Annotated in this window: 53 protein-coding genes and 3 pseudogenes (1 of these 56 cut by a window edge); 30 read left to right on the top strand and 26 right to left on the bottom strand. The window is 62.2% G+C overall.

Annotated elements, in window-relative coordinates:
* From RM96_RS27005 to RM96_RS37675, 4 genes are all read left to right on the top strand, one after another.
* Positions 1–873: the 3' portion of a 3-keto-5-aminohexanoate cleavage protein gene (locus RM96_RS27005; RefSeq protein WP_039014804.1), read on the top strand. It extends 63 nt beyond the left edge of the window; only the last 873 of its 936 coding nucleotides appear in the window; the start codon falls outside the window, past its left edge; the stop codon is at positions 871–873.
* A gap of 249 nt (positions 874–1,122) precedes the next feature.
* Positions 1,123–1,869, top strand: a complete 747-nt coding sequence (locus RM96_RS27000; protein WP_039014803.1) for an SDR family NAD(P)-dependent oxidoreductase — start codon at positions 1,123–1,125, stop codon at positions 1,867–1,869.
* Positions 1,870–2,175: 306 nt separating this feature from the next.
* The gene (locus RM96_RS26995; protein ID WP_039014802.1) at positions 2,176–3,231 is read left to right on the top strand and encodes an AraC family transcriptional regulator; all 1,056 of its coding nucleotides are present in this window, start codon (positions 2,176–2,178) and stop codon (positions 3,229–3,231) included.
* Positions 3,232–3,420: 189 nt separating this feature from the next.
* Positions 3,421–3,642, top strand: a complete 222-nt coding sequence (locus RM96_RS37675) for a lysozyme inhibitor LprI family protein (RefSeq protein WP_238587423.1) — start codon at positions 3,421–3,423, stop codon at positions 3,640–3,642.
* A 410-nt stretch (positions 3,643–4,052) separates the two neighbouring features.
* Here the strand turns inward: RM96_RS37675 and RM96_RS26985 are convergent, their stop codons facing one another.
* Together RM96_RS26985 and RM96_RS26980 are read right to left on the bottom strand one after the other, a co-directional pair.
* Positions 4,053–5,114 carry a 3-keto-5-aminohexanoate cleavage protein gene (locus RM96_RS26985; RefSeq protein WP_039014800.1) on the bottom strand — a complete coding sequence of 354 codons (1,062 nt, stop codon included), beginning with the start codon at positions 5,112–5,114 and terminating at the stop codon, positions 4,053–4,055.
* 24 nt (positions 5,115–5,138) lie between these two features.
* The gene (locus RM96_RS26980; RefSeq protein ID WP_039014824.1) at positions 5,139–6,038 is read right to left on the bottom strand and encodes a TauD/TfdA dioxygenase family protein; all 900 of its coding nucleotides are present in this window, start codon (positions 6,036–6,038) and stop codon (positions 5,139–5,141) included.
* A 286-nt stretch (positions 6,039–6,324) separates the two neighbouring features.
* Between RM96_RS26980 and RM96_RS40600 the strand changes: the two genes are divergently transcribed.
* The gene (locus RM96_RS40600; RefSeq protein ID WP_338011435.1) at positions 6,325–6,642 is read left to right on the top strand and encodes a tyrosine-type recombinase/integrase; all 318 of its coding nucleotides are present in this window, start codon (positions 6,325–6,327) and stop codon (positions 6,640–6,642) included.
* A gap of 59 nt (positions 6,643–6,701) precedes the next feature.
* On the opposite strand, the gene RM96_RS26975 is transcribed toward RM96_RS40600, so the two are convergent.
* Positions 6,702–7,712 (bottom strand): AraC family transcriptional regulator, encoded by a 1,011-nt coding sequence (locus RM96_RS26975; RefSeq protein WP_039014799.1) that lies wholly within the window; start codon positions 7,710–7,712, stop codon positions 6,702–6,704.
* 165 nt (positions 7,713–7,877) lie between these two features.
* On the opposite strand from RM96_RS26975, the gene RM96_RS26970 reads away from it, so the two are divergent.
* The 9 genes from RM96_RS26970 (at position 7,878) to RM96_RS26930 (ending at position 16,820) form a co-directional block, all read left to right on the top strand.
* Positions 7,878–8,813, top strand: coding sequence for a 3-keto-5-aminohexanoate cleavage protein (locus RM96_RS26970; protein ID WP_039014798.1), 936 nt, complete (start codon positions 7,878–7,880; stop codon positions 8,811–8,813).
* Between the two features lie 100 nt (positions 8,814–8,913).
* Entirely contained in the window at positions 8,914–9,972 is a 1,059-nt protein-coding gene (locus RM96_RS26965) for a 3-keto-5-aminohexanoate cleavage protein (RefSeq protein WP_039014797.1), read from the top strand.
* A 107-nt stretch (positions 9,973–10,079) separates the two neighbouring features.
* Positions 10,080–10,826, top strand: coding sequence for an SDR family NAD(P)-dependent oxidoreductase (locus tag RM96_RS26960; RefSeq protein ID WP_039014796.1), 747 nt, complete (start codon positions 10,080–10,082; stop codon positions 10,824–10,826).
* Positions 10,827–10,898: 72 nt separating this feature from the next.
* The gene (locus RM96_RS26955) at positions 10,899–11,870 is read left to right on the top strand and encodes a quinone oxidoreductase family protein (protein WP_039014795.1); all 972 of its coding nucleotides are present in this window, start codon (positions 10,899–10,901) and stop codon (positions 11,868–11,870) included.
* A gap of 147 nt (positions 11,871–12,017) precedes the next feature.
* Entirely contained in the window at positions 12,018–12,998 is a 981-nt protein-coding gene (locus RM96_RS26950) for a tripartite tricarboxylate transporter substrate binding protein (RefSeq protein WP_039014794.1), read from the top strand.
* Positions 12,999–13,010: 12 nt separating this feature from the next.
* Complete coding sequence (locus tag RM96_RS26945; RefSeq protein ID WP_039014793.1) at positions 13,011–13,859, top strand: TauD/TfdA dioxygenase family protein; 849 nt, start codon at positions 13,011–13,013, stop codon at positions 13,857–13,859.
* A gap of 170 nt (positions 13,860–14,029) precedes the next feature.
* Positions 14,030–15,187: a porin gene (locus RM96_RS26940; RefSeq protein WP_039014792.1), complete on the top strand. Its 1,158-nt coding sequence runs from the start codon at positions 14,030–14,032 to the stop codon at positions 15,185–15,187.
* Between the two features lie 157 nt (positions 15,188–15,344).
* Complete coding sequence (locus RM96_RS26935) at positions 15,345–15,914, top strand: RBBP9/YdeN family alpha/beta hydrolase (protein WP_039014791.1); 570 nt, start codon at positions 15,345–15,347, stop codon at positions 15,912–15,914.
* Positions 15,915–16,073: 159 nt separating this feature from the next.
* Positions 16,074–16,820, top strand: a complete 747-nt coding sequence (locus tag RM96_RS26930; protein ID WP_039014790.1) for an SDR family NAD(P)-dependent oxidoreductase — start codon at positions 16,074–16,076, stop codon at positions 16,818–16,820.
* A gap of 417 nt (positions 16,821–17,237) precedes the next feature.
* Here the strand turns inward: RM96_RS26930 and RM96_RS40250 are convergent, their stop codons facing one another.
* The 6 genes from RM96_RS40250 to RM96_RS26900 form a co-directional block, all read right to left on the bottom strand.
* Positions 17,238–17,639 (bottom strand): methyltransferase family protein, encoded by a 402-nt coding sequence (locus RM96_RS40250; RefSeq protein WP_274520233.1) that lies wholly within the window; start codon positions 17,637–17,639, stop codon positions 17,238–17,240.
* Between the two features lie 978 nt (positions 17,640–18,617).
* Complete coding sequence (locus tag RM96_RS26920) at positions 18,618–19,712, bottom strand: porin (RefSeq protein ID WP_443112277.1); 1,095 nt, start codon at positions 19,710–19,712, stop codon at positions 18,618–18,620.
* A gap of 182 nt (positions 19,713–19,894) precedes the next feature.
* On the bottom strand, positions 19,895–21,064 hold the full coding sequence (locus tag RM96_RS26915) for an MFS transporter (RefSeq protein ID WP_039014788.1): 1,170 nt from the start codon (positions 21,062–21,064) through the stop codon (positions 19,895–19,897).
* The gene (locus RM96_RS26910) at positions 21,061–22,416 is read right to left on the bottom strand and encodes an MFS transporter (protein WP_039014787.1); all 1,356 of its coding nucleotides are present in this window, start codon (positions 22,414–22,416) and stop codon (positions 21,061–21,063) included. The genes RM96_RS26915 and RM96_RS26910 overlap by 4 nt, the downstream gene beginning before the upstream one ends.
* Before the next feature lie 58 nt (positions 22,417–22,474).
* On the bottom strand, positions 22,475–23,233 hold the full coding sequence (locus RM96_RS26905) for an SDR family NAD(P)-dependent oxidoreductase (RefSeq protein ID WP_202966758.1): 759 nt from the start codon (positions 23,231–23,233) through the stop codon (positions 22,475–22,477).
* A gap of 90 nt (positions 23,234–23,323) precedes the next feature.
* Complete coding sequence (locus RM96_RS26900; protein ID WP_039014785.1) at positions 23,324–25,093, bottom strand: FAD-dependent oxidoreductase; 1,770 nt, start codon at positions 25,091–25,093, stop codon at positions 23,324–23,326.
* A 160-nt stretch (positions 25,094–25,253) separates the two neighbouring features.
* Between RM96_RS26900 and RM96_RS26895 the strand changes: the two genes are divergently transcribed.
* Together RM96_RS26895 and RM96_RS26890 are read left to right on the top strand one after the other, a co-directional pair.
* A complete protein-coding gene (locus RM96_RS26895; protein WP_039014784.1) occupies positions 25,254–26,051 on the top strand; it encodes an IclR family transcriptional regulator in 798 nt (265 codons plus the stop codon).
* Between the two features lie 441 nt (positions 26,052–26,492).
* Positions 26,493–27,155 (top strand): DUF4397 domain-containing protein, encoded by a 663-nt coding sequence (locus RM96_RS26890; RefSeq protein ID WP_052279767.1) that lies wholly within the window; start codon positions 26,493–26,495, stop codon positions 27,153–27,155.
* A 200-nt stretch (positions 27,156–27,355) separates the two neighbouring features.
* Here the strand turns inward: RM96_RS26890 and RM96_RS26885 are convergent, their stop codons facing one another.
* From RM96_RS26885 to RM96_RS26875, 3 genes are all read right to left on the bottom strand, one after another.
* Positions 27,356–28,324 carry a LysR substrate-binding domain-containing protein gene (locus RM96_RS26885; protein ID WP_063926019.1) on the bottom strand — a complete coding sequence of 323 codons (969 nt, stop codon included), beginning with the start codon at positions 28,322–28,324 and terminating at the stop codon, positions 27,356–27,358.
* Positions 28,325–28,417: 93 nt separating this feature from the next.
* Complete coding sequence (locus RM96_RS26880; RefSeq protein ID WP_039014783.1) at positions 28,418–29,494, bottom strand: CobW family GTP-binding protein; 1,077 nt, start codon at positions 29,492–29,494, stop codon at positions 28,418–28,420.
* A complete protein-coding gene (locus RM96_RS26875; protein ID WP_238587422.1) occupies positions 29,491–29,736 on the bottom strand; it encodes a hypothetical protein in 246 nt (81 codons plus the stop codon). The genes RM96_RS26880 and RM96_RS26875 overlap by 4 nt, the downstream gene beginning before the upstream one ends.
* A 353-nt stretch (positions 29,737–30,089) precedes the next feature.
* Between RM96_RS26875 and RM96_RS26870 the strand changes: the two genes are divergently transcribed.
* From RM96_RS26870 to RM96_RS26830, 9 genes are all read left to right on the top strand, one after another.
* Positions 30,090–31,454 carry an amidase gene (locus tag RM96_RS26870; RefSeq protein ID WP_039014820.1) on the top strand — a complete coding sequence of 455 codons (1,365 nt, stop codon included), beginning with the start codon at positions 30,090–30,092 and terminating at the stop codon, positions 31,452–31,454.
* Between the two features lie 219 nt (positions 31,455–31,673).
* On the top strand, positions 31,674–32,906 hold the full coding sequence (locus tag RM96_RS26865) for an ABC transporter substrate-binding protein (RefSeq protein WP_039014781.1): 1,233 nt from the start codon (positions 31,674–31,676) through the stop codon (positions 32,904–32,906).
* Positions 32,907–32,931: 25 nt separating this feature from the next.
* Positions 32,932–33,705 (top strand): MOSC domain-containing protein, encoded by a 774-nt coding sequence (locus RM96_RS26860; RefSeq protein WP_039014780.1) that lies wholly within the window; start codon positions 32,932–32,934, stop codon positions 33,703–33,705.
* Complete coding sequence (locus tag RM96_RS26855; protein ID WP_039014779.1) at positions 33,705–34,481, top strand: ABC transporter ATP-binding protein; 777 nt, start codon at positions 33,705–33,707, stop codon at positions 34,479–34,481. Before RM96_RS26860 ends, RM96_RS26855 begins: the two co-directional genes overlap by 1 nt.
* Entirely contained in the window at positions 34,471–35,184 is a 714-nt protein-coding gene (locus RM96_RS26850; RefSeq protein ID WP_039014778.1) for an ABC transporter ATP-binding protein, read from the top strand. The genes RM96_RS26855 and RM96_RS26850 overlap by 11 nt, the downstream gene beginning before the upstream one ends.
* Before the next feature lies 1 nt (position 35,185).
* Complete coding sequence (locus RM96_RS26845) at positions 35,186–36,076, top strand: branched-chain amino acid ABC transporter permease (RefSeq protein WP_039014777.1); 891 nt, start codon at positions 35,186–35,188, stop codon at positions 36,074–36,076.
* Positions 36,073–37,047: a branched-chain amino acid ABC transporter permease gene (locus tag RM96_RS26840; RefSeq protein WP_052279765.1), complete on the top strand. Its 975-nt coding sequence runs from the start codon at positions 36,073–36,075 to the stop codon at positions 37,045–37,047. Before RM96_RS26845 ends, RM96_RS26840 begins: the two co-directional genes overlap by 4 nt.
* A gap of 6 nt (positions 37,048–37,053) precedes the next feature.
* Positions 37,054–38,055 (top strand): PDR/VanB family oxidoreductase, encoded by a 1,002-nt coding sequence (locus RM96_RS26835; RefSeq protein WP_082016720.1) that lies wholly within the window; start codon positions 37,054–37,056, stop codon positions 38,053–38,055.
* Between the two features lie 27 nt (positions 38,056–38,082).
* Positions 38,083–38,973 carry a polysaccharide deacetylase family protein gene (locus tag RM96_RS26830; RefSeq protein ID WP_039014776.1) on the top strand — a complete coding sequence of 297 codons (891 nt, stop codon included), beginning with the start codon at positions 38,083–38,085 and terminating at the stop codon, positions 38,971–38,973.
* A gap of 251 nt (positions 38,974–39,224) precedes the next feature.
* Here RM96_RS26830 and RM96_RS26825 read toward each other — a convergent pair whose 3' ends face one another.
* From RM96_RS26825 to RM96_RS26815, 4 genes are read right to left on the bottom strand one after another with little or no spacing between them, the layout of a single operon-like run.
* Positions 39,225–40,613, bottom strand: a complete 1,389-nt coding sequence (locus RM96_RS26825) for a class II fumarate hydratase (protein WP_052279763.1) — start codon at positions 40,611–40,613, stop codon at positions 39,225–39,227.
* Positions 40,614–40,615: 2 nt separating this feature from the next.
* On the bottom strand, positions 40,616–40,768 hold the full coding sequence (locus tag RM96_RS38925) for a hypothetical protein (RefSeq protein WP_238587421.1): 153 nt from the start codon (positions 40,766–40,768) through the stop codon (positions 40,616–40,618).
* Positions 40,769–40,801: 33 nt separating this feature from the next.
* Entirely contained in the window at positions 40,802–42,223 is a 1,422-nt protein-coding gene (locus tag RM96_RS26820) for a cation:dicarboxylate symporter family transporter (protein ID WP_039014775.1), read from the bottom strand.
* 27 nt (positions 42,224–42,250) lie between these two features.
* Positions 42,251–43,645 carry a class-II fumarase/aspartase family protein gene (locus RM96_RS26815; RefSeq protein ID WP_039014774.1) on the bottom strand — a complete coding sequence of 465 codons (1,395 nt, stop codon included), beginning with the start codon at positions 43,643–43,645 and terminating at the stop codon, positions 42,251–42,253.
* Positions 43,646–43,774: 129 nt separating this feature from the next.
* Here RM96_RS26815 and RM96_RS26810 point away from each other — a divergent pair, with 129 nt between their 5' ends.
* Both RM96_RS26810 and RM96_RS40970 read left to right on the top strand, forming a co-directional pair.
* Entirely contained in the window at positions 43,775–44,518 is a 744-nt protein-coding gene (locus RM96_RS26810) for a GntR family transcriptional regulator (RefSeq protein ID WP_039014816.1), read from the top strand.
* A 181-nt stretch (positions 44,519–44,699) separates the two neighbouring features.
* Positions 44,700–44,894, top strand: a pseudogene (locus RM96_RS40970) (IS110 family transposase); the annotation flags it as partial.
* Between the two features lie 187 nt (positions 44,895–45,081).
* On the opposite strand, the gene RM96_RS26805 reads toward RM96_RS40970, so the two are convergent.
* From RM96_RS26805 to RM96_RS26790, 4 genes are all read right to left on the bottom strand, one after another.
* On the bottom strand, positions 45,082–45,858 hold the full coding sequence (locus RM96_RS26805) for an alpha/beta fold hydrolase (protein WP_039014773.1): 777 nt from the start codon (positions 45,856–45,858) through the stop codon (positions 45,082–45,084).
* A gap of 199 nt (positions 45,859–46,057) precedes the next feature.
* Complete coding sequence (locus RM96_RS26800; RefSeq protein ID WP_039014772.1) at positions 46,058–46,699, bottom strand: DJ-1/PfpI family protein; 642 nt, start codon at positions 46,697–46,699, stop codon at positions 46,058–46,060.
* Between the two features lie 66 nt (positions 46,700–46,765).
* Positions 46,766–47,464: a helix-turn-helix domain-containing protein gene (locus RM96_RS26795; RefSeq protein ID WP_167471133.1), complete on the bottom strand. Its 699-nt coding sequence runs from the start codon at positions 47,462–47,464 to the stop codon at positions 46,766–46,768.
* Between the two features lie 125 nt (positions 47,465–47,589).
* Positions 47,590–48,924 carry an MFS transporter gene (locus RM96_RS26790; protein WP_039014771.1) on the bottom strand — a complete coding sequence of 445 codons (1,335 nt, stop codon included), beginning with the start codon at positions 48,922–48,924 and terminating at the stop codon, positions 47,590–47,592.
* 253 nt (positions 48,925–49,177) lie between these two features.
* Here RM96_RS26790 and RM96_RS26785 point away from each other — a divergent pair, with 253 nt between their 5' ends.
* Positions 49,178–49,594 (top strand): cupin domain-containing protein, encoded by a 417-nt coding sequence (locus RM96_RS26785; RefSeq protein ID WP_052279761.1) that lies wholly within the window; start codon positions 49,178–49,180, stop codon positions 49,592–49,594.
* 60 nt (positions 49,595–49,654) lie between these two features.
* Positions 49,655–49,978 carry a DUF3470 domain-containing protein gene (locus tag RM96_RS26780; RefSeq protein ID WP_039014770.1) on the top strand — a complete coding sequence of 108 codons (324 nt, stop codon included), beginning with the start codon at positions 49,655–49,657 and terminating at the stop codon, positions 49,976–49,978.
* A 44-nt stretch (positions 49,979–50,022) separates the two neighbouring features.
* Here the strand turns inward: RM96_RS26780 and RM96_RS37665 are convergent.
* From RM96_RS37665 to RM96_RS26765, 4 genes and pseudogenes are all read right to left on the bottom strand, one after another.
* Positions 50,023–50,333, bottom strand: a pseudogene (locus RM96_RS37665) (isocitrate lyase/phosphoenolpyruvate mutase family protein); the annotation flags it as partial.
* Between the two features lie 8 nt (positions 50,334–50,341).
* Positions 50,342–51,037 (bottom strand): annotated as a pseudogene (locus tag RM96_RS26775) (cytochrome c biogenesis CcdA family protein); the annotation flags it as partial.
* A 153-nt stretch (positions 51,038–51,190) separates the two neighbouring features.
* Positions 51,191–51,955, bottom strand: coding sequence for an alpha/beta hydrolase (locus tag RM96_RS26770; protein WP_039014769.1), 765 nt, complete (start codon positions 51,953–51,955; stop codon positions 51,191–51,193).
* Positions 51,956–51,984: 29 nt separating this feature from the next.
* On the bottom strand, positions 51,985–52,290 hold the full coding sequence (locus RM96_RS26765; RefSeq protein ID WP_039014768.1) for a putative quinol monooxygenase: 306 nt from the start codon (positions 52,288–52,290) through the stop codon (positions 51,985–51,987).
* Positions 52,291–52,401: 111 nt separating this feature from the next.
* Between RM96_RS26765 and RM96_RS26760 the strand changes: the two genes are divergently transcribed.
* Positions 52,402–53,361, top strand: coding sequence for a GlxA family transcriptional regulator (locus tag RM96_RS26760; RefSeq protein ID WP_039014767.1), 960 nt, complete (start codon positions 52,402–52,404; stop codon positions 53,359–53,361).
* Between the two features lie 556 nt (positions 53,362–53,917).
* On the opposite strand, the gene RM96_RS26755 is transcribed toward RM96_RS26760, so the two are convergent.
* Positions 53,918–54,499, bottom strand: a complete 582-nt coding sequence (locus RM96_RS26755) for an NAD(P)H-dependent oxidoreductase (RefSeq protein ID WP_039014766.1) — start codon at positions 54,497–54,499, stop codon at positions 53,918–53,920.
* Between the two features lie 41 nt (positions 54,500–54,540).
* Complete coding sequence (locus RM96_RS26750) at positions 54,541–56,028, bottom strand: carboxylesterase/lipase family protein (RefSeq protein WP_039014765.1); 1,488 nt, start codon at positions 56,026–56,028, stop codon at positions 54,541–54,543.
* Positions 56,029–56,752 lie beyond the last annotated feature (724 nt).

Here is a 56,752-nt window from a genome sequence, read left to right as displayed (position 1 = left end):
ACGATGTCGCCGTATCTCCCCATTACCGCGCAGGAAATCGCCAGCGAGGCCATTGCTGCCGCCGAGGCCGGCGCGTCGATCGTCCACCTGCATGCGCGCAAGCCGGAGAATGGCCAGCCGTCGCAGGACCCCGCGCTGTTCCGCGACTTCCTGCCGGAGATCGCGGCGCGCTCTGACGTGGTGGTTAACCTCACGACCGGCGGCGCTCCCAACATGCTGGTCGAAGAGCGCCTCCAGCCGGCGCTGCAGCTCAAGCCAGAAGTGGCCTCGCTGAACATGGGTTCAATGAACTTCGGCCTGTATCCGATGCTCGCCCGCCACAAGGAGTTCAAGCACGACTGGGAGCGTCCCTACCTAGAGGGCTCCGAGGACCGCGTCTTCCGCAACACGTTCAAGGAGATCCGCTACATCCTGGAGTCGTGTGCCGACAATGGCACTCGCTTCGAAGTCGAATGCTACGACACCAGTCATCTCTATACCGCCGCGCACTTCGCTGACCGCGGCATCCTCAAGGCGCCGTTCTTCATCCAGTCGGTGTTCGGCCTGCTCGGCGGCATCGGCACGCATCCCGAGGACGTCATGCACATGCGCCGCACCGCCGAGCGGCTGTTCGGCAAGGACTACTACTGGTCGGTGCTCGGCGCCGGCCGCAGCCAGATACCGATTGCCTCGATGGCGGCTGCCATGGGCGGAAACGTCCGCGTGGGGCTGGAGGACTCGCTCTGGGATGGCCCGGGCCGCCTGTCGAAGAGCAATGCCGACCAGGTCAAGCACGTCGTTGGCGTTCTGAAATCGCTGAACCTCGAGGTGGCGACGCCGGACGAGGCGCGTGACATGCTTCAACTGAAGGGCAGGAACGCTGTCGCGTTTTGACAGTGAAGATGTCCCTCGCAGGCCAGGCGTCCTGGTCACGGGCGCAGTCGCACCGTGCGTTCTATCGCGTTGAGAAACACGCGATTGCGTGTGCGCCGGTTGCTCAAGTCCGGGCCTATTTCAGTCTGCTTCATGCACGCCTTGTGCCTGGCAGGGCAGACCCTGGCTGAGCATCCGGCATGTGTGGGTTCTGAACCTCTTCCCCAGGCGCACGAATAGCTTCCCCTAAACTCGTCCAAGGAATTTCTCATGTCTCATCCTGTTGTCTTGATTACCGGTGCGACGGCTGGCATTGGCCGCGCGACGGCACTTGCCTTTGCAGCCAAAGGCGCACGACTGGTCTGTTCGGGGCGGAACGCTGCTGCCGGAGAAGCTCTCATCTCGGAACTGCGGCAGATGGGCGCGGAAGCGGATTTCGTGGCGGCCGATATCTGCCGTGAAGACGATGTCATCCGTCTTGTCGGTCATGCCGTCGAGCGCTTTGGATGCCTTGATATTGCAGTGAACAGTGCCGGAACGGAAGGAACACCGGGATCGATCGTCGAGCAGACAGTCCAGTCGTACACGACGGTTTTCGATGCGAATGTCCTTGGGACGTTCCTTTGCATGAAGCACGAACTGCGCGCGATGATCTCGCAAAAGCGTGGGACGGTTGTCAATCTCTCCTCCACGATGGGCAGCCGTGGCAACTCGAGAAATCCGATGTACGTGGCAAGCAAGCACGCGATCGAGGGCTTCACCAAATCGGCGGCGCTCGACGTCATCAAATCGAATGTCCGCGTCAACGCCGTGGCGCCAGGCCCGATTGAAACGGGCATGCTCGGACGCATTGCCGGTGGCGCGGATCGGGTCGCGGCTGTCGCCGCAACGATCCCCGCCGGACGTGTTGGCACGCCGGAAGAGGTCGCCGATGCGATTATCTTCCTGGCATCCGAACAGTCCGCATACATCACGGGCCAGATTCTTCACGTGAATGGTGGGAAGACAGCCGCGTAGTGGAGGGGACTGTCAAGATCATCTGGCGTGCTTCCTGCCGCCCTGACGGGCGGCGGGGCTAAAGTGAATTTGCCAACCGGCGTTGTCAGCTTAGCGCAGTCGAACTGAACCAGATTGACGTTGCTGAGTTCCGCACAGATCGTGCAATTGACTGGCTAAGCCCGGATTGAGTTGCCCGAGAGGATTAAGCGCCTCACTCCGGTGTGGTCCCCGCAACCTTAAGAGGATGAACGACGCGGGTTATCTCCCTTTACAATACATAACAGCGATTTACCATAAACCGTTAATTTTCTGCGTCAGTTCCCGATGTCGTTACTTGTCCGTGCTGCGGCCCTGACCAACTACAGCGAGGTTGCTCGTGCCGCCGGGCTGGATCCGGTGCGGATGCTACTGGACGCAGGGTTAAGTCCGAGCGCACTTCGCGAGCCGGACCTCATGATTCCTGTCGAGCGTTTCGGACGCCTGCTACAGGCTTCCGCGGACATGTCAGGCAATGAGAGTTTCGGGTTGTGTATGGCCGAGTCGCGCCTGTTGTCCAATCTTGGGGCGGTAGGAATGCTGATACGCGACCAGGCGACGTTACGCGACTCGCTTGGCATGCTATTGCGCTACCAGCCGATGCTCAATGGTGCACAGTCGCTGGCCGTCGAAGAGTGTGGCGAACTAGTCATTATCCGCGGGGCGCTAATTGCTGGAAGTGCACATCAGCCAACTCGCCAAAGGGTTGAACTGGCGCTCGGAGTCATGGTGCGCTTGATACGCCAGCTCCTCAAGCCCGACTGGCAGCCGCAGCGCGTATGCTTCGAGCACCCGGCGCCGCGCGACCTCAGTACGCACCAACGGTTTTTTGGCCCTCACGTCGAATTCGATTGTGACTTCAACGGCATCATCTGCACGAAGACCGATCTCGATGCGCGCAACCCGTGGGCCGATCCGGCTATGGTGCGCTACACGCAGCAGTTGATCGACGAGTCTTGTGTGTCGCAGCAGGCGACAATGCTTGAGGACGTGCGGCGCACGATCCTGTTGCTGTTGCCCAGTGGGCGCTGCAACGTCGAACAGGTCGCCGAACACCTGGGCGTGGTTTGCCGCACGGTTCAGCGCCGGCTGGCAGACCAGGGGCAGAGCTTCTCGTCGATCGTTAACGAAATCCGCGCGGAGCTCGCGACGCGTCATGTCATGGAGAGCGATCGTCCGTTGACTGAAGTGGCGACCCTGCTCGGCTTTTCTGCGCTAAGCGGATTCTCGCGCTGGTATCACGTGCAGTTCGGTTGCAGTCCCAAGGAGAGCCGGGCCGTAAGCGGCGCCGTGCGCCGACAGACAGCAGCTTCACGGGCGAGCGCTGCCAGCCGAACTTCATGATTCTCCGCCTCCGGCGTTGGCAACTTAGCGGGAACCGGATTAGTGGCTAGCGTGCCCATTGCTCAGAAGGTGGCAGACGGAATTTGGGTGAGTCCGGTGAATTCGCGCTAGGCCGAGAAGCGAGTAGCGAGCAGTTTGCGGTAGAGCGAAGCGCGCGCAGCCGGTGTCGCCTCCTGACGGCACATATCTGTGCAAGCGCAGCTTATTTGTCGGGATGCGGAACTTTTCCGTGTCGATAAAACATTGACAGAAATCTATCATCAAAAGATGAAAACATCGGCTAACAAGACGCGGTTACGAGCGGATCAGCGAGCATGGCTTCGCAATTATCGCAATGTGTGTGGCGATAAAGCTTGTCTACTACGAAGCTATCATCTCCGCATCGATGAACTAAAGCGGATGCCGTCGTAATGACGTGTCGACTGACGTTGGCCATGCTCAACGCCAGAGCGTGAGTCAGCCGGCGCCGCAGCAAAACCGCGTTCCTGTTCCTGAGAGGCGCGAGCGACATGAGGTGATTCCGCCTGCCCACCTACCCTCGCACGACGCCTCGCTGACAGGCGTCTAGACGCGATGGCGGTCGACCATAATCGCCAGAAACAGCGCAGTGCCGTCAATCGCGGTCCCGGCATGGTTGGTACCGCGCTGGATTACCACATTACCCGGCACGAGCTCCGTCTCCGCGTTTTCGAGGATCGCCCGCCTTGGAAAATTTCGGCAAAGGCCGAATTGGAGGCAATTCGCCACCGGATCGCCCCGGACCGGGCCGGGCGATCCGATACCGAGGCAGTCCCTAAGCCAAGCGAGCCGGGCGAAGCACATCAACGGCGCGCGTGCTGCGTGAAGCCGACCTGACCGGTCTTGCGGTTCGGCGCAAAGCCATTCTCCGCCAGCGTCTCATCAACGCTGTCGTAGAACGTGCCGATCTTGTAGATCTCACGCGCTTCCGTCGCGCTGGCGACGTCCCGGCCGAATTCACGCGAAATGCGCACGAGCTGCTCGATCTGTTCGACCGTGCCCATCTTGCGGTCCCGTCGCTGCGTCCAGATGTTGTCCTCGATACCACAACGCACGTGCAGGCCCATGGCGACAGCCATCATGTTGAGGGGCAGCACGTTGAGCATCGAGGTTTCCAGGGTCAGCACCGAGCCGTTCGGACAAGCCCGCACGAAGTTCGCCAGGTTGTAGAGGTTGGGTGCCTCGAAACCGCCGCCGATCGCTACCCAAGTCAGGATCAGGGGCACATTGCAGGTGCCCCGGCGCATCATCCGTTCCACCGTCTCCAGTTGCGCGATGTTGGCAAGCTGGAAGTGTGTCTGGATGCCATTGCTGCTGAGCCGGCGGATATGCTCTTCCACCCATTCCGGTCCGGCGGGGATGGTCATCTCGCGATAGGCGCGGTAGTTCGCCGGCTCGGCGAGGGAGGTGCCGGCAACGTCGGCTGCGCACATCTGTTCGACCACGTTCATCTGGTTGGTATTGATCGCGATCGTCACCTGGTCCGGCGTCGGCTTCAGGTCCGCCAGCATGTGGCGGGTATCGTCCGACAGCCACTTGGCCATGTCCCCTTCGTTTTCCGGCGCAAACGAGATAGACCCGCCAACCTGCAGAATCATGTCCGGCACCCGGGCGCGGATGCCGGCAAGCAGTTCATTGAACTTGGACAGGCGCTTCGAGCCCTTACCATCCGCTTCGCGCACGTGAACGTGCAGCACGGTAGCGCCGGCGTTGTAGCAGTCCACCGCCTTCTGGATCTGTTCCTCCATCGTCACCGGGATGTCTTCCGGAAAATCGGAGGGCATCCATTCCGGACCATAAGGCGCTGCGGTAATGACAAGCTTCTGCTGATTTTCAGGAAACAGCGAACCGTCGATGAAATCCATGTCTCTCTCCTTGGGATAAATCGTTCAGGCCAGAATCGGCTGGGCCATATGCGCCTTGACTTCGCCTTCGCCAATGCTGAAGGGCTTGTCGCCGATGATGCCGGCGCGCTCCATCTTGCGATGGCAGGGCGCGTAGTCCATCACTGCATAATGCTGGGTGCTGCGGTTGTCCCAGATCGCCATGCTGTTGGCTTTCCAGCGCCAGCGCACCTGGTATTCGGGAATGAAGGCCTGGGTTACCAGGTAACGCAGCAAGTCGGCCGCCCCCGGGTTGTAATCTTGACCGTAACGCACGTATGCGGGCGTATGGAGATTGGTGAAGTGCGTGGTGAACGCGTTGACGAAGAGGATCTTCTCGCCGGTTTCCGGGTGAACCCGTACGACCGGATGCTCGGCATCCGGGTACTGTGCCTTCAGCGCCAGGCGCTTCTCGATCGGCATGGCTGCGCCGAAGCTCGCCTCGATGCTGTGCCTTGCCCGCAGGCCAGCAATGTCCGCCTTGACGTGCGCGGGCAGGTTCTCGTAGGCGAGAACCATGTTCGCCCACATCGTGTCGCCCCCGACCGCGGGCGTTTCCACGCAGCGCAGGACACAACCCATCGGAGGTGCCTCACGCCAGGTCGCATCGGTGTGCCAGGCGTTCTCGTAACGGTCGACCGGCTGGTCCGGCCGCTTGTAGATCTGCACGAGCCCTGGGTGCTCCGGATGGCTGCCGGCTACCGGGTGATCTTCCAGCTTGCCAAAGCGCTCGGCAAATGCGACATGCTCGGCGCGGGAAAAGTCCTGGTCCCGCAGGAAGAGGACCTTGTGCCGTAGCAAGGCGGCGCGGATCTCGTTGAACAGGCCGTCGTCATGAATGGCATCGGAGAGCTTCATGCCTACGAGTTCGGCGCCGATGCTGGCGGTCAATTGTTCTACGCGCATCATTCAGCCTCCGAACGCACTAAGACTGAATCGGAACGTGCGGTATCCGCAAGCCAGACCGCGGCACCATGGTCCGTAATGGAAAGACTGGGTGTAGCCATTCTATGTCTCCTCTTTATATGGGCTTCCAACGCACATCGCGTTGCCATTAAGATAGGAGTTGCGGGTCAATCTGGACTTTACTTTCCGTGCCAGAAGCCTTGCGTTTCGTGCCAGGGAACGGTGCCGGATGGCTCGGACTTGATTATGGTCAAACTCGAATCGTCAGCCTGCCAGTGGTCGGCCGATGATGCGACTTGAATTGTTGGCTAGCGAAAAACCCCTGACGCGTTTCGGTATTCACGCGGTCGTAGAGCGTTACGCTGTCAAGGCGCGAGCCAATATGCCCTCGCTCGCATCCAAGCGCGTCAGCCCGCACAGCATTAGACATTCAACAGCGACCCACCTGCTTCGATCCGGCGTCGATATCAGCACAGTACGGGCGTGGCTTGGTCATGTCTCCATCGATAGCCGTCTACCAGGGGATCGCCAATGGGGTCAAGCACGTCGTGCCCGGGGCCAAGCATCTCGCTACACCTCTCGTGACCAGCGCCTTCGCGGCTAGCAGTCTTCCTCCATTCAATGCCGGCTCCGCGGAAGCCCACGGGCACAAAGACACGCGGCTTACCTTATATTTGCTGGCTTGGTACTGCGCCACCGCGTCGGCGTCATGCCGAACTGCGCCGCGAACCAACGTACGAACGAGCCATAAGTGGAGTAGCCAAGCGATTCGGCAATGCGTCCAAGCGAGTAGCTTCTGTTGTCCATATAGTGGATAACGAGATCGCGCCGTACGCCATTGACCATGTCTGAGAAGACTTTTCCAGCGCCTTCGAGGTGGCGCTGCAGTGTACGCACGTTCATCCCCAGGCCTTGAGCAACCTGCTCAATCGTCGCGCGTCCTGCCGGAAGCATCAGATAGATCGCCTTGCGCACCTCGAGCACGATTGACGGCTCGTTGGCTCCCGGCAGACCGGCAAGCAGGCGTTGCGCATGGCGTGCCATGACAGGGTCGGCAATAGGGTTGGGCAAGTCCAGGTCGGCAGCGCGGCAAATCAGGCCATTGAAAGAGCTTGCGAACTCCAGCTTCCCGCCGAAGATGCGGCGGTGCAGCCGTAGATCAGGGGGAGCGTCATGGGTGAAATTGACGCCCAGGGGGTGCCAGGACGTGCCCAGCAGTGTGCTGCACATGCGTGACAGTGAGCCCAGTGCCAGCTCAATTGACTGCATGGACGGCCCGGCATCATCCGCGACGACGTCCTCCCGCACGATGACCTTCTTGCCGGTCTCCTCAATACGGATGACCAGGAACTCATTCATCAGGTGCCGATACTGAATCAAGGTTCCAAGAGCGTCGCGCAGAGTTTTTTGATGCGTGAGCAACACGCTAACGACTCCGAGGTCGGACAGTTGCCACAGGTCGGCCATACGCAGCCCAAATGTCGGGCATTGCGTGAGTCGCGCTGACTCTTCCAGCAAGGTAACGGCACCACTTCCGGAAATCCAGTGTTCCGGGTCCGCAAGCATCTCGCTACTCAACCCGAGCTTGCGCAGCAACGGCTGCGGTTCAAGGCCCAATTGCTGCGCAACCTTGAAATAGTTGGTCAGCACGCCAGTACGAATCAGTGTGCCCATTGCTTCTCCTTCACCCGGTGGGTAGCCCGGATCCGCTCGTTCCGGGGAAACCCGAATACGCCGATATTTTGTCACGAAATGAGACATGAATGTCGTGAAATGAGAGACAACGGTTGCTCCGAGATTACTAGACTGATCCCGTAAATCGACGACGGACGGAACCCGATGGCAGCCCCTCAGAACAAGGTCATAGTCACCTGCGCCGTAACGGGCGGCATTCACACACCAACGATGTCCCCCTACCTGCCCATCACGGCAGCAGACATCGCCGGCGAGGCAATCGGTGCGGCTCAAGCCGGGGCCTCGATCGTCCATCTGCACGCGCGCAAGCCGGAGAATGGCCAGCCGTCCCAGGATCCCGCGCTCTTCCGGGAATTCCTCCCGGAGATCGCCGCGCGTACCGACGTCATCATCAACCTCACGACGGGTGGCGCACCCAACATGCTCGTCGAGGAACGACTGCAACCGGCGCTGCAACTCAAGCCCGAAGTCGCTTCGCTGAACATGGGGTCGATGAACTTTGGGCTGTACCCGATGCTCGGCAGGCACAAAGAGTTCAAGTACGACTGGGAACGTCCTTACCTCGAGGGCTCCGAAGACCGCGTCTTCCGCAACACGTTCAAGGAAATTCGCTACATCCTGGAATCGTGCGCCGGCAATGGGACTCGCTTCGAGATCGAATGCTACGACACCAGCCATCTCTACACGGCGGCGCACTTCATTGACCGCGGCATCCTCAAGCCGCCGTTCTTCATACAGTCCGTCTTCGGCTTGCTCGGCGGCATCGGCACGCATCCCGACGATGTCATGCATATGCGCCGCACCGCCGAACGGCTGTTTGGCAAGGACTACTACTGGTCCGTGCTGGGTGCGGGCCGCAGTCAGATGCCGATCGCTTCCATGGCGGCTGCGATGGGCGGAAATGTCCGCGTGGGCCTGGAGGACTCGCTTTGGGATGGTCCGGGCCGGCTTTCGACCAGCAACGCCGATCAAGTCAGGCGCATCGTCGGGATCCTGAAATCCCTGAACCTGGAGGTGGCCACGCCGGATGAGACGCGCGACATGCTCCAACTGAAGGGCAAGCATGCGATTGCATTCTGAGTAGTCCATCGGCGACAAGCCATTCGTTAATTGATGCCCGACCCGGCCGCCACCATTCGTTGCGAGGCCGATAACTAAAGTCCTTATCGAGGAGAAACAAATGCAATTTTTGGATGATTCGCTGCACCCGGAGAACATGGACAAGGTGGTAATCACCGTGGCCCCGTACGGCCCGGAGTGGATGCCGGAAGATTTCCCGGAAGACATCCCTGTGACCATGGAAGAGCAGATCCAGAAGGCGGTGGATTGCTATGAAGCCGGCGCCAGTGTGCTGCACCTGCACGTGCGTGAGCCGGATGGCAAGGGCTCCAAGCGCCTGTCCATGTTCAACGAACTGATCGCCGGCGTGCGCAAGGCGGTGCCGGACATGATCATTCAGGTCGGCGGCTCGATTTCCTTTGCACCGGAAGACGAAGGCCAGGCTGCCAAATGGCTGTCAGACGATACCCGTCATGCACTGGCCGACCTCGACCCGAAGCCGGATCAGGTGACGGTAGCACTCAACACCATCCAGATGAACATCATGGAGTTGATCTATCCGGAGTACTACGAGAGTACGCACATGGCCAACCCGGCCGTCTACGACGCGTACCGTGAAATGATTGTTCCGGCCGGCCCGACCTGGGCGGAAGAGCACTTGCGCCGCCTGCAAGAAGCCGGCATCCAGCCGCACTTTCAGCTGGTTGGCATGCATGCGCTTGAAACGCTGGACCGCATGGTGCGCAGGGGCCTCTACAAAGGCCCGCTGAACCTGACCTGCATCGGCATCGGTGGCGGCCACCATGGACCACATCCGTACAACCTGTTCGACTTTATCCAACGTGCACCGGATGGCTGCACCATTACCGCTGAGTCGCTGTTCAAGAACGTACTTCCGTGGAACACGATGGCGCTGGCAATGGGTATGCATGTGCGCTGCGGCATTGAGGACACCCTCATCGATCAGCATGGCAAGCGCTTTACCTCCGTACAGCAGGTTCAGCAGCTTGTGCGAATCGCCAAGGAGTTGGGCCGTGAGATCGCCGATGGCAAGGAAGCGCGGGAAATCTACCGTATCGGCACCTGGTACAGCGATGTCGACGAAACCTTGGCCGCCAACGGTATGACCCCGAACCGCAAACCTGGTGTCAAGAACGTGCCGCTGCGCCGCGTAGCCTGAGCCGGCTACGGCCCAGACAAAGAATCGATCCAATTGATGCGTGCATTCCAGCCTGAATTGCTGCAACTGGATCGGTTTGTTTCGCCTTGATTCAAGTAAGGAGTTTCATGACTCATACCGTCGTACTCGTTACGGGAGCCACGTCTGGAATTGGCCGCGCAACTGCGCTTGCGTTTGGCCGTGAAGGGGCACGGCTGGTTTGCTCCGGCCGCAATGCTACTGCAGGCGCTGCACTTGTGTCTCAGCTCCGGGAACTCGGTGCCGAGGCCGACTTCGTGCCCGCCGACGTAGGCAATGAGGAGCAGGTCCGCCAGCTCGTGGAGCATACCGTCGCCCGCTTTGGACGGCTCGATGTCGCAGTGAACAGTGCAGGGACTGAAGGCACGCCAGGGTCGATCGTTGCACAGACAGTTGAATCCTATGCGGCGACCTTCGACGCGAATGTCCTTGGGACGTTCCTTAGCATGAAGCACGAGTTGCGCGTCATGCTGGAGCAGAAGGAGGGCGTTGTTATCAACCTCTCCTCCACCATGGGAAGCCGCGGCAACGCACAGAATCCAATGTATGTGGCTAGCAAGCACGCGATCGAGGGCTTGACCAAGGCTGCAGCACTCGAGGCTGCCAGATCGAATGTGCGAGTGAATGCGGTTGCGCCTGGCCCTATCGATACCGGGATGCTGGACCGCATTGCGGGAGGCGCCGAGAACATTGCGGCAGTTGCCGCGACGATCCCCGCGGGTCGCATCGGGACCCCGGAGGAGGTCGCCGACGCCATTGTGTTCCTGGCGTCCGCCCGGTCCAGGTACATAACGGGTCAGATTCTCGGAGTCAATGGCGGCAAGACAGCAATGTAGTCGTCGCCGGCACGCTGGGCTTGCCCCAGGCGCGCTCAGACGTAATGAATAAAGTGTTTCAGGAGACAAGTCATGGCAAAAGCAATTCGGTTTTACGAGACGGGCAGCGCTGATGTCCTCAAGCTCGAGTCTGTGGAGGTAGGTGATCCCGGCCCGGGCCAGGCTCGCGTGCGGCACACCTATATCGCCGTTAACTTCATCGACATTTATTTTCGGACCGGCCACTATCCCCTGGAACTGCCTAACGGCCTGGGCTCCGACGCCGTTGGCGTCGTCGAGGCGGTGGGTCCCGGCGTGACGGACATCCGCGTGGGTGACCGCGTGGGCTACCTGCTCGGCCCGCAAGGCGCCTACTCGGACGTGCGGGTCATGCCTGCCGAGTGGCTGATCCCGCTGCCGGACGGCGTCTCCGACCGCGTCGCCTCCACGCTCATCATGAAGGGGATGACGGCGCAATACCTGTTCCGCCAGGTCTACCCGCTCAAGGGCGGCGAGTCCATCCTCTATCACGCCGCAGCCGGCGGCGTGGGCCTGATCGCCTGCCAGTGGGCACGCGCCCTTGGCGTGAACATGATCGGGACGGTCAGCACCGACGAGAAGGCAGAGCTTGCCAAGGCCAACGGCTGCTCGCATGTCATCGTCACCTCGCGCGAGAACATCGTCGACCGCGTGATGGAAATCACCGATGGCAAGAAGGTCCCGGTGGTGTTCGATTCGGTAGGCAAGTCGACGCTGGACGCCTCGCTGTCCTGCCTGCAGGTACGCGGCACGCTCGTCAGCAACGGCACGACTTCAGGTCCCGTCGAGATCGACAGCCGCACGCTCGCGGCGAAAGGCTCGCTCTGGGTCACGCGTCCGGCTATGGTGCACTACGCCACGCCGCGCTCGCACATGCTCGCCATGGCCAACGAGGTGTTCGACATGGTGATGGCTGGAAAGATCACCAGCGAGCCGAAGCAGTCGTTCGCGCTGGAAGACGCCGCGCAGGCCCATCGCGCCCTGGAGAACAGGCAGACGAGCGGCGCGACGGTACTGGTGCCGTAAGGCAAGGCAGCTTTTCAAGCGATTGCGGCAGTTACGCAATCCACCCGGCAGTCGCTTCGCCCACCTGGCTTGGCCAGGTTGCCGGAAGGCGGCTGCTTCAAACAAGGCAAGTGCACATTGCCGGAAGTTCCACAACGGAGACTACTGATGTCGAATCGACCTGCCTTCCTGCGCGTGCGCCGCGTCGTCGCCGCGACGCTCCTGGCGCTTGCCATGCCTGCCGCCATGGCGTGGACCAACAAACCGGTGCGGGTGCTGGTGCCCGCGCCTGCCGGCGGCACGATGGATGTGATGGCCCGCATGCTGTCCGAACAGCTCACGGCAGACCTGGGGCAGCCGGTGATCGTCGACAACAAGCCGGGAGCTGGCGGCGCCATCGCGGTCGGCGCAATGCTGGCGGCGCCGCCCGATGGGCAGACCATCCTGGTGTCGGCGACCAACGTGTTTGCGGAGATCCCGCATGTGATGAAGGTGCCCTACGATCCGATGAAGGATGTGAAGCCGGTTGCGGCCGTGGCCAAATCGACGCTGCTGCTCGTCGGAGCGCCCAGCCTGCCGGCGAAGGACCTGCCGGGGCTGATCAGCTATGTGAAGGCGCATCCGGGCACCCTGAGCTTCGCGAACTATGGCCCGGGCACGGCTTCGCAGTATGCCGGCATGATCATGAACCAGAAGGCCGGCATGGACCTCCAGAACATTCCGTTCCCGGGGTCGCCGCCGGCCTTGGCGCAGGTGATGGGCGGGCAGATTGCCGTGATGTATGACGGCATGGTGACCTCGCTGCCTTATCTCAAGGCTGGCAAGCTGAAAGCCTATGCCGTCGCCGCGAAGCAGCGGTCACCGATGCTCCCGCAGGTGCCGACGTTCGCCGAGCTGGGTTATCCGGAAGTTGACTTCAGCAACTGGACCGGCGTGTTCGTGTCGTCCAGGCTGCCGGCAGACCTGACCGAGAAGATCCAGGCGGCCGTCTACAAGGCCGCCTCGAGAGCCAGCGTGAAGGAGCGGATTTCTGCACTCGGGTTCGAGCCGCTGGAGCCACAAGGACTTCCCCAGCTCAGCCACGACTTGCGCGCCGATTTCGATCGGAATGCCGGCATCGTGAAGACCTTCAAAATCCAGCCGGAATGACACCCGTCGACCATGCGAGTTGAACAACTTACCTGCGCAATCGGCGCGGAACTCATTGGGGTCAGCCTGGCCGATGCGATCCATGATGACGGCCTGTTCGCCGCCATCCGCGAAGCGCTGCTCAGGCACCGCGTGCTGTTCCTGCGCGATCAGGACATCACGGCCGCCCAGCACGTGGCCTTTGCGCGCCGCTTCGGGGATCTGGAGGACCACCCCGTGACGGGTAGCGACCCGGAGAATCCGGGGCTGGTGCAGATCTACAAGACGCCCGCCAACCCGCCGGATCGTTACGAGAACGCCTGGCACACGGACGCGACCTGGCGCGAAGTACCGCCGCTTGGCGCCGTCCTGCGGTGCTGGGAGTGCCCGCCCGTCGGGGGCGACACCATGTGGGCCAACATGGTGCTTGCGTACGAAAACCTGCCGGCCCACGTCAAGGAGCAGATCGCCGACCTTCGGGCGCGACACAGCATCGAGGCGAGCTTTGGTGCCGCCATGCCAATCGAGCGGCGCCTGGCGCTGAGGAGTCAGTTCCCAGACGCCGAGCACCCGGTGGTGCGGACCCACCCGGAGACCGGCGAGAAGGTGCTGTTCGTCAACGGGTTCACCACTCACTTCACCAACTTCCACACGCCGGCGCGCGTGCGTTTCGGGCAGGACAACAACCCCGGGGCGGCAGACCTGCTGCGCTACCTGGTCACTCAGGCCTGCATTCCCGAATATCAGGTCCGCTGGCGCTGGAAGATGAACAGCGTGGCCATCTGGGACAACCGGTCGACCACGCATTACGCCGTCATGGACTATCCGCCGTGCCACCGCAGGATGGACCGCGCAACGATCATCGGAGACCGTCCATTCTGATCAGGGGACGGGCCGGCTCGCGTACCGGGAGGGCCGGGCTGGTGATCGTTGTGCAAGGGTGGCGGATTTTCCGCCCCCTTGTAGTAAAGGCGCGCCAGGCGCCGGAGGTCGTAGTGACTGAGCGTGAAAGCAATCAAATGAAAACGATGAACCATGGAGGATGGGAGTAGATGAAAAGAGCCATGCTTGCCCTGGCCGCTGCGATGGCATGTGGTGCAGCCCAGGCGCAGTCCAGCGTCACGCTGTACGGCGTGGCTGACGTCAACATCGAATACGTCAACAAGGTCGGCGTCGTGCCGTCGGCGGCCAACGGCTTCAATCCCGGCACCGGCCATTCGGTGGTCCGCGAGAACTCCGGCGGCTACTCCGGCTCGCGCTGGGGCCTGCGCGGCACGGAAGACCTCGGTGGCGGGCTGAAGTCCATCTTCGTGCTGGAAAATGGCTTCAACGCCGATACCGGCACCCTGCAGCAAGGCGGACGCATGTTCGGCCGCCAGGCTTTTGTCGGCCTCCGGTCGAACTACGGACAGGGCACCTTCGGCCGCCAATACACGTCGCTGTTCGTGTCGATGGCCAACTTCGTGCCGGCCCGCTTCGCCACGCAGTATGAACCGGCGGGCGTCATCGCCGGCGCGAACTTCCGCGAGGACAACGTGGCACAGTACACCGGCACGTTCGGTCCCGTGACCGCGATGGCACACTGGTCGTTCGGCGTCGGCACGACGCTGCCGCAGGTCAATCCCGGTATTCCCACGTTGGGCGGCACCGGCGAAGTGCCAGGCCAGTTTCGCCGCGATTCGGCCTACGGTGCTGGCGTGACCTACATGAACGGCCCGCTCGGCCTGGGCCTTGCCTACGACCAGTGGAACCCGACGATCGGCACGAGCAACGGCACCTTGAAGAAGGCGGCCGTGATGGCCAGCTATTCGATTGGCGCGGCCAAGGTGATGGGCGGCTACCGCTGGGGGCAGAACAAGGACCAGACGGGCAAGGAGATCCTGCGCGACGACTTCTACTGGGTCGGTGGCCAGTACCGCCTGTCGCAGGCGCTGGACTTCACGCTGGAGTATGACTACCAGAACCTGAAGAACCTCGGCGGCAACACGCACGCGGCCAATCCGTGGCAGATCGCCCTGATCGTCGACTACGCGTTCTCGAAGCGGACCGACGTCTACCTGACCACGGCGTATACCCGCAACGCAGGACTGAGCATGGACTCGGCGGCGAGTGGCTTTGCCTCCAGCCTGGCACTGGGCAATAGCTACGCGCTGTCCAACGGGCAGACGTCCATGTTTGGCGCGGCCGCGGGCATCCGCCATATCTTCTGACGACCCGCGTGGTGGCGGTGCCGCGGGCAGGTAGCATCCTGCGCTCACGGCACCTCGCCCCGCGACGTGTCACGCTTCGTGCGCAGGGGAGCGTGGCACGTTCATCCGGGGCGCAGGGCGATCACGCTCCGGATCTCAACCGAGGAAATCGAATTCCATGACTTCTACCAACCTGCCGACGGTCGTGATTGTTCCCGGTCTTCGCGACCACATGCCGGAGCACTGGCAAACGCTGCTCGCCGAACAACTGCAAGCGCAGGGAAGGGCGGTGCAGATCGTGCCGCAGATCGACCACGACAAGGCGCTGCGCAGCGCCAGGGTGGCGAACCTCGAGCGCGTCGTCAGCAGCATCGAAGGGCCGATCGTCCTGGTGGCCCATAGCATGGGGTGCTGCATCACTGTTCACTGGGCACAGCAGACGACGCGCGAGGTCGAGGGCGCATTGCTTGCCGCCCCCGCCGACCTCGACACGCGCCTGCCCGCCGGCTACTCCGATCCGCAGACCCTGGCTGCCAGCGGCTGGACACCGCTGCCCAGGGCGCGCCTGCCGTTCCCGAGCATCGTGGTCGGCAGCCGCAACGACCCGATCGGAGGATTCGAGCAGGTCCAAGCCCTTGCGCAGGCCTGGGGGAGCCGCTTCGTCGATGGCGGCGACATCGGTCATCTCTCGCCGTCCGACGGATATGGCAACTGGCCGAAGGCCGCGGAGTTGCTCCGCGAGCTGTGAGATTCACCATTCATTGCGTCTCCACCCCGGGTGCCGACCTCCGGTCTTGATGACACTTTCCACGGCAGCCGGGTTTCGGAGGTTCCAAGGGCAACGCCTGCGGAACCTCTTCTTTGTTTTCAACAGGCAACAAGTGCGCGGATAGCCGCGGAGGGATCCATGAAGCTGAAGAACAGGGTGGCGATTGTCACCGGAGGCGCCAGCGGGATTGGCGCGGCGACCGTGCGGCGGTTCGTGGCCGAAGGTGCGACGGTCGTGCTGACGGACCTGTCAGAGCGCGGTGAACTGCTGGCCCACGAGTTGGCCGGAGCGGGGCATGCGGTGCGATTCTCGCGCGTGGATGTCACGCGCGAGCACGAGGTGCGCGAATTGGTGGCGGCGGTGGCGCTGGAATTCGGCCAGCTCGACATCATGGTCGCGAATGCCGGCATCGCACAGCAGGCCCTGCCGGTCGAATCGCTCACCAGCGAGGCCTGGCACCAGATGCTGGACGTGAACCTTACTGGCGTATTCTTCAGCAACAAGTACGCCATCGCGCAGATGAAGAGGCAGGGGGGCGGCGGCGCGGTCGTCAATATCGCCTCGGTGCTTGGCCATGTCGGAAGACCGGGCGCCACGGCATACAACGCCGCCAAGGGCGGCGTGGTGAACATGACGCGCTCGCTCGGTGTCGCCTGCGCAAAGGAAGGCATTCGGGTCAATGCCGTGTGCCCGGGCTTCATCGAGACACCGCTGATCGCCGGTGCCAGCGACGAGAGCCTCGCGCAGGTCACCGGCCTCCATCCAATCGGCAGGCTCGGACGGGCAGAGGAAATCGCCGCCGCTATCACGTTCCTGGCCAGCGACGATGCCTCGTTCATGGCGGGGGCCAGCTTGATGGTGGATGGCGGCTATGCCGCCCAATAGGGTGTGCGTCGTGCAAGTCCACTTGAAGGGGGCGACCTGCCACCGGCCGCGCGGAAGACGCCCACGCCGTTTGAGGGGGCAGGCTATGATTGACGCGATTGGTCAGACCGTTCGAACAGGCAGTTGCCTCAAGCCTTGTGATTGACGCCTACATGAGCGGCTCGTACGGAGCGCGTCGCTGACTTGGTTTGGTTCAGATCGGTGGCCCGGCATACCGCAGCGAAATCATGCTTCACACTTCAGCCGCCGTTTATGGCTGGCCAGATACGGGCAGTGCTCGCCTTTTGGAGCCCAATGGCCGATTGCAGCACAGTGCGGACATCTGAACTTCCGACCGACGCGATTGACGAATGTCGCATTTTGGCCGGTAAGCGACCACCAGCCGCTGCTCGTTCGGCGCTGTTCGACGGTTTTGCCTCATAGCCACCGGCGAACGCTCCCCTTGTATGCGACGTACTGTGGACCGAAGAGCGAGGATAGCGCGCGCTCCTCGGGCGTGATTTGGAATCGGTTGATGTAGAGCACGAACAGAGGTAGGAATAGCAGAGCCAGCCAGTTTGACAAGTACACTGCCCACGCGAACAGGTACAGCAGCAGGCTCAGGTACATGGGATTACGCGTGAAACGAAATACCCCGCCAGTGACCAGCAGCGAAGCAGCACCGGGCTTGACTGGGTTCATTGTGGTCTTTGCCTGCCAGAATGAAACCATGGCCGCGCCCCCGATAGCCGCGCCAGTGCAAGCAAGGGCCACTGCGACACCTACGCGAGGTCCGACCGGAACTTCAATTGGGGCAATCAATGCGGATGCCAGCCACATAAGCAAGCCGACCAGTAGCGCCACGAGCGGTGGCGGGATTCTCAGTTCAAGCGAGTCCATTGCAACGAAGGTGGTGCAAACGTCGCTGGCTCGAGCGAACGGCGTTGCTCGTCCACAAGTCGATCTGGTCCGTGGGCTGATCGCTGGTCGCAGTCGATGAGCAACAAAAAGCACCTTTCACAGGTGCTCGGCGCGTTCGGCCCTCGACGCGTCCGAACCGGGTCAGCGTTCCTGATCCGGTTCGGGCTTGCAGGTTGTCGGCCTGCCACGACCACATTCCATCTAGGACACATGATCGTCTCACTGACCTACCTTCGCTTTGCTACGGCGTGTCTCAGTCAGCACTTAAATTATAGGACAGCCGATGGTTGGGTCAACCCGAATCCGGCTTTCCCGCCATGCGACCAGGCGCAAGTCAGATACAGAGTGGCGCAAATGAAAGAAAGCTATAGCATGGCAGCCAACCCGTAACGACATACTTTGGTGATATGTTGGGTGCAGTATAAGCCATCTGAGCGCAGCAGGGCTAGCGGACCTTATGCTCTGTCGTCTGAAGGCGACCCGTCGCGGCAGGTCTGCCAGTCGTGGCGTGTATGGATAGAGCGATTCGAATTCGTTGGACTGCTCCTGACCGATTGCTCACTGGCTCTTGCCCTCCTCTGCCTTTCGCGGATCGGATGGGCAGATGGCGGCTTCCAGGCTACAGCGCTCGTCCGAGCCTTCCCGCCGGCCGGCAAGTGCTCGGCCGTTGCGGAAGTTCGCAGAGGCTTGACCGCCGGCTGCGTGCGATCGTCGGCGAACCCACTAGGTGACGTCGCCAATGTAGCGAGACAAGGTGTCAGTCAGCAGGCCAACCCCTTCCCTTTCAGGCCTGCAAAGCCCTCTGCCAGAGTACGAGCGCTGGCGCGTGCCTGCTCCCCAGACGTGGGAGCGAGGCAGGCAGAGGCAGAAGCAGAAGGAAGGAACTACCTGCGGACTTCAAAAGATGTGTCGCACCCCCACGACGGCTCCTAGCTGATTCTGGCCGGGATTGGCATTTCCGAACGACTTGCCGGAGTCGAAGAAGCCGAGATTCGCGACGCCCTTGTTCTTTGTATAGCCGAGGGAGGTATACGCGTGTGTCCGCTTCGAGAAGGCATAGTCGGCATTGAATGCGAACAGCCAGGGATCACTGCCCGTATTTCTGAAATCCTGGAAATAGGCGGCACCAGCCAGCGTGATAGCAGGCGTGAGTTGCCAGTTGGCGCCAAGCCAGTACAGGTTGGAGCCCTGGTTGGCTACGCCCGCGACGGACCCGGGTACGAGGCCGCCGTCATAGCCTCTTGCCCAGCGATAACCGGCAAACAGCTTGGCCGGGCCGATCCTGTAGGTCGCTGCCGTTGAAGCTCGCCTCACCTTGGCATCCGGCGTGACGGTGACAGTGCCGGTGTTGATTTCGTCATATGCGGCGGCGACACCAAACGGGCCGGCGTCATAGGTCAGGAAGCCGCCGTACTCGCGCCCCAGGCTCGCATGGCCGGGCACTTCACTGCCATTGACCACGCTGCTGTCCGCGCCGAAGCTGTAGAACGCCGACGCGGTCAGGCCGCCAAAGGTGCCGACATATTTGACCGTATTGTCGGCCCGCTGGATGTATGCGAGATCCTGGGTAAAGATCGAATACTTGGTCGCCAGCGTCATGGGATCGTAGTTGCCGACGAAGTCGAAGAACGCGCTTTGCTGCCTTCCCAGCAGGATTCCGCCCCACGATCCCTGCAGTCCGACATAGGCCATGCGGCCGAAGAGGCGGCCACCCTGGCCGGATTTTCCGGTGTCGACGTCGAACCCGCTCTCCAGTACGAACACGCCTTGCACACCGTTTCCGAGGTTTTCGGTACCCCGAAGTCCCCAGCGGGAGCCCGCGATATTTCCGGAAGTCACGCGATAGACGCTGTCTCCATTCCCGGGCTGGTGATTGGCGTACTCGATGCCACTATCGACTACGCCATACAGGGTCACTTCGGAATGGGCCAATCCTGTGGCTCCCAGCAGGGAGAGCGCCACGCAGCAGGTGATACCGCTTCTTGTCTTCAAGTCTTGCATCTTGGATCCTCCAGTTGTCTTGATGCGTGTTCGTTCGGGTTTTGTAATAGAGGGATTTCCTCGACGCGCCGAACAGCACGTCGTCAGGTGAATCGGGAAGTGGAAGCCAGCAGCGATTAGCGTCGTGATCGCTTCAGGGCAAACTGGTTCGATGGCTGGCAGGTGGCAGGCATCTATGGCAGCGATCCCGGACGGGGACGCGGACCGTCTGTGCGGAGCCGTCCTCCAAATGCCATGCCGAGAAGGGGAAGAGCCACGGCGGCGGCGGCAAACAGCCATCGCTCGCCGAGGGTGCCGGCGACGGCCGCAGCGCCGCTCATGCCGAGCGCCTGCCCAAGGAACAGGCTCGCGGCAAACAGCCCGACCGCCGTACCGCGCGATGGCGGGAACACCTCGGTCGCCTGGGTCTGCAAGGTGTTGTGAAGCATGTAGAAGCCGAGTCCGCCGAGGAAGCATCCGGGCACGCTCCATTCCCACCGTGGTCCGACCGCCACGATGGCAAAGGCGGCACCCAGGAGCGCGCCTCCGAGGGCGGCCAGCGCATCAGAGCCCAGACGCCTGATCAGCACGCCGGACAGCGCCACATATGCCAGGCCACCGACGCCATACATCGCCATCACCGCGCCGGCCGTACCCATGCCGAGCCCGAAGCGGCCGTGCAGATAGGTCGGCACAAAGGCAAATCCCGTCAGGGTGAACAGGCCTTCGATCGCCGTCACTGCGAACACCAGTCTGGCGCGCGGCTGACCCAGCACGCTGCGGAACTGCTCCCAGAGTGAACGCCTGGCAATCAGGTCGGAGACCATGCCCGATCCCTGCATCCGCACGACGAGCGCCGCGACGCCGGAGCCCGCCGCTAGCACCCAGAAGACAATGCGCCAGTGCAGCCAGTCAGCGATCAGCCCGGACATCCACTGGCCACCGATCATCCCGCCGATGGTCGCGAGGAAGAAGCGGGCAAGTACCTGCTGCCGGTCCCCGACCGGTACCGTATCTCCGATCATCGCCATGCTCATGGGGATGACACCCGCCGCGGCTGCGCCCGAGAGTCCCCGGGCCAGCGCGAGGGCGGGCATGGTCGGGGCCACGGCGGCCATGACGTTCGCAACGGCGCAGCCTGTCAGTGCAAGGCTGACGACGCGGAGTTTGCCGAAGCGGTCGCCGAGCGGTCCATATACGAGCTGCATCAGGCCATAGGCCAGGGCGAACGCGGAGATGGACCACGCCGTCATGCCAATGGGTACATCGAAGTCCGACGACAGGACCGGAAGCACGGCGTCACAGGCGCGCATGGACGCCATGCTCATGACCGCCGCAATGGCGAGAGCTCCGAACTGCCTCACTCCGCCACCCTTGCCATCGGATAGGCGTGCCGGGGCTTTGCGATCATGAAGACCGACCCTGCCGCGAGCAGCGCCGGCACGGCGAGCAGGCCGAATACATCGCCGAAGCCCCAGCCAAGACCGAGAAGGCCTGCGCCGATGAAGGCGCCGGCCATGCCACCGATCCGCCCGATGCCCTGCATCCACGCCACGCCCGTCGTGCGTGCCTCGGTCGGATAGAGGCCTGCGGCATAGGTGGACATCGAAGTTGCCGCGCTCGTGACCAGGGTGCCACAAAGGAAAAGCGAGATGCCGAGGAACTCCGGATGATCGACACCGCGTCCCACCACGATGACGAGCACCGCGGCCAGCAGGTACGCTACGACGATGGTACGGTTGGCATTGAAGCGGTCCATGAGCCAGCCCGCAACAAGGTTGCCGAGCAAGCCGCCAAGGGGGAACAGGGAGGCCAGCAACGCGCCACGTTCCATGCTGAATCCGGCTTCACGGAACAGCGTCGGCATCCAGTTCGTCATCAGGTAATAGATCACCAGACCCATGAAGCACGACAGCCAGAGCAGGAACGTGCGCCGCCGGTATCCGGCCGACAGGACGAGTGCAAGAGCTGAAGCCTTTCCCGCCTTGCCTGCCGAAGCCATCGGCGCGACGAACACGCAGTGTTCGAGCGATTGCCGAGGTGCAATGCGCTTCAGGATGCGCGCAATCCGCTCGGGCGCTCCGGCGCGCACCGCCAGGAACTGGGCCGACTCCGGGAGCAGCGCAAGGAGCAGCACGGCGAGCATCAGCGGCGCGATGCCGCCAGCCGTCAACACGCTTCGCCAGCCGAAATGAGGAATCAGCCAGGCCGATGCCGCGCCGCCCGCCACCAGCCCAACGGAGAAGCCGCAGTACATGGCATTCACCGCAAGGGAACGCAGACGCGACGGCGCGTATTCCGACATCATCGTGATGGTCGTCGGCATGGCCGCACCGAGCCCGAGTCCGGTCAGGAAGCGCAGGACGGTCAATGTGCCGACGGTCTGCGCATGGGCGGCAGCGAGTGTCCATCCTCCGAAACACGTGACAGCCGCCACCAGTACCGTCTTGCGGCCGATGCGATCCGCCACGGGTCCGGCGAAGATCGCGCCCAGGCTCAGGCCAGCCAGTGCTGCGCTCATGACGACACCGAGTTCGCCGCGGCCGATGCCCCACTCGTGCGCCAGCGACGGTGCGATAAAACCGATTGCCGCCGTGTCATAGCCGTCGGCCGCCACGACCAGGAAGCAGAAGGCGAGGACCAGCCACTGGCAAGGGGAAAAGCGTTCGGCGTCGATGAAGGACTGCACGTCGATCGTGCGGGATGCCTGTTTCATCGTTGTCTCCTGGATGGGCGGGCAAGCGCTCTGTGCGCGCTTGCCTCGTTTGTGAGGGTCAGGCGGCGAGGTACCCGCCGTCCACGGGCAGGGTCACGCCGGTCACATAGGTGGACATCGAGGAGGCGAGAAAGAGCACCGCGCCCACCAGTTCTTCGGGTTGCCCAACCCGGTTCATCGGGATGCGGGACATGAAGCGTTCGAGCTTCGCCGGGTCCGTGCGCGTGGAAACGGTCATGGGCGTTTCGATGACGCCCGGTGCAATGGCATTGACGCGCACACCGTCGCGCGCGAGGTCCGCTGCCAGCGACTGGGTGAGCATCTTCACCGCGCCCTTCGAGGGCGAGTAGCCGAGCGTGTTCGGCTGGCCCGAAAGCGACGCGATGGACGCGACGTTGACAATGGCGCCACGGGTCTGCCGCAGGGCCGGCAGCCACGCGTGGCAGACGTTGAACGTCCCTTCGTGGTTGACCTTCATCACCCGCTGCAGGTTGGCCAGCGCCTTTTCGCTGTCGATGCCCTCGCGAATGAGGATGCCGGCGTTGTTCACCAGCACGTCGACGGGGCCGACGCAGGCGGTGATCTCTTCGGCGACGGCGCGGCATTGCGCGGCATCGGTCACGTCCAGCGCGCAGGCGCGTGCCGCATGTCCACGGGCATCGATCATCGCCGCCGTCTCGTCGGCATTGGCTTCGTTCATGTCGGTCACGACGACCGTCGCGCCGGCTTCTGCGAGGCCGATGGCGATGGCCCGGCCGTTGCCCTGGCCCGCGCCGGTTATGAAAGCGACCTTCCCGGTCAGGAGTTGAGGAATCATCATGATTGCAATCGAGGGAAATTCAGGGTGAACGCCGCCACGCGGCCGCCGCAATGCGGCCGCGTGGGTGACAAAAATCGGGTAGGGAATTCAGTGCATGGCCAGAGGCTCGCGCGCGGCGGCCGCGCTCGCTTTCGGGAGCGTGGCCTGAACGTGATCGGCGATGTGGTTGCCCGCGACATAGCCAAAGGTCAGACCCGGGCCGAGCGTGATGCCCGCACCGTTGTACTCGCCGCCCATGATGCTTGCCGCATCGTTGCCCGCTGCATAGAGGCCGGGGATCGGATCGGCGTCCCGGGAGACGACTTGGGCATGCTCGTTCGTACGGATGCCCATGAATGAGCCAAGGTCGCCCGGTACGAGCTTGAGCGCATAGAACGGACCGCTGGCCAGCGGCGCGACGCAGGGATTGGGCGTGTGCAGCGCGTCGCCCTGGTAGCGGTTGTAGGCTTTGCTGCCGCGCCCAAACTCGGGATCACGGCCGTACTGCGCCGTTTCGTTGTACTGGCGAACGGTGGCGGCGAGTGTCGCCGGATCGACACCGATCTGCTTCGCAAGGTCCTCGATCGTCTTGCCGCGCTTGAGGTAGCCGTTGCGCAGATGCGGCCCGAGCGGCATCGGGAACGGCTTCACGAAGCCGAGACCGTAGTGCCGGATCGCCGCATGGTCGGCGATCAGCCAGCACGCCGTCTCCGGTTTGCCCTTCGAGGCGGCGATCATTGCCTGCACGAGATCGTGGTACGAGTTCGCCTCGTTGGCGAAGCGCTTGCCATCCAGGCTGACGGCAATCACGCCTGGCTTCGCCCGGTCGATGAAGTGGGGCATGATGCCGGTCGTGCCGTCATTGCGCGGCACGAGTGACATGGGCGTCCACGCGGCGGCATTCGACAGGGTCTTGTCGAACACACCGCCCATCTCTTCGGCCATGCGCAAGCCGTCGCCCACATTGGTCTGCGGCGTTGGCGAGAAGTGGCCGTGCCCGGCCTTCACGTGCGGGTAAGTCTCCCTGCGCCGCTCGAGGTTGTGCGGGAATCCGCCGCTGGCCAGCACCACACCGTGACGCGCCTTCACGCTGACCCGCTGGCCGTCGCGCTCAAGTACCGCTCCGGTGACGCGCCCCCCCTCCTGCAACAATTGCACGGCAGGCGACGACAGCCATACCGGGATCGACAGGTCGGCTGCCGACTTCGCGAGCCGCGCGGCCAGCGCGTTGCCGTTGGTCAGCGTCATGCCCCGCCCGTACTTCATCACCTCCAGGAAATGTTTGGTCAGACGTTTGGTGACATACCAAGCGGACTGCAGCGATCGTGTCACCCGCATGAAGTGAACGATCTCCTTGCCGGAGCCGATCGTTACGCCGAAGACCGTCAGTTCGGGCAGCACGGGGCCGAGGGTTTTGAGCAGCGGGCCGAGCTCGCGCGCGTCGTATGGGCGCGTCACCATCGAGCGGCCACCCTGTGCGGCGCCGGGCGCCTCGGCGTGGTAGTCCGGGAACGTGAGCGGCATGTCGAACTGGACGGCGGTCTTCGTCATGAAGAACTCGATCGCTTTCGGGCCGTTCGCCAGAAAGGCGCGTACACGCGCCTCATCGAAGCCGGCGCCGGCCTGATTCCGGATATAGGTCAGCGCCTGGTCCGGTAGTTCGTGATGGCCATATGCCTTGCCCAGATGGGTGTTCGGCACCCAGAGCCAGCCGCCAGAGCGGGCCGTCGTGCCGCCGTAGTAGCTCGCCTTCTCCGCCACGATGACCTTCAGCCCCCGGCTGGCGGCGGTAATGGCCGCGGACATACCGGCGACGCCTGATCCGATGATCAGAACATCACATTTTTCCTGTTGCAGTGTAGACATCGACTTCTCCATTCAAGTGCGGGCGGTACGGCCGCGAAGAGCGGCGTCACCATGTTTGCTAGATTAGTACTAGCGCGCTTGAAATAATCTACATGTTAACCCTACGCTTGTTCATTAGATAATGTCTAGTGCTATACTGCGCGCACTATCCATCTCATGGCAGGGACATATCGTGGACCAGACCGACCAGGCACCCGAGCGAGAGCGCCGCGGCATCCAGTCGATTGAAGTGGGAGGAGAAATCCTGAAGGTGCTGGCCTCCGAGGCCAGGCCGATGGCACTCCGCGATCTCGTGAAGGCGGCGAACATGCCGTCCGGCAAGATCCATCCGTATCTGGTGAGCTTTGGCAAGATCGGGCTCGTCGCCCAGGACCCGGTCACGGGTCACTACCTGCTCGGCCCGATGGCCATCCAGCTCGGGCTGACCAGCCTGCAGACGCTGAACCCGATCCGCGAGGCCACGCCGTTCGCCGAAGCGCTTTCGGAAGAAACGTCGCACGCGGTTGCGCTCGCTGTTTGGGGAAACCTTGGGCCGGTCATCGTGCGGCTGATCGATGCGTCCTATCCCATCCACACGAACATCCGCACCGGCACGGTCATGTCGCTCGCCAATACGGCGACCGGCAGGGTTTTCTCGGCATTCCTGCCACGACAGTTCACCGAAAAGCTGTTGCTGGACGATCGCATACGGCTCGGCCCCGATATTGCGCATCCGCTAGACGCCGCCGTGGTCGAGGAAATGATCAAGGAAGCGCGGGCGCGCCACATGTCCCGCAGCATCAACCATCCCACACCAGGGATCGTCGCCTTTTCTGCGCCGGTGTTCGATTATTCGGGAAACATTGCGCTGACGATCACCATCATGGGACCGACCGGCACTGTTGATACCGATTGGGAGGGGCCGGTGGCCAAAGCATTGGATGCTTGTGCGCAGGCGGTTTCGAAGCGCCTCGGCTACAGGGGCTCGTAGAAGTGCTTACAGGCGTCTAGCTTCAGGGGGCTGAAATGGTCGTTTCCATGAGCGGCCATTTCTTGTTCGACGACGGTCCATCTATCCTAAGGCTTGTGCGATGCGGGCGCTTGCACGTGGGATTGGACGAGCGGCAGAAACGGCCGATGACCGTCCGACACCCAGTACGGACGTCCGTTGTTTGAGCGGAGCGGCCGCTTGAATGGCTGTCTGAGCGCGAAGGCGCACGGCTGAAGATGGCCGGACGTGGACGGCCGGCCAGTTGTATCTTGGGAGCCGAGCAGAACCAGCCGCGCAACTTTGGCCTTGCCTCTTGGCCGATCGCCCTGAGCGCTTCTCGCCCGGGCCGCCAACCATGACAAGCCAGCTCGGCAACTTTCAATGACGATAGGGTGATCGTCGCACTATCTTGAAGACTGGCGACCCTGCGAGGAGGCAAGGATGCGGCGCCTTATCGGTCTTCTGTTATCCGTCTTGCTTGTTGCGCAGCTCGGCAGTTGCGTTACCGACGAGCGCGACGACAGCACGGCGCGCGTTCGTGTGCTTCATGTTTCTCCAGATGCACCGAACCTCGATGTTCTCTTCGACGGCGCGCGAGTACTCTCGAACGTGCCTTATTCGGCTGCTTCCGCTTACCTGATCTTCCCCACGGGTACGCACCGGATCGCATTCAACGTGGCCGGTACGGCGACGACGCTAATCGATGTATCGCAGAATCTGGCGAACGCGGCGGCTTATACAATCATCGCAGCGAATTTCGCGGCCAGTATCCAGGGACTAACTGTCACGGACCAGACCCTGGCGCCACCGGCAGGACAGGCGGCCGTACGTGTGATCCATGCGGCGCCTGACGCCGGGCCCGTCGATGTGCTGGTCAACGGCCAGGTGGTGTTCGCCAACATGCTGTTCGGGGCGAATAGTGGCTATCTGAACCTGGCGGCCGGTACGTACGACGTCAAGGTCAATGTTGCGGGGACGCCGACGACAGTGATCCAGACGACATTGACCGCCAATGCCGCGTTCAACTACAGCGTGGTCGCGATTGGATCAACCCGGACTGCGGCGACAAATCCCCTCGCACTCAAAGTCCTAACGGATGGCTAGAAGACTGCCTGCCTCTGATCGGTCAGAAATTCCCCACCCCCACTGTGAACGTGGACTCCATCATTGTTCGAAGTATGGGGCAATCCGGTCGCGCTCGCCGCGAGGCTGCGGCCGTCTCTGACCGACCCCGTTCGGGAAAGAAACCAGGCGCTGAAGTACGTCGTCGGTAATGATGGTGCTGGAGGCTCGCCTCCGCTCAGCTACTCGCTCGTTTCAATGTCAGCGTCGACTTGGGCTGGCTGATATTGTGCAGCCAGCCAGTTAGAGAACAGCTTGACCTCGGTTGAGAGTGCCTTGTCGCGCGGGCATAGCAGATAGTAAGCACCGGCACTACGCAACTTCAAATCGAACGGCTGCACCATCTCGTCGCGCCAATCGAGATTGTCGATCTCAATTGTCGGCACGCATGCCACTCCGCGGCTCTCGCGCGCGGCGATGATCGCCATGAACGAGTGTCCGACGTCAACGCGCCCGGCACCGCTGCATTCTTCTATCCCATTCGCGCGGAACCAGGCGTCCCAGCAATCCGGGCGCCGAAGATTGTGGATCAATGGGAGCCGTGTGAGATCTGACGCCGTCGAGACCGGCCCGTGTTCCTCAAGAAAGCGGCGACTACAAACTGGCGTAATGAAGTCATCCCAGAGATGCATCGCGGTCACGTCGGCCCAAGACTCGGTCATCCTGAACGTGATCTGCGAGCCGTTCTCGGGATAGACGGCCCCGGGTACCTGCCCGACGCGCAGCGCCACGTCGACGCCCTCATGCTTGAAGTCGACAGGCTCAAGCGACGACGACACCTGCAATCGGATGGACGGATACTCGGTCATGAACGAACCGAGCCGTTGCATGAGCCATAGCACGCCAAGCGTTGGCAGGAGGCTGACCGAAAGTGCCCGCGCCTCCTGTAGGCTCTGCAGGGTGGCCCGCTCGATGCCGTCGAGCGCTGCCGTGGCGGCAGCAAGGTAGCTCTGCCCGAATGGCGTGAGTTCCACCCGCCTGGTCAGCCGGCGGAATAGTGGCGCATGAAGGAAATCTTCAAGCAATTTGATTTGCCGGCTTATCGCGCCTTGCGTGACATTGAGTTCTTCCGCAGCCTTGGAAAAGCTCATATGCCGACCGGCGGATTCAAACGCGCGCAACGCGAGCAAGGGAGGAAGTCTGCGTTTCATGAGTGCGAGACAGGGAACGATGACGCAACTTGTGTGGAATGGAATGCCCGCTTGCAGAGCATGGACCATGCCACCCAGTTATTCTCCATGTGCTCAGGCGCCCGCAGGTTGGAGCCGTGAGCAAAAGCGATGATACGACGCTTCAATCGCATCGCTCTCCAGGCCGATGCCGATGAAAACGAGCTGGGACGGCGTACCCGGCGAAATCGCCCTGTCGAGATGCGATACCGGATGCACCAGGTTCTGGACTGCGTGAACCACCGCTGGCCGCGCGGAACCCATGATATTGAGGATGCCCTTGAACCGCAGGAGTGCATCGCCATGGCGGTGCAGCAGCATCGTGAACCAGAGCGTGAAGACTTCCCATTCGATTGGCTCGTCGATCGTCATGCAGAACGCTTCCACCCCAGGGGCTTCGCCCGGTGCGGACGGGCCACGATGCGCCAGCCGACCTCCCGATTCCCCGATTTCTGACAGGCCAAGAACAGGCTGCAGGCGACCCAGTCTCTGAAGCAGGGCCATGTGAAGCATATCGCTGGCATGTCCTTCGCCAAACAGGACTTCAGCCAGCGCGGAAGCGCTGTCGGAGATACCGCGCATGTGGATGGTCGCCGTGGGGTTGGCGCGCTCCAGCATCGTGCGTACCTTCGCCAAGGTAGCCCCATCGACGAGATCTGACTTCGTGACGACGAGGCGGTCGGCAACTGCGATCTGCGCCCGCCATTCCGCATGTTCGACGCCATGCCTCCGCGCCTGAGCCGAATCGACGACCGTGACGACGTTGCGGAGCGCGTAGTGACTGCGCAATGCAGGGTCCGTCAGGATGGTCGCGATGATGGGTGCCGGCATGGCGAGGCCCGTTGTCTCCAGCACGACGCGGGAAAACGGAGGGATATCTCCATTGGCGCGCCGCGCAAGAAGATCGACTAGCGCCTCGCGCAATTCTCCACGGATGGAGCAGCAGACACAGCCATTGTCGAGGAGCACGGCGTTGGTCTCGACAGCTTCGATGAGCAGATGGTCGAGGCCGACCTCGCCGAACTCGTTCACAAGCACCGCCGTGTCACGTCCGATTTCGCCATGCAGGACCTGGTTGAGGATCGTCGACTTGCCGCTGCCAAGGAAGCCGGTAACGATGGTGACCGGCAGCACGTCGCGGGCGGAGGTCATTGACGTCCCTCGCTGAACATGGCGAGGGGATCCAGGGGATAGCCAAGCAGTCGCTCGACGGCACTCCACAGGCCCGTGATGTTATCGACCAGTTCCATGGTACCCGTCGGTGACGACAGCACGAACGACTGTCCCTGAAAATCGCTCACCGACAGATGAAACGGCGCCAGCACGGCATTCGCCATGTCTACGAGGATATAGCGCTGTCTCTGCAAGCCATGCCCCGTTTCTGGCATTGACATGCTCGCCCAGTGTGCGCCGCCCTGATATACCCCACACATCCCACACATTCGGATTCCCTCCACTGGCTCGCATTTCAGGCCTCATCGTAAGCGCTTCGCGCGCGCCGTGCTATCCATCAGTCTGAGTCATGCGTGCGGGAAAAATAATGGTTTGTTCGCCGAAGCCAACCCGCATAGACTGCTTTGCGCAGGCCGACAGGCCCTTCGGGAAAGGCAGGTGCGGCATCGTCACTGGCCGCAAGGCTGGGGACTTGGTGTCGGCAGAAGGTACTTATGATGCGCATTCGGCATTGCGCGGCATTGCATGGCTCGTGCCGGCCAGGTCGACGCAATCGCTGAATCCGGATTCCCGCATGACCACCACCGAGAGTTCAGTGAAAGTACGATCACAAGCCCATCCATCAGGCTATTTCGCTAGCCGTACCATTCGCGATCTTCTCGCTGCGCAACAAACGGGCGAGATCGACGCGGAAGCGCTGGTGCGACATGCCGCCGACGCTATCGCAAGGCTCAATCCCGTGCTGAACGCCTTCGCTCATGTCGATCTCGATGGCGCGCTGGCTATGGCACGACAGCTCGACGCCGAACGTGCTGGCGGAATGCTGCGCGGCCCGCTGCACGGGATCCCGGTGGCGATCAAGGACAACATCGACGTAGCCGGTATGCCTACGACCGTCGGCTCCGCCCACTTCGTCGGCCATATGCCGCCCGGTGACGCAGTGTGCGTGGCACGGCTGCGCGACGCCGGCGCCATTATTCTCGGCAAGGCAGTGACGCATGAGCTTGCCTACGGGTCGACTGGCGATCGCGCCGTGCAGGGGCCGGTACGCAACCCATGGCGAATCACGCAGATGTCCGGTGGGTCCAGCGCGGGCAGTGCCGTGGCCGTCGCCGCGGGCATGGTGCCCATTGCACTCGGCACAGATACCGGCGGCTCCGTGCGTGTCCCGTCGGCCCTGTGCAATCTCGTGGGCTTCAAGCCTTCACATGGCCGGGTATCCGCTCAAGGGGTGTTTCCCCTGGCCCCCTCCATCGAGGACGTCGGGGTACTCGCGCATGGCGTGGAAGATTGCCGGATCGTCATGGAGGTCATGACCGGCGGTTCCGGCACCCTACCAGTTCCGCAACGCCCGGCGATGCCGCGTGTCTTGTGGGTGCAGAACGCTCCGTTTGCCATTGACGACCCCGCGGTGACGGCTATCGTACGCACCTATGCGGAACGACTCTTCGGCGAGTTGGGCAATGGCGATGCAGTCAATGCCCGAGCGCCTGCGTTGCAGAATGTGTTGGCAGCCATCCAGAAATCCGAAGCCTACGAGACGCATGCCGAGCGCGTCGAGCAGGCGCCGGAGAAGTTCGACCCGGAGGTTCTCGAGCGTCTCCAGGCATCTCGCGAGGTCCGGGGCTGGGAACTCGTACGGGCGCGAAAGACCCGCGAGCGTCTGCTGAGGGAGTTCGAGGCCATCTTCGAGAGCGCCGATGTGCTGGCATTGCCAACGGTGGCCATCACCGCGCCCGCATTGAACCAGCGCCTCGTGGCCGGCGCCGGTGTCCGCGAGACGCTCCTCGCGCTCACCAATCCGTGGAACGCGCTCGGCCTGCCCGCAATCAGTTTGCCAGCGGGCTTTGTCGACGGCCTGCCTGTTGGACTGCAGCTCGTTGCCGGAGCGGGGAAAGACGCCGCATTGCTGGTCCTCGCGGAACATAAGACCCGGTGAGCGCTGCTCGCCCCCGCACCAATTCATGTCAATGCGGATGGCATGACGCCTCGTCACGGGGCTTCCGCATGCACCATGGCTACACATCATTCTGAGTCATGCGTGCGAGAAAACTAATGGTTTGTTCGCCGAATCTCGCCTGCATAGACTGCTCACCAGCCGCGATACAAAGACATCGCCGCAGCCATATTCACGACAGACGGTTAGGAGAAGGTAGCTATGCCAGGACGCATCAATTCGATCGCATTGAAGGCTGCGGTACTGTGTTCCGCATTGGGGATTGCCGTTGGAGCGCAGGCCGCGCCGACGGTGTCGGACGGCGTCGTCAAGATCGGCGTGCTGACCGATCTGTCGGGACCATTCTCCGACTGGTCCGGCAACGGCTCGGTCGTCGCAACGAAGATGGCCGTAGAAGACGCAGGCAGCCAGGTGCTCGGCAAACCAGTGCAGGTTGTCTCCGCCGACCACCAGAACAAGACCGACATCGGGCTTGGCATTGCCCGCAAATGGTATGAGCAGGAAAAGGTGGATGCGATCTTCGACATCTCGAACTCATCCGTGGCGCTGGCCGTCATGGGGCTTACGAAGGAAAAGGACAAGATCGTCGTGCTCGGCGGTGTCAGCACGCCACGCGTGACCGGCGATGCCTGTACGCCCAACAGCATCCAGTACATCTATGACGCCAACGCGCTGTCCAATGTCGTGGGCAAGGCGCTCACGCAGCAGGGCGGCAATAGCTGGTACTTCATCACGGTGGACTTCGCCTTTGGCCTTGGCCTGGAGAAGGCGACCTCGGAAGTGGTCGAGAAATCCGGTGCCAAGGTGCTTGGCTCCGTGAGGCATCCATTGAACACTACGGACTTCTCGCAATACCTGCTCAAGGCGCAGGCTTCGGGGGCAAAGGTCATCGGCCTGGCGAATGCGGGCACCGATACCATCAATGCCATCAAGGGCTCGAACGAGTTCGGCATCGCAGCCGGTGGCAAGCAGCGCGTGGCCTCGCTCCTCACATTCATCACCGACGTGCAGAGCATGGGACTGGAGCAGGCGCAGGGGCTGATCCTCAGCACTCCGTTCTACTGGGACAACGACGACGAGAGCCGCAAGTTCTCCAAACGCTTCTTCGAGAAGACCAAGCGCATGCCGACGATGGTTCAGGCGGGCATGTACTCGGCCGTGCGGCACTACCTGCAGAGTATCGCGGCAAGCGGCACGGATGACACGAAGATTGTCATGGCAAAGATGAAGAGCACGCCGGTCAATGACTTCTTCGCCCGGAACGGTCATATCCGCGCCGATGGTCTCCATGTTCATGACATGTACCTGATGCAGGTGAAAAAGCCCGCCGAATCCAAGGCGCCCTGGGACTACTATCGCCACGTCGCCACGGTGTCCGCGGCGAACGCATTCTCGCCAATGGCCGCCAACAGTGCCTGCGCCAGCGCGAAGTGAGCCAATCAGAGGAGTCATCGCCATCATGAATATCCGGGCGTTATACCGCTATCCCGTCAAGGGCCTTTCCGCAGAGAGCCTGCCAGGCGTTGATCTGCAGGAAGCCCAGGGGTTTCCCATGGACCGTGCATACGCCGTCACTGACGGCTCGCTCGACTTCGACGAGCATCGCCCCGTACCGGCACCCAAGACGCAGTTCCTGATGCTGGCCAAGTACGAGAAGCTGGCAAGACTCGGGACCAGCTTCCTCGAGGCATCCAAAGAACTGGAAGTCTCGGTCGACGGCACATCGCAGCGGTATGACCTGGCCAACGGAGCAGACCGGGAAAGGCTGGCTACCTTCCTGCAGTCATTCCTTGGCGTGCCACTGCCCGGCACGCCCCGTGTAGTCAGCGCCACCGGCCACCAGTTCACAGATGTCAGCGTTCACTCGGTGGCCTTGATGCGCAGCATCTCGTTGATCAATCTCGATACCGTGGCTGATCTCGGCAAGCACCTGGGCAAGACGCTCAACCCGCTGCGTTTTCGCGCCAATCTCTATTTCGATGGCACGCCGGCGTGGTCGGAGATGGAGTGGGTGGGGCGGCACCTGACGATCGGAGAGGTAATGTTGAAGGTCGTCCGGCGCACGAAGCGCTGTGCCGCGACCAGCGTGGATCCGGTGACCGGGAGCCGTGACATGAACTTGCCGCTGTCCTTGCGGGAATATGCCGATCATGGCGACCTTGGTGTCTACGCTGAAGTTGTCCGCGGCGGGCAGATCAAGCCGGGAGATGCCATCCAGCTTGGGGATGCGTGATGGAAGCAGTCGCATCTGAACGCTCCCCATGGGCCCTCGAAACCAGAAACCTAGGCAAGGAGTTCGTGGGCTTCAAGGCTGTCACGGACGTCAATCTCAAGGTCAGGCGCGGCACGATTCACGCGCTGATCGGGCCTAACGGCGCCGGCAAGACGACGATGTTCAATCTCTTGACGCGCTTCACGCCATCGACCACCGGCTCGATACTCCTCGATGGCCGCGACATCACCGGAGATCCGCCAGCCAAGGTCGCTCGCGCGGGCATGATCCGGTCCTTCCAGATCTCGGCCATCTTTCCCGAACTGACCGTGCTCGACAACGTGAAGATCGCGCTGCAAGCCAAGCACGGCCTCGCCCACAAGGCCCTGGCTGGTTCCGGTGCGACACGACATCTCGACGAGCCTGCCATGGCCCTGCTAGACCAGTTGGGGCTCGCCGGATCGGCCAGCCTTGTCGCGCGCGATCTGCCATATGGCCAGCGGCGCAGCGTGGAGCTTGCCACAACGCTGGCGATGGACCCGCGCGTGATGCTTCTCGACGAGCCGACCCAGGGCATGGGTGTGGAGGACGTCGAGGCCGTCGCTGCCCTGATCCGCAAGGTCGCCGTCAACCGCACCGTGGTGATCGTGGAGCACAACCTCAAGGTCGTCGCGTCATTGTCCGACCAGGTGACCGTTCTTGCCCGTGGCAGCGTGCTCGCCGAAGGCAGCTACGCCGATATCTCAAAGGACTCACGGGTCCTGACCGCTTACATCGGGGCCGATCATGCAGGCTAATCAGGTATACGCGCTGCGCGTCGCCAATCTCAACGCGTATTACGGCGACTCCCACATCCTGCACGGCGTGGAGTTCTTCGCGCGCGCCGGAGAGGTGGTCACCTTGCTCGGCCGCAACGGCTCGGGTCGGACGACCACGTTGCGGGCGATCATGGGGCTCACCGGCCGACGCGGCGGCACGATCGAGATTGGCGGCGCCAATGCGGCAGGCGTGGCGCCCCACGAGATCGCCAGACTTGGCATTGGCTATTGCCCCGAGGAGCGCGGCATCTTCAGTTGCCTTTCCACGGAGGAGAACCTGCTGCTGCCGCCGGTCGTCGCGGAGGGTGGCCTCTCCGTCGGCGAGATCTATGAACTCTTCCCGAACCTGCGCGAACGCCGGCGCAGCCCGGGCGGCCGTCTCTCTGGCGGTGAGCAGCAAATGCTCGCACTCGCGCGGATCCTGCGCACCGGAGCGCGCACGCTGCTGCTCGACGAGATCACCGAGGGCCTGGCGCCTGTCATCGTCCAGGCGCTCGAGTCAGCCGTCATGAAGCTCAAGGAGCGCCATTTCACCATCGTTCTCGCGGAACAGAACTTTGGCTTTGCACGCCGCGTCGCAGATCGGCATTACGTGCTCGAGCATGGCAAGACCGTCATGACAGTGGCAGCCGGCGACGTGGAGCGCCGCCGCGAGGAACTGGAATCCAGGTTGGGAGTTTGAAATGATGATCATCCTCAGTCAGCTATTTCTCGGCCTTATTAATGGCTGCTTCTACGCCGTGCTCAGCCTGGGCCTGGCGATCATCTTCGGCATGCTCAACATCGTCAACTTCGCCCACGGCGCGTTGTATATGCTTGGTGCCTTCTTCGGATGGATTTGCCTGACGCAATTGGGCACGTGGACGGGCGTCGAAGGCCTGAGCCTCAACTACTGGTGGGCGCTGTTGGTTGTGCCGATCGTTGTCGGCGCGCTCGGTATGGTCTTCGAGCGTGTGTTCCTACGGCGCCTGCGCCAGGTCGACCCGGTCTACGGAATGCTGCTGACATTCGGGTTCGCACTCGTTCTCGAGGGGCTGTTCCGCAACTACTTCGGGGTCTCCGGCCAGCCGTACGCATTGCCGGCGCAGTTCCGGGGCGCCGTCGACGTTGGGTTCATGTTTGTGCCCAAGTATCGTCTCTGGGTGGTTGTGGCATCGTTGGTGGTTTGCGCCGCAGTCTGGTACTTCATCGAACGTACCCGGCTGGGGAGCTATCTGCGTGCCGGCACGGAGAACGCTGCCATTGCACAGGCACTTGGGATCAACGTCCCGCTGCTCGTGTCTCTTACCTATGGGGTGGGTGTTGCGCTGGCTGCCCTGACCGGCGTATTGGCCGCACCGATTCTGCAGGTCAGTTCCGGCATGGGATCGGAACTGAACATCATCATCTTTGCGGTGGTCGTGGTGGGTGGAATGGGGTCCATCGGCGGCGCCATTCTGACCGGCCTGGGTCTCGGACTTCTGGAGGCGGTCGTTACGATCATCTATCCGGAAGCGGCCGCAATCGTGATCTTCGTCATCATGTCCGTCGTGCTGCTGTTCAAGCCTGCCGGACTCTTCGGGAAAGAAGCATGAACACGCGACGCATCTCGCTGCTCGCCCTCGTGGCCTTTGGTCTGGCGGGACCCTGGATCGGTATCTATCCGACCTTCCTGATGAAGTTCTGGTGCTTCGCGCTGTTCGCTTGCGCCTTCAATCTGCTCGCAGGCTACGGTGGGCTCATGTCCTTCGGACATGCGGCGTTTTTCGGTGGAGGTGCCTATTTCGGCGGCTATCTGATGAAGTCGCTCGGTCTTCCGAATCTGCTCGGGATCGCGGCAGGGGGCATATTTGGCGCACTCATCGGCTGCGCGATCGGCTTCCTGGCCGTGCGAAGGAAGGGCATCTATTTCTCGATGGTGACGCTGGCGCTCGCGCAGATGGTCTACTTCCTGGCCGTGCAGCTTCCGGCAACCGGGGGGGAAGATGGGCTGCAGGGCATTCCGCGCGGAGAGATCCTCCATGTGCTGAACCTCGCCGACAACACCCATCTCTACTATGTGGTGTTTGCCGTGTTCCTGGCCGGCTTCCTGCTGATCTTGCGCATCATCGACTCGCCGTTCGGACAGGCGCTGCAGTCCATCCGGCAAAACGAGCCGCGAGCCATCTCGCTGGGCTACGACGTGCAAAAGTACAAGCTGGCGGCCTTCGTCATCTCCGCTGCGCTGGCCGGCGTGGCGGGTGCTACCAAGGGCATCGTATTCCAGCTTGCTTCTTTGACGGATGTGCACTGGACGATGTCCGGGGAAATCATCCTGATGACGCTTCTCGGTGGCATCGGCACGCTGTACGGCCCGATTCTGGGGGCGCTGCTGGTCGTCGCATTGGAGAACCAGCTTGCCAGCACTGCGGGCTCCTGGGGGCAGGTCATTCTCGGCATCGTCTTCATGCTTTGCGTCAGCGGGTTCCGCCAGGGAATCGTCGGCACGGTTGCAGGGTGGTGGCGACGCGTGCGTCCCGGTCCTGCGACGCGTGCGTGCCCGCGTACGAGCCAAAGCCATTCATGACCCAACATGTTCTTCGGCCAGTCAGACACCGAAATGAAATCCACACAGAATAGATTGATCGCGCAGGTTCAGCGCGTCCGCATGCTGAGTCCCAACGTCAATGAGTACGAACTGGCGCTCTCCGACGGAGGCCTGCCGGAACCCTACGCGGCGGGCGCCCATATTGATGTCTTCCTGCCGCAGCATGGCGCCAGGCAGTATTCGCTCATCCGGCCATGGCGGCAGGGCGCGCCGCTCGTGATCGCCGTGCAACGGGAGCGCAATGGACGAGGGGGCTCTGGTTGGATCCACGAGCACCTGCGCACCGGCGCCGTCGTCGAGATCGGCCAGCCACGCAATCTGTTTGCCCTGACGCCTGGTAGTGCGCGTCGAATCCTGATTGCGGGCGGCATCGGTCTGACACCGCTGCTTTGTATGGCGCAGGAACTGCTGGACCGTGGCGATCCGTTCGAATTGGTCGTCTGCGCGCGCGACGAAAGCCGGTTGATTTATGCCGGTGAACTGCTCAACGCACCGCTGGCCAACCATGTCCGATTCGTCCTCGACAATGGGAAGCCCGAGCACGGTCTCGATGCACGCGCGCTGCTGGCCGCCGCCGCGCCGGGCACGCAAGTCTATTGCTGTGGTCCCAACTCCCTGATGGACGCCGTCCGCGCAGCCGGAAGTCACGGCGCGAACCTCGATCTTCATTTTGAGGCCTTCGGGGCAATGTCGAACGCTCCGGTCAAGGCCGACGTCAATCAAGCGCCGTTCGAGGTGGCCTGCCGCCTCAGTGATATCACCGTGCAGGTTCAACCAGACAAGTCGATTCTCGATGCATTGGTGGATGCTGGCGTGGAGGTCGATCACTCATGCAAGGAAGGCTGGTGCGGTACGTGTCTGACGCGCTGGAGCGAGGGGACCCCGATTCATCGGGATACCTGCCTGTCGGAAGAGGATCGCGGCCGCTATGTGGCCGTCTGCACCGCGCGTTGTGGTGATGGCGGCCGGCTGGTGCTGGATATTTGAACGAGATTGACCTGGGAGTCGTAGAGCATGACCAAGAACATCACATGTGCGTTTGGCGTGGACGTGGATGCTGTGGCCGGCTGGATTGGTACATTCGGCGGCGCCGATTCGCCTCATGACATTTCACGCGGAGTATTCGCGGGGGAGGTGGGCAGCCTGCGTCTGCTTGACCTGTTTGACCAGTACGATCTCAAGACCACGTGGTTCATCCCGGGGCACTCGATCGAGACCTTCCCGCGCGAAATGGCGATGGTGGCAGACCGTGGTCACGAGGTGGGTCTGCATGGCTACACGCATGAAAATCCGCTGGCGATGTCGCCGACGCAGGAGGCCGATGTTCTCGACAAATGCATCGATCTGATCCATGGCCTGACCGGCAGGAAGCCTGTCGGCTATGCAGCTCCCTGGTGGGAACTGAGCGCCCGTACGCCTGATCTGCTGCTGGAGCGGGGGATCCTCTACGATCACAGCATGATGCATCGCGATTTCTCGTGCTATAGGCTCCGCACGGGCGACCAGTGGACCCCCATCGACTACCGGCAGCCCGCCTCATCTTGGATGAAGCCGCTGGTCCGCGGCAAGGTGTCGCGCCTGATCGAGATCCCAGTGAGCTGGTATCTCGACGATCTGCCTCCGATGATGTTCATCAAGAAGGCGCCCAACAGCCATGGCTTCATGAATCCGCGTGACATCGAGGAGCTTTGGCGGGAGCAGTTCGACTGGGTCTACGAGAATATGGATGACGCCGTCTTCACCTTTTGCCTGCATCCGGATGTCGCAGGCCGTCCGCAGGTACTGCGCATGCTGTCGCGCCTCATCGAACACATGCTGCGCCATACGGGAGTGCATTTCACCACACTGGAGGCTATTGCACGGGAATTCGATGCAAGGAATCCGTTCCAGTGCGAAGTCGCTTAGGCTGACGGGGCGACGAGCCGGACCGTCGGGTGACCGGCAGGACGGGACCATCGTAACGGGGAATTCGATCATCTGCCGACGGGGGCGGAATGTCTGCTAAGCGGTTGGCTACGGCCTTCCCCGTTCCTGCCTTGAACGTTGCCTTTTCGGCCAAGTCGGCTGTCCGGCGATGTGAGGGCGGATGGCCGAGATTGGCCGGTATGCGTCGGCCAACCCGCCGACCTCGAATGCCCCCGTCTCGGCCCTTTTCCTCATCCGCCTGCCATGCGCCGGAGATCCACCAGCCGGTCGAACGTCTCGCCGTCCAGCAGCCCGAGCGCAATGGCCGCCTCGCGCGGCGTGATCCCATTCGCTGTGGCGTGGCGGGTGATGCGGGCGGCCGTGTCGTACCCCAGCTCCGGGTTCAGCGCGGTCACGGCCAGCAGCGGGCTTTCGAGCTGGCGTGCCAGCCGCTCCCGGGCCGGCTGCAGGCCGGGAAGCAGGCGGCGCGCGACCATGTCGGCGCTGTCTGCCAGCAATCGGATCGACTGCAGCACGTTGTAGATCAGCACCGGCTTCGCCACGTTCAGCTCGAAGTTGCCGGAGGCGGCCGCCATCGTCACCGTCACGTGATTGCCTGCGACCTGCATTGCCGCCTGCACCATGACCTCGGCGATGGTCGGGTTGCGCTTGCCGGGCATGATCGATGACGTCAGGCCATCTTCCGGCAGCACCAGCTCCCCCAGGCCGCAGTGGGGGCCGGAGCCCATCCAGCGCAGGTCGTTGGCGATCTTGATGAGCGACACCGCGATCACGTTAAGTACGCCTGACAGCTCCAGCAGCGCGTCGTGCGCCGCCATCCCCTCGACCTTGCAGGGGTTGGGCCGGAACGCCAGCCCGCTGAGCCGGGCGGCTTCCTCGCAGAAGGCGGCGTCGAAGCCAGGCGGCGCGTTGAGGCCGGTGCCGGCCGCCGTGCCGCCTTGCGGCAGCACCAGCAGGCGCGGCATGGCGTCATGAACGCGTGCCAGCGCGTTGCCGACCTGCGCCGCAAAGCCGTCGAAGGTCTGGCCCAGAGTCGTGGGGACGGCATCCATCAGGTGCGTGCGCGCGATCTTCAGCACGTCGGCGAAGGCGATGGCGCGTTCCTGCAGGCTGGCGCGCAGGCGTTCGAGGGCCGGAGCCAGCCGGTCGTCCAGTTCGATGGCGGCGGTCATGTGCATGACCGAGGGAAAGCTGTCGTTGGATGACTGCGAGGCGTTGACGTGGTCGTTCGGATGGACGGGCGACTTCGTGCCCAGCGGCCGGCCCAGGCATTCGTTGGCCCGGTTCGCAATGACCTCGTTGGCGTTCATGTTGGTCTGCGTGCCGGAGCCGGTTTGCCAGATGGTCAGCGGGAAGTGGTCGTCGAACCGGCCGCTGCGCAGCTCGGCGGCAGCCGCGACGATGGCCTCGCCGAGCCGGGCGTCGAGTACGCTGCAGCGCATGTTCGCATGGGCAGCGGCCATCTTGTGCAGGCCGAATGCGTGGAGCAGGCATTCGGGGAAGCGCTCCTCGCCGACCTCGAATATGGCCAGGGCGCGCTGCGTCTGCGCGCCCCAGTACCGGTCCGCCGGAATGTCCACCGGACCGAAGGCGTCATGTTCTATACGGTGCGTTGCCATTGTCAGTCCAGCGAGATATTGGCCTTCGCGGCGACCGCTTTCCAGCGCACCACCTCGGCCTCGGTGTGCTTGCCGAGGGCCACTGCCGTGTACTGCTCCGGTGGCAGCATCTGGATCGCCTGTGCATGGCGGGCGAAGGCCGGGATGTTCTTCATGGGTTGTCTCCTCTGTCGTCCTCGGGGTCCGGCTCAGGCCGCGGTCGCGCGCTTTATCGGGATACCGGACGAATGCGGGTTGGCGGCGTCGGCGTCCTCGCCCAGCAGGGTGCCGTCGTCGAGCGCGGCGTCGGCGGCGGCGATGTCGGGGTAGCGCTCGGGATAGAGGTGGCGCTTCGCGGTTTCCGCGTCGAAGGTGCCCGACCACTTGGCCACGACCACGGTCGCCACGCTGTTGCCGATGGTGTTGCACGTCGAGATGGCCATCGACAGGAAGCGGTACACGCCGAAGATCACCGCCAGCCCTTCCACCGGCAGCATCCCGGTGGACGTCACCGTGGCAGCGAACACCACGAACGACCCGCCCGACACCGTGGCCGCGCCTTTAGACGTCAGCAGCATGAGTACCAGGATCCCGAGCTGATGGTCCAGCGTCAGCGGCACCCCGTAGGCATGCGAGATGAACATCACGCCCATGGCCATGAAGATCGAGGTGCCGTCGAGGTTGAACGCATAGCCGGTCGGCAGCACCAGGCCGACGGTCTGCTTGGCGCAGCCCAGGCGCTGGAGCTTGATCAGCAGGCGCGGCAGCGCGCTCTCCGACGACGCCGTGCCAAGCACGATCAGGATCTCGTCCTTGATATAGCGCAGGAAGCGCCACAGGCTCAAGCCCGCCACTTTCGCGACGATGCCGAGTACCACGGCGATGAACAGCACCACCACCGCATAGAAGCTCACCACGAACTGCGCCAGCGCGACCAGCACGGAGGCGCCGTTGCTGCCCACCGAGTACGCCACCGCGCCGAAGGTGCCGATCGGCGCCAGCTTCATCACCAGGTTGATGAACGAGAACAGGACTTCCGAGATGGAGTCGAGGCCGTCGTTGATCTTCGCCCGGCGGCTCTCGGGAATGGCGAGGATGCCGATGCCCACCATTACCGCCAGCACAACCACCTGCAGCAACTCGCCCTTGGCGAAGGCGCCGACGAAGTTGTCGGGCACGATGTGCATCATGAACTCGAGGAAACCCTGCGGTGCGGCGGTCTTGGCCGCGACCGGCGTGGCGGCGCTGCCGGCGACGTGCGACATGCCCTTGCCGATCTCCAGCAGGTTGCCGGCGAACATGCCGACCACCAGCGCGATGGTGGAGATCACCTCGAAATACAGGATCGACCGCCAGCCCACGCGCCCGGCGCTCTTCACGTCCCCCGCCGAGGCGATGCCGTGGACGATGGTCAGAAACACCAGCGGCGCCACGCCGGCCTTGATCAGTGACAGGAACATGTCACCCAGCAGCTTGAGCTGCGAGGCGAACTTTGGAAACGCGAAGCCCACGGCGATGCCGAGGATCAGCGAGACGAGCACCTGCATGCCGAGCTTGCGGTACCAGGGCAGTCGCGGGGCCACAGGCGGTGCGGGCGGAACAGCGGGAGTATGGATGGTTTCGTTGTGCATGATGTCTTCCTCCACCGTGGGCCTGTGTCAGGCTACTTTGCGGGACAATTCGAGGGCGCGGTCGACCATTTGCGGTGCGAGGCCGAGATAGTTCGCCGGGTCGGTCATGCGCTCGATGGCGGCGCGGTCGAAGTGCTTCGTGACTTCTGGCAGCGCGGCGAGCGCGTCGGCCAGCGTGCCGCCGCTCTCGTTGACGGCGCGGCAGGCGTCGTAGACCACATCGTGGGCCTGCTGACGGCCGATGTACGGGGCCATGCCCATCATCACGGCCTCGGCCACGATCAGGCCGCGCGAGATGCCGAGGTTGTGCTGCATGCGGGCTTCGTCGACGATCAGCCCGCCCAGCGCGAACTTCGCCTGGTGCAGCGCGCCCGAGGTGAGGATGAAGCTCTCCGGAATGGCGATCCATTCGGCGTGCCAGGGACCGGTGGCACGCTCGAAGTCCTGCACCATCGCGTCGACCATCAGGCCCGCGTGCTGGCGCACCGCCTTCGAGGCTGCGAGCATCAGTTCACTTGAGATCGGGTTGCGCTTCTGCGGCATGGTGCTGCTCGCGCCGCGTCCCTTGACGAAGGGCTCGTAGACTTCGGCGAATTCCGTCGAGGCCATGATCATGATGTCGAGCGCGATCTTGCCCAGCGAACCGGTGACCAGCGCTAGCAGGTTGACCGCCTCGGCGAAGCCATCGCGCGCCACGTGCCAGGTGGTGGCGGGCACGCCCAGGCCTAGCTCGGCGGCCAGCGCCTCTTGCACCGCAAAGCCCTTGTTGTCGCCTTGTCCGCCCAGCGACGCCAGCGTGCCGGCCGCGCCGGCGAACTCCACCACCGCCACGCGCGGGCGCAGTTCGGCGATACGCTGCTGGTGGCGGTCGAACATGGCCAGCCAGATGGCGGTCTTGTAGCCGAACGTCACCGGCAGCGCCTGCTGCAGGTGGGTGCGGCCGGCCATCGGCGTGTTGCGGTGCCTGGCCGAGAGATCGGCGAGAATGGCGCGCAGCTCGCGGATGTCGGCGTCGATGCTGTCGAGCGCGTCGCGCACCTGGAGTGCCACGGCGGTGTCCATGATGTCCTGCGTGGTGGCGCCCCAGTGCACGTAGCGTCCGGCCTCCCCGCACATTGCCACGAGCTGGTGCACGAGCGGCAGGATCGGGTAGCCGACGATGTCGGTTTCCTCGCGCATGTGGTCGAAGTCGATGCGCTCGATGCGCGATTCGCGGGCAATGGCCTCGGCCGCCTCCGCCGGGATCACGCCTGCCCGGGCCTCGGCCTTGGCCAGCGCGACCTCGACGTCGATATAGCGCTGCACCAGCGCACCGTCGGAGAAGATCTGGCGCATCTTCTTCGTGCCAAAGGCGTCGCGGAAGAGGGCGGAGTCGACAACGGTGCTGGCGGCGGGGATCGCAGGAATGGAGTAGGTGGACATGGTGCTACCTTGTGGTGGTGAGTCGGGTTCGTTAATATGTTCGAACATATCCAGCATTAGATATGTTCGAACATATTTAGCAAATGCGTGTTTACCCGGTCTCACGGAAATGTGATGCAATCGATCCAAATGAGTAAAACCAATTCGGCAGAGATCACCAGGCAACTTCTGGACGGGATCGCCACCGGGCGCTTCCCGGTCGGCACGCTGCTGCCAACGGAATTCGAGCTGTGCGAGCAGTTCAACGCCAGCCGCTACACCATTCGCGCGGTGCTGCAGGAGTTGCAGGAGCAGGGGCTGGTGTCGCGGCGGAAGAACGTGGGCACGCGCGTGGAGGCGTCGCGGCCCAAGGCCGTGTTCCGGCCCACGCTGGCGTCGGTGGATGACCTCGTGCAGTTCGGTGCGGAGCACCTGCGCCTGGTGCAGTCGGTGGAAAAGGTGAAGGTGGCCGGAGGCGTGGCGCGCGAGATCGGCTGCGCGGACGGGACCACGTGGCTACGCATCTCGAGCGTGCGCCTGAACGATGGTCGCGATGGCCGCGCCGATGTGCCGATAGCCTGGACAGATGTCTATATCGACCCCGCCTACACGGACATTGGCGACATGGTGCGCGCGTCGCCGGACTCACTGGTCAGCACGCTGATCGAGTCGCGCTACGGGCGGCAGATCGCCGAGATCGAGCAGGACGTAAGCGCGTCGACCCTCGCCGACGAAACCGTGGCGAAGGCGCTGAGGCTCGAACCGGGTGCGTCGGTATTGAAAATCGTCCGGCGCTATCTGGACGCCGACGGGCAGACCTTCGAGGTTACGGCGACGGTGCATCCGGCGGACAGCTTTTCAGTGTCGATGCGGTTGAAGCGTGCCACTTCGTAGGGCGAATGCTGCTTTGGGCGGGGAGCGACCTTTGCATCTTCGGTTTGGGTGGCGCTTCCCCTCTCGGTCACTCGAGCGCGCTGTACCGTGAGGACGGCTTCCAAAGTACAACGGCCATTCGTCCAGTTTCGGTGTTTCCGTCTCGAGGCATCGGGTACCCAGCGACTCGGTGCCGGAGCAACTCGCTTGGGCCTTCATCGAGGCAGCCGGCATCGCTCTGCGTAGCTGCCCGCCGGCCAGACGCGTCTATGAACGCAAGAAAGCTCGGCGCATGCCTGTCGTCGCGATGAAGGCGCTCGCGCACAAGCTTGCGCGTGCAGCCTATTACATACTTCGCGACGGGAAGCCCTTCGAGGCAACGAAATGCTTCGGTTAGCTGACGACTCAATGCTTGAGAGTTCCCCTGAAACACGTATTAGTGTGCTGGAAGCAGATGGTTCTCATACCGAAGGCAGCGGGGCAATGTTTGACAATTGCTGTCGGAACCAAACCTATCCGCGCGCGAACTCACGCCTTGGTATTCAAGGTGCAACGAAAGGACGCACCTTGAATACCAAGTGTCATCACTTGCCACTCGATTTGACGGCGTCGAGAATGACTTTGGCAACATCATTCGGACGCGACTGCTGAGGGACGTGGCTCGTCGGCAAGGTTGTGACCTTGGCACCAATCTTCTTCGCCATGGCAAGCTCCAGCTCCGGCTGGATCATGCGATCTTTCTGGCTGACGATGTACCAGGATGGCTTGGTCATCCAGGCTGCTGTGCTGACTTTCTCGCCAAATGCCTTCGACTGAATCGGGCCCTGTGTGGCTGCCATGATGCGGGCTTGGGCTGTTGGCACGTCCTGGGCGAAATCTTCCGCGAGCGCGTTAGCCGGGAGTGTCAGATAACCCTCGGAGTCTGCGACAAGCTTCGTGATGCCGGGCGCTGGCGGGTAACCTTTACCAGCTTCCTCGGTCGACTGGCCGGCGCTGGGGGCGAATGCGGCGACGTACACCAACGATGCCACCTTATCGCTATTGCCGGCCTCGGTAATTACAGTGCCGCCCCACGAGTGTCCAACGAGCACAACTTTGCCTGGCTGGTTATTGATGGCGCGTCGCGTTGCGGCGACGTCCTCGCCAAGCGAGTTCAGTCCGTTCTGGACCGCCTGCACTTTGATACCTTTGGCCTGCAACAGGGGAATAACCTTCGCCCAGTCGGAGCCATCCGCGAATGCCCCATGCACGATAACGACGGAAGGCTTGGTTTCGACGTTGGTGGCGGACATGGCAACCCCGCTTGCCGCCACGCTCAAGACGCCCAGTGCAAGGGCGATTGCGTTAAGATTCAGCATCATTTTTCTCCAATTGGTTTCACGGCAACTGTGCGTGACAGCGTGAGTTTGCGAATTTCTGCTGCAGGTGGGCATCGGGCGAATAGCCGACCCCGAAAGCGGTGAGCGGGGGCCAGTTGCGAGCAGGCGCCGTTCTCGACACTATCTGTTTCCGTATGCAAGATTCCATCAATGTCCCAGTCAACGACGGCGTCCTGGCGTGTTAAACAGGGGCCATGGCCTCTGTTTTAAGTGTCGATAGTCGATGGCGATTCGCTGCGAGCGCTGCACTGTATTCCATGATCCGTGCTGTCTCGTTGCAAACATGCGCCCCCAGGAATCGCTCCAGCAAGTAGAGAGTCGTATCGATGCCAAGTGTTACGCCACCGCCCGTCACGATATCGCCTTCATCCACGACGAGCGCCTCGACAGCGTCTGTCGTCGAGCAAAGACGTCCCATCGTAGTGATGGGACGCTCCTCCGGGCTCGCTACAGGCGCCTTGGTTGTCGCGCGTTTGCCATCGAGTAGCCCCGATGCTCCGAGAATCATCGCCCCAGTGCAGACGCTCGAGATGACCTCGCCCCGAGCATGGCGATGCTTGAGGAACGCGTGCATTTTCGTGTTCTCGAGTTCATTGCGCCAACCTGGTCCGCCCGTTACGACAATGACGTCAGCCACAGGGGCGTCAGCAAATGAGAAATCGGTCTGGACACGCAGTCCGTTTTGCAGCTCCACCTGGCCGCCATTCTCAGACACGGTGAAGTAGGACAGCTTGTCTGTCACACGCTTGGCCATCGAAAGGGTGCCGACAACGGCTAGATCGATGGGCTCAACATGGGGATATAAGACGACGGCAACGCGCATGGGTGTCTCCTGTTGGTAGGTTTCCTAATTTTAGGAGAAGTTTCCCAACAGTCAACATAAGTTGACTTACTCAGCTTTCGGTTCTGAGGGTTCCGTAACCACGACGATGGCCTGTGCGTCGCCTTCGAGGGCGCGGCCCCGATGAGGTGTGCCAGATTCGAAATACAGGCTGTCGCCGGCTTCCAGAACGTAGCGCTGGAGTTTGCCGTTTAGCTTGAACTCGAATTCCACCTTGCCAGAAAGCAAGAAGACGAACTCTTCTCCAGTGTGCTCGAAGAAAAAGTCCAGATCGGTTGCTGAGGGGAATGTGAACATGAACGGATCCATCAGCTTGTGCTGCCTCTTATGGGCGAGGCTCACGTAGTCATATCCATAGGCGCTTCCGCCACGAACAACGGGCTTCCGTTCCCAGTGATGGACTACCGAAACAGGGCGATCGACCTCTTCGATGGCCGTGGTCTCTGCCTGAGCAGGATCCGTGAAGAAATAGCTAAGCTCCATGCCCATGGCCCGCGCGATACGGGCGAGCGAGCCGATGGGAGGGGCCTTCTTGCCATTCTCAATCTTGGAAAGGTATCCCTTGGTGAAGCCGGATTTCTCGGCTAGTGCATCCAGGGTAAGGCCGTGCTCTATCCGTGCCATGCGCAATCGCTGGCACACGATTTCTTCGTCATCCAGTCCTGCGCTGGTGTTCTGCGGCGCCTGCGCGGAGACTCGGGGAACTGGGGCAGGGGGCGTGTTTCTCTGGAAGGCTTTTGCCGACATGGCTCGCAAATCCGGTCGTCCGTTCAAGGGAGGATTCAGGAAACGTATAGTTTCCTACGGAAGATTGTATGCGGATTTGCGAGCCGGCCCAAAATGGCTGCCCCTTATCTGGGGAGACCTCTTGCTCAGGAGTCGTAAAGATTGTCGCGATGGGTTTCGGGGCTAGCCGCCGTGGCTATCAGCGTCACGATTCCAAGTACAGCAATCATGATGGCTACGCCGACAAAATGTCCCTGCCTGGCAAGCAGAGCCGTGGCCAACATGGGGGCTAGCCCGCCGCCGATGCCGGCGGCGACCTGGCATCCAAGTGACGAGCCGCTGTAGCGAATTTTGGTGCCAAAGAGCTCGGGCAGCAGTGCGGCCTGTGGTCCATACATCGATCCGTGGCCCAGGTTCATGCAGAGTGCCACAGCTAGGGCGATCACGACGGGATTGCCAGTCTGGATGCCTAGAAAGAGCGGATACGCTGCAGCGATGGTAAAGAGCGAGCCCAAGAAATAGAGCGGGCGGCGTCCCCACCGGTCAGATAGCCAGCCAAACAGTGGAATCGTGAAGAGCTCCAGAGCCGCACCCAGCAATACGCCATCCAGGATGACCGCCTTGGGAAGGTGCAGAACCGTCGTGCCGTAGACCACTACGAACACGGTCAGAATGTAGACCCAGGCAACCTCACAGACCTTCAGTCCAATGCTGATGAGCAGGTTGCGCCGATGCTTGGTAAGAACCTCGAAGAGCGGAATCTTTGGACTTTCCTGCCCATCGCCGGATGCCGCAGCAAACACGGGCGATTCAGTTACCTTGAGTCGGATGTAGAAACCCAGCACCACGAGTACAGCACTGAGCAGGAATGGAATGCGCCATCCCCATGCCAGGAAATCTGCATCGGGCATGCGCGATAGATAGGCAAAGATTCCAGTAGACGCGAGCATCCCCAGCGGGAAACCCATCTGCACCAGACTTCCGTAGAAGCCACGCTTGTCGCGCGGCGAGTGCTCGATGACCATCAGTGCGGCTCCGCCCCATTCACCGCCGATTCCGATGCCTTGGACAATGCGCAGCAGAATCAGCAGCGCGGGCGCCCAGATGCCCATTTGTGCGTACGTAGGCAGCAATCCAATGGAAAACGTGCCGCCACCCATGAGAAACATGGTGGTCATTAGCATTGTCTTCCGTCCAATCTTGTCGCCGAAATGACCGAAGATCACACCGCCCAAGGGCCGGGCGATGAACCCCACGGCAAACGATCCAAGTGCTGCAAGGGTGCCCATCAAAGGGTCTAGCGCGGGAAAGAAGAGCTTGTTGAATACGAGCGCCGCTGCCGTACCGTAAAGCAAAAAATCGTACCACTCGACCATGGTGCCGATGACACTTGCCGTCACCACCTTCCCCATGCTGTTGGTGCTGCTTGTCGGGTGGGCCGTGGGGGCTAGTCCGGCCGCATCGGAATTGTAGATGTCCATTCCTTGTCTCCTGTTCGTCGTAGCCTGAGGCCACTGGGTTTCCTTTGCCTGCGCGTTGATGTTAGACAAAAAGGAAACTTATTCAACCAAACAAGGGTAAACGAGGGAAACATAAGAGTATAAAACGGTACATCTATTACAAATAGTGGCCTGCAGGTTGACTGTAGGGAAACATCGGACTACATTGATCCACAGCGGCATCGCAGACTTTGTGTGCGCGCTCTTCCCATCTTCCATACCAAGGAGACAAGTCATGACAACTCAGACCGAGAACAAGCACTTTGTCGAGCGCCTCAAAGGCAAACTGGAACCGACCGCCGGCGGATCCGTCTATATCGATCCGAACACGCTCGAATGGGAACCGTCCCAGTTCGAGAAGATCTCCATGAAGGTCTTGTATCGCAATGACGAAGCGGGCGAGATGACGGTGCTGCTGAAGTGGGAACCGGGTGCGGTCCTGCCTTTCCATAAGCATCCGGAGATCGAGCAGAGCTATGTCCTGGAAGGGTCCTTTTACGACCACGACGGCATCTGCCGCGCCGGCCAATTCGTTTGGCGGCAACCCGGTTCGCTGCATGAGACGCGATCGGATGAAGGCTGCCTCTTGCTTGCTGTCTATCGCAAGCCCAATGTGTTCTTCGGTACGGCGGGCTTCCGCAAGGCGTCCTGAAGTCGGTTGAGGACAGGGCGATCCAGGTGGATAGCCCTCATAGCTTCATCGGAGGAAACCATGACGTATGTCGTCACCGAGCCCTGTATCAATTGCCGCCACGGAGACTGCATCGAAGTTTGTCCGGTTCAGGCTTTCCACCAGGGACCAAACTTCATGGTCATCGATGCCGAGGTGTGTATTAACTGCTCAATCTGCGAGGTCGTATGTCCGGTGTCTGCCATCAAGAGCGACTTTGATTTGGCACCTCACGAGGTAGAGTTTGTCGAAATCAATCGCCGCATGGCAGAGCAATGGCCTGTAGTCACGACTGCATCGCAGCCCCTTCCCGACGCCGAGGTCTGGGCATCCAGGAGCGACAAGAGAAGCCTCTTGAAGCTATGAGATTCATGGCCGCGCGCCAACTCGACCATGAGTAACAGGCAATGTCAGAGGAAAAGTGAGTTGAGCTGTGCACCGCAAGCGGCATCTGCGAACCCGTCAAACCGTCCACTAGCCAAGGATTGCGCAGCCCGCATGAAGCCACCCCATGCGGCCCTCGCCAATGCGCCGCCGACGCTGATGCGCCGTACGCCCAGGGCGGCGAAGTCATTCATTGTGAATTCAGCGTTCGAGCCCACCAGCACATTGACGGGCTTCGGCGCGACTGCTGCGACTACGCGGCGATCTGCTCTCGCGTCTTTATTCCCGGTGCGTAGAGACAGTCGGCGCCAGCCGCCGCATATGACTTGAGTCGCGTGAGCGTGGCTTCTGTTCGAGGTCGCCGGTGCTGGCCAGCGGCACCTGTGTCAGCAATCCGGTATCCAGCCCCTGTGCGATGGCGGCCACGCCCGCCAGTACCGGCACACCCAGGGCATGGCAAACCACTCGCCGGCGCTAAGCGAGCGCTTCATCACGGCAAAAGACGCGCCCACCAATCAGCAGCGCCAGCGCGAGCGACGTAGCAGCTCCAGCCGCGTAGGCGAGCAACAATAGGGTGGTCTGGACGCTGGCCCCGTTGAGGGCCGCACCCGTGAGCAGCAGCCCCAGAATGGGGCCCGCGCGTGGTGCCCACAGCAGCCCGGTAGCGACCCCCAGACCCGCCGCCGAGAGCACCGAATCGTTCTCGCTTTCGCTGTGCCGGGTGAGCTTGCTGCCGAGGGCCACGAGCGGCCGGCTGATCCATTCGGCAACCTGGTTGGAAAGCAAGGTAAGGCCAAGCACGGCGAGCACGGCCAGGGCGACGATGCGGCCGTACTGGTTGGCGCGGACGGCCCAGCCGCCGCCAATGGCGGCCAGCGTGGCGACCACAGCGAAGGTGAGTGCCATGCCCATCAGCATGGGCAGTCCATTGCGCGCGAACGGGCGGTCTGCCCGCGCGAATACGAAAGGCAGCACCGGCAGGATGCACGGACTAAGGATGGTCAATACACCCCCGAGGTAGGCAAGGATCAGTAAAAGCATGAAGGCAACCTCCGCGGCAGGTTCGTGGTGCTGATCGCACGGCCCCGCGCTTGGGTTATGTCCCAGCGTGCGCGAGGCCATGGGGGGCATGCCGACTGGCCACGGTGTCAGCCTTCGGGCCGGAGTGGGCACCCTCACTGGGTTGATCAGCGGTCAATTCGCCTGATTCGCAGCCGTTTCGATCACTCGAGCAACCGTGGCTGGCTGAGAGATGAAGACAGCGTGGCTTGCGTTGACTTCGGTTACCTTGGCACCCGACCGTTGATACATCCAGCGCTGAAGCTGAGGGCTCACTACGTGGTCCTGGGTGGTCAGAATGGCGTAGCTAGGCTTGTTCCGCCATGCCGCGACGGACACAGGTGCCCCCAGGGCTTTCTCAGCGAGTTGCTGCTGCGAGTCCGCCAGGAATTGCGCGTCCGCCGGTGAGACATCCGATGCATAGGTCTCGCGGAATTTCGCTGGGGGGAGGAAGAAGAACTTGTCTGGAGTCGCTCGCATGGCATCGTTGGGCGGAGCGAACTTTGACAGCAGTTGACCGCTGGCTTCCCCTGCATCGGGTTGGAGTGCGGCGACATAGACGAGCATTTTGACCTTGGGGTCGACGCCTGCGCCCGTGATCACGGAGCCGCCATAGCTATGGCCGACCAGCACGACAGGCCCCTTCTGCTGATCAATAGCGCGCTTGGTGGCGTCGATGTCCTCGGTGAGGCCAGTGAGCGGCTCTTGCACCATGGTCACGTGGTAACCATCCTTGGACAGGATGTCGTAAACGGCCCGCCAGCCCGAGCCATCCACCAGTGCGCCGTGGACGATAACGATATCTTTCTCTTTCGCAGCCGGCTTTGACTCGGCGTGAGCCATCGCACCGCCCATGGCGATCATGATGGCAATCGCAAACTTCTTTTGCAGCGTAAACATTTGAATCTCCAGGTTCTATGGACAGGACGTCAGACCAGCTTGTTCTTCATGGCCAGAACGTCGAACTGCTCGACCGAAGGCGGGCATGCCAGCATCTCGTCGACCCGCGCCATCAGGGTCTGGGCCATGTTGCCGACGAGGTGTGCCTGGCGATCCTCTTCACTCGCAAAGGCGTCGAACACGCCGAACGTGGCCGGCGATAGCCTGAGGGCGAACCAGATCGGCGTGGTCGTCTCCCGATTTGTCATTTCCAGGCCGGCGGCAAGAAAGTCCGCTACCGCCTGCTCTTTTCCCGGCTTGGCCTCAAGCCGGACAAATAGTGCTTTCCTGATCATCTTCGTTTCTCCAGTGTCCGCGTGCGGGAGGCTCGCGTTGAGGGGGGACTTTACAAACGGAGCGCGCTGGGAAACACTGACCGGATTGACAACTTTGATATCAATGCTGCCATGCGAGTTTCTGTTCTCGCGCTGGAAGGCGTGTTCGATACCGGCCTCACCTCCGTCCTCGATGCCTTGACGACAGCCAACAAACTTGCGCACGCAACAGGGATGGCCACGCCGGGCTTCGAAATCACCGTGGTGGGTGTGCGGCCACAAGTACGCACGGCACTTGGGCTGCAGGTGCCCGTCCGCGATATCGCGGACGCCCCCCGCCCGGATTGGGTCATCGTACCGGCGCTCGGCGCAATCACGGCCGATCAGCTCGTGCCTGCGCTTGGCCAGGACGACGTGTTCGATGCGTTGGGCGCTTTGCGTACGTGGCAGAATGCCGGCGCCCGCATTGCAGCCGCTTGTACGGGTACGTTTGTGCTGGCAGAAAGCGGCATGCTCAATGGATACGAAGCAACGACGACCTGGTGGCTTACACCGTTGTTCCGGCAGCGCTACCCGGACGTGCACCTGGATGCGAATCGAATCATCGTCCCCAGCGGCGCAACGGTGACGGCAGGGGCCGCGCTCAGCCATCTCGACCTTGCGCTCTGGTTGATCCGCAATAACAGCCCTGAGCTTGCAGCGCTCGTTGCCAGGTACCTCGTATTCGATACGCGACTGTCGCAGTCCGCCTATGCGATCACCGATCACCTCAGCCATTCGGACCCGCTGGTCGAGCGTTTCGACCGCTGGGTGCGCGACCACCTCGACACGGCGATCACGCTCGATTCGGCCGCCGAAGCGCTGGCAACCAGCAAGCGGACATTGACGCGACGCCTGAATGAAGTGCTCGGCAAGACGCCGATCGAATACATTCAAACGCTGCGGATCGAGCGTGCCGTTCATTTGCTGAAGACCAGCAAAGACAGCGTCGATCGAATCGCCGAGCAGGTTGGCTACGCGGATGGGGTGACGCTGCGCACGCTGCTGCGCCGGAGACTGGGCAAGGGCGTACGTGAACTGCGCGCATCCTGACGATTGTTGGCAAAAGGTACGTACGGGAGTAGTGCGATCCTTTTCACTGTACGCAGCGAACAACTGGCTCAGGGATCGGACGCATCGCTAGCCACTGCCGGCGCTGCTTACTGCGTTGCAGCCTCGGCGCAGAATGCCACGGATATTGTCCGTCCCGCGGCGATCCCGCGTGGATGGATTCGAATTTGGCTTGATTGGTCATGCCGGAACCGCTAGTGCGGCCAGATGCCGCAGCGGCTCAGCGGGTTGAGGACGTCGGCTTGGCGGGGGGCTTCACGATCCCACAATGGGCTGGTGGCTGCCTTCACACTGGAGCACGCGAATAAATATTACAAGTGACTGAATTTGGGTTGACCGGATCGGCTGATGGGCCGTCCGACGCGATCCGGGCACGAATGTCCGTTCTTTGATGCGAAGCGGCCGCTTGAATGGCCAACCGAGCCCGAAAGCGAACGGCACAAGCTGGGCCGATGAACGGCCGGTCGCAGGGAGCCACCACAACGACAGCAACTGTCCGGGAAGCGGACATCCAACGCATGTGTCTGCCAAGCTCAGGTCAGTTCCCGTGCGCACCATATGTACGCATGTTCTCCATCCAGCGGGCACGTCTCCTCTCGTTGGCAAAGGTAAGCCCATAGAGGTTCTCGCGGATCGGCTTGATCCCGGCGAAACTCAGCATACTGCGCTCGAAGCCGCGGACTCCGTATGCGCCAAAGTACCAGCGATACAGCAGCGCCGGCATTCCCATGGTCACGACGATGCGTGCCGAGCGGCCAGCGAGCAGTCGTCTGGGGAACCCTTTCTTCTTGTAATCCATGGCAAAGCCGGGCCGAAAGATGTGTTCGAGAAAACCCTTGAACAGCGCCGGCATGGTTCCGTGCCATAGCGGAAAAAGAAAGACCCAATGCTCTGCCCAGCGCATGTCTTGCCTTGGCTGCTCCAAAGCAGGAGGCACTGTGCCAGTCTCGAACTCAGCCTGCGTGCGAAGCAGCGAGAAGTCGAGCTTCGCCACCTCGATGCGCCGTACGTCGTGTCCCGCCGTGGTCGCGCCTTGAGCGTAGGCGTCGGCCAGTGCATGCAGCAAATGATGGCCCGACGGGTCTGGATGCCCCTGGATGATCACGATGCGCCTGGACATGCTGCGGGCGAAGCTGTTGGGGAGACCAGCGGTACAACGCGCTAATGCACGCCGTGCCAGAGCGCAAGCCTCCCGGCCAACGGATCGTCTACGACGGCAGACGGCGTATCGAAGCGCATCGTTGACCTGTGGACCGGATTGTAGGTAGGCCAGCCGCAATCGCCATTGACGGCGAACGCAACCCAGGCCCCGTGCATTGCGTCGGCGAGCGACTGTGGCGGTGTTGGCCCGACGAGCGCCTCCGTGCCGGGGCCCAGAGTATCGAAGACGAATGGTATCTCCACCCCATGCGCCGCGCCCAGACGACCTCCCAACTGTGGCGAGCGCCAGGCGAACTCATACATGTACGTCGAAGCCCAGGCATTCGCCGCGTGGGCGTCCGCGAGTCGAACGGCAGGGATGCGCCAGTACCAGTCCGTCTGGATCTCCGAGAACAGGTCACCGGCGGTGGCCGCAGGATGGGCTGCGCGGTAGCCGATCAAGCCCTCGGCCGACAGGCCGTAGGCCGCCACCATCGCTAGCAGTGATGCCTCGGTGATGCGATCTATGGCTCCGCCGGGGACCAGGAAAAGCTGGGTCTCCTCGGTATTCGAGCCGACCAACAGTGCTGTGTTCGCGGCTGCTCCCGCGCGAATGGCGTCGATCGGGGGGGCAGGAAGAATTGCTCCATCGACCGTGGGCGCCCACGGGAGGCTGCTAAGCGCAACCTCTCCCCAGAAGGCCGGGTCCGGATCCGCAATCAGTTCCTCGCGCAATTGCGCCTGGGCCTGGAGAACCTGCCCGGGCGTGGTCGAGGCAATCGCCTCTCTGGCGGCGTCGACTTTCAGGAGAGTCGCCAGCCTGCGGCCAATGCGTTCCGCCGTGGCGGCAGAAGTGACATGCGGTGTGTTCCCGCTTTCCACGATTGCCCGCCGAAACAGCCCTTGCGCGCGTGGCACGGTAAGGAGGGTTGCGACGCTCATCCCGCCGGCCGACTGCCCGAAAATGGTGACCTGACCTGGATCCCCGCCAAATGCATCAATGTTCTGCTGCACCCACTCGAGCGCGGCGATCTGGTCAAGGAGCCCGAGATTGGAAAGACCGTCGCCCAGATACAGGAAGCCCTCCGCGCCCACCCTGTAGTTGATAGTGACGCACACCACCCCGTCGCGCGCGAAGCGGCGGCCGTCATAGATAGGGGTCGCCCCGGTTGCATGGAACTCGAACATCCCACCAGGAATCCAGACCAACACCGGGCGCCCGGGTGCTCCGAGTTCGGGCGTCCAGATGTTGAGCGTCAGGCAGTCCTCGCCTTCGCCAACGAGTTCTCCGAGTGCTTCCGCGATGCCGGGCGGGTACGCAACCTGTGGCGACTTCGGCCCAAACGAGAGCGCATCCCGGACGCCACTCCAGGGTGCTGCGGACTGCGGCCGTCGCAGTCTGTTAATGCCGAACGGTGGGGCAGCATATGGGATGCCCTTGAACGCATAGACGCCGTCACGCCGGAGGCCTCGCAGCTTGCCAAGACGGGTTTCGACAATCGGGTACATAGCCGGCTCCCCCGAAAGGTGGGTACTTGGATGAATAGTAATGAAGGGCCGTGGGTGCTTTGCGCTGGATCAAGGGCAAGCGAGTCCTGGATGTCGCCGCCCCGAGATTGGCAGCGCTCCAATTGCTGAGGATCACCGACCGCTTCACGACCGGGAACTGCCCTTCGCGCCGTCGTGGGTCGAAGGGTGGTTTGTCGGCCGTGTCGGTCATCGGCAATCCGAGACCGGCTGACTCAAACTGTTCGGACGGATGCCCGCCGCGAAACTGCGGCGGTCCCAGATCGACCCCGTTGCAGCCATACAACTTGTCATAACCTCGGAGGCCAGTTTCTGGTTGAGCGGCCGTTCGCTGAGCGATCGCGCTTGGCACAAGCGATTCCGTTGCGGCCACGCTGGTGGTGTTCGGGGCAAGTTGCCAATGCGCAATCCCGCGCGTGCGCCCGGACAGGGGCAAGAGAAGGGATTCTATTGCCTGGCGCAAGGTTTGTTCGCCAATAGCTGAAGTACTTCTCCAATGGCACCACTGGCCGACTCTGCTTCGCTTCTATACTGAGATTACGATAGTGCGAGACTCGCGCTCGACGGTGGTGCACGCCAATAGCGGGAATCGAGACCTTGATCCTGGCTATTGATCTTTCCGTAAATCATGACATCACCACAACGTTGCCTGAACCCAGCACGCGGCGATGATCGAAGGTCGGTGCTGAGCGCTCTTGAGTTTGTT

The sequence above is a fragment of the Cupriavidus sp. IDO genome, from assembly GCF_000812465.1.
Lineage (GTDB): Bacteria > Pseudomonadota > Gammaproteobacteria > Burkholderiales > Burkholderiaceae > Cupriavidus.
Note: the sequence above shows the minus strand (reverse complement) of the source record. Positions and strands in the feature narration are given on the sequence as shown.

Bases quoted from the DNA above. Each gene is read 5' to 3' on its own strand.
- RM96_RS27000 (WP_039014803.1), top strand. From the start codon at position 1,123: ATGTCTCATCCTGTTGTCTTGATTACCGGTGCGACGGCTGGCATTGGC.
- RM96_RS26995 (WP_039014802.1), top strand. From the start codon at position 2,176: ATGTCGTTACTTGTCCGTGCTGCGGCCCTGACCAACTACAGCGAGGTT.
- RM96_RS26985 (WP_039014800.1), bottom strand. From the start codon at position 5,114: ATGGATTTCATCGACGGTTCGCTGTTTCCTGAAAATCAGCAGAAGCTT.
- RM96_RS26980 (WP_039014824.1), bottom strand. From the start codon at position 6,038: ATGCGCGTAGAACAATTGACCGCCAGCATCGGCGCCGAACTCGTAGGC.
- RM96_RS40600 (WP_338011435.1), top strand. From the start codon at position 6,325: ATGATGCGACTTGAATTGTTGGCTAGCGAAAAACCCCTGACGCGTTTC.
- RM96_RS26975 (WP_039014799.1), bottom strand. From the start codon at position 7,712: ATGGGCACACTGATTCGTACTGGCGTGCTGACCAACTATTTCAAGGTT.
- RM96_RS26970 (WP_039014798.1), top strand. From the start codon at position 7,878: ATGGCAGCCCCTCAGAACAAGGTCATAGTCACCTGCGCCGTAACGGGC.
- RM96_RS26965 (WP_039014797.1), top strand. From the start codon at position 8,914: ATGCAATTTTTGGATGATTCGCTGCACCCGGAGAACATGGACAAGGTG.
- RM96_RS26960 (WP_039014796.1), top strand. From the start codon at position 10,080: ATGACTCATACCGTCGTACTCGTTACGGGAGCCACGTCTGGAATTGGC.
- RM96_RS26955 (WP_039014795.1), top strand. From the start codon at position 10,899: ATGGCAAAAGCAATTCGGTTTTACGAGACGGGCAGCGCTGATGTCCTC.
- RM96_RS26950 (WP_039014794.1), top strand. From the start codon at position 12,018: ATGTCGAATCGACCTGCCTTCCTGCGCGTGCGCCGCGTCGTCGCCGCG.
- RM96_RS26945 (WP_039014793.1), top strand. From the start codon at position 13,011: ATGCGAGTTGAACAACTTACCTGCGCAATCGGCGCGGAACTCATTGGG.
- RM96_RS26940 (WP_039014792.1), top strand. From the start codon at position 14,030: ATGAAAAGAGCCATGCTTGCCCTGGCCGCTGCGATGGCATGTGGTGCA.
- RM96_RS26935 (WP_039014791.1), top strand. From the start codon at position 15,345: ATGACTTCTACCAACCTGCCGACGGTCGTGATTGTTCCCGGTCTTCGC.
- RM96_RS26930 (WP_039014790.1), top strand. From the start codon at position 16,074: ATGAAGCTGAAGAACAGGGTGGCGATTGTCACCGGAGGCGCCAGCGGG.
- RM96_RS40250 (WP_274520233.1), bottom strand. From the start codon at position 17,639: ATGTGGCTGGCATCCGCATTGATTGCCCCAATTGAAGTTCCGGTCGGA.
- RM96_RS26910 (WP_039014787.1), bottom strand. From the start codon at position 22,416: ATGAAACAGGCATCCCGCACGATCGACGTGCAGTCCTTCATCGACGCC.
- RM96_RS26905 (WP_202966758.1), bottom strand. From the start codon at position 23,233: ATGATTCCTCAACTCCTGACCGGGAAGGTCGCTTTCATAACCGGCGCG.
- RM96_RS26900 (WP_039014785.1), bottom strand. From the start codon at position 25,093: ATGGAGAAGTCGATGTCTACACTGCAACAGGAAAAATGTGATGTTCTG.
- RM96_RS26890 (WP_052279767.1), top strand. From the start codon at position 26,493: ATGCGGCGCCTTATCGGTCTTCTGTTATCCGTCTTGCTTGTTGCGCAG.
- RM96_RS26885 (WP_063926019.1), bottom strand. From the start codon at position 28,324: ATGAAACGCAGACTTCCTCCCTTGCTCGCGTTGCGCGCGTTTGAATCC.
- RM96_RS26880 (WP_039014783.1), bottom strand. From the start codon at position 29,494: ATGACCTCCGCCCGCGACGTGCTGCCGGTCACCATCGTTACCGGCTTC.
- RM96_RS26875 (WP_238587422.1), bottom strand. From the start codon at position 29,736: ATGTCAATGCCAGAAACGGGGCATGGCTTGCAGAGACAGCGCTATATC.
- RM96_RS26870 (WP_039014820.1), top strand. From the start codon at position 30,090: ATGACCACCACCGAGAGTTCAGTGAAAGTACGATCACAAGCCCATCCA.
- RM96_RS26865 (WP_039014781.1), top strand. From the start codon at position 31,674: ATGCCAGGACGCATCAATTCGATCGCATTGAAGGCTGCGGTACTGTGT.
- RM96_RS26860 (WP_039014780.1), top strand. From the start codon at position 32,932: ATGAATATCCGGGCGTTATACCGCTATCCCGTCAAGGGCCTTTCCGCA.
- RM96_RS26855 (WP_039014779.1), top strand. From the start codon at position 33,705: ATGGAAGCAGTCGCATCTGAACGCTCCCCATGGGCCCTCGAAACCAGA.
- RM96_RS26850 (WP_039014778.1), top strand. From the start codon at position 34,471: ATGCAGGCTAATCAGGTATACGCGCTGCGCGTCGCCAATCTCAACGCG.
- RM96_RS26845 (WP_039014777.1), top strand. From the start codon at position 35,186: ATGATGATCATCCTCAGTCAGCTATTTCTCGGCCTTATTAATGGCTGC.
- RM96_RS26840 (WP_052279765.1), top strand. From the start codon at position 36,073: ATGAACACGCGACGCATCTCGCTGCTCGCCCTCGTGGCCTTTGGTCTG.
- RM96_RS26835 (WP_082016720.1), top strand. From the start codon at position 37,054: ATGTTCTTCGGCCAGTCAGACACCGAAATGAAATCCACACAGAATAGA.
- RM96_RS26830 (WP_039014776.1), top strand. From the start codon at position 38,083: ATGACCAAGAACATCACATGTGCGTTTGGCGTGGACGTGGATGCTGTG.
- RM96_RS26825 (WP_052279763.1), bottom strand. From the start codon at position 40,613: ATGGCAACGCACCGTATAGAACATGACGCCTTCGGTCCGGTGGACATT.
- RM96_RS38925 (WP_238587421.1), bottom strand. From the start codon at position 40,768: ATGAAGAACATCCCGGCCTTCGCCCGCCATGCACAGGCGATCCAGATG.
- RM96_RS26820 (WP_039014775.1), bottom strand. From the start codon at position 42,223: ATGCACAACGAAACCATCCATACTCCCGCTGTTCCGCCCGCACCGCCT.
- RM96_RS26815 (WP_039014774.1), bottom strand. From the start codon at position 43,645: ATGTCCACCTACTCCATTCCTGCGATCCCCGCCGCCAGCACCGTTGTC.
- RM96_RS26810 (WP_039014816.1), top strand. From the start codon at position 43,775: ATGAGTAAAACCAATTCGGCAGAGATCACCAGGCAACTTCTGGACGGG.
- RM96_RS26805 (WP_039014773.1), bottom strand. From the start codon at position 45,858: ATGATGCTGAATCTTAACGCAATCGCCCTTGCACTGGGCGTCTTGAGC.
- RM96_RS26800 (WP_039014772.1), bottom strand. From the start codon at position 46,699: ATGCGCGTTGCCGTCGTCTTATATCCCCATGTTGAGCCCATCGATCTA.
- RM96_RS26795 (WP_167471133.1), bottom strand. From the start codon at position 47,464: ATGTCGGCAAAAGCCTTCCAGAGAAACACGCCCCCTGCCCCAGTTCCC.
- RM96_RS26790 (WP_039014771.1), bottom strand. From the start codon at position 48,924: ATGGACATCTACAATTCCGATGCGGCCGGACTAGCCCCCACGGCCCAC.
- RM96_RS26785 (WP_052279761.1), top strand. From the start codon at position 49,178: ATGACAACTCAGACCGAGAACAAGCACTTTGTCGAGCGCCTCAAAGGC.
- RM96_RS26780 (WP_039014770.1), top strand. From the start codon at position 49,655: ATGACGTATGTCGTCACCGAGCCCTGTATCAATTGCCGCCACGGAGAC.
- RM96_RS26770 (WP_039014769.1), bottom strand. From the start codon at position 51,955: ATGTTTACGCTGCAAAAGAAGTTTGCGATTGCCATCATGATCGCCATG.
- RM96_RS26765 (WP_039014768.1), bottom strand. From the start codon at position 52,290: ATGATCAGGAAAGCACTATTTGTCCGGCTTGAGGCCAAGCCGGGAAAA.
- RM96_RS26760 (WP_039014767.1), top strand. From the start codon at position 52,402: ATGCGAGTTTCTGTTCTCGCGCTGGAAGGCGTGTTCGATACCGGCCTC.
- RM96_RS26755 (WP_039014766.1), bottom strand. From the start codon at position 54,499: ATGTCCAGGCGCATCGTGATCATCCAGGGGCATCCAGACCCGTCGGGC.
- RM96_RS26750 (WP_039014765.1), bottom strand. From the start codon at position 56,028: ATGTACCCGATTGTCGAAACCCGTCTTGGCAAGCTGCGAGGCCTCCGG.